Origin of the sequence: Pseudoalteromonas sp. APC 3694, from assembly GCF_030407565.1 — a bacterium.
Taxonomy (GTDB): Bacteria; Pseudomonadota; Gammaproteobacteria; order Enterobacterales; family Alteromonadaceae; genus Pseudoalteromonas; species Pseudoalteromonas tetraodonis.
Window position 1 is genome coordinate 1 of sequence record NZ_JASDDE010000003.1, and the last position, 57,671, is coordinate 57,671.

At 40.2% G+C, this 57,671-nt stretch carries 55 protein-coding genes and 1 pseudogene (1 of these 56 running past the window's edge); 44 read left to right on the plus strand and 12 right to left on the minus strand.

Translation table 11 applies throughout. From position 1 onward, the window contains the following. The first annotated feature begins 203 nt into the window (after window positions 1-203). From dnaK to QMA00_RS01845, 11 genes are all read left to right on the plus strand, one after another. Window positions 204-2,120, plus strand: coding sequence for a molecular chaperone DnaK (dnaK, locus tag QMA00_RS01795; RefSeq protein ID WP_013463167.1), 1,917 nt, complete (start codon window positions 204-206; stop codon window positions 2,118-2,120). Window positions 2,121-2,335: 215 nt separating this feature from the next. Further along, complete coding sequence (dnaJ, locus tag QMA00_RS01800) at window positions 2,336-3,475, plus strand: molecular chaperone DnaJ (protein ID WP_090493208.1); 1,140 nt, start codon at window positions 2,336-2,338, stop codon at window positions 3,473-3,475. 104 nt (window positions 3,476-3,579) lie between these two features. Next, entirely contained in the window at window positions 3,580-4,041 is a 462-nt protein-coding gene (gene ybaK, locus QMA00_RS01805) for a Cys-tRNA(Pro) deacylase (RefSeq protein ID WP_024600922.1), read from the plus strand. 182 nt (window positions 4,042-4,223) lie between these two features. After that, a complete protein-coding gene (locus QMA00_RS01810) occupies window positions 4,224-4,592 on the plus strand; it encodes a response regulator (protein ID WP_008112370.1) in 369 nt (122 codons plus the stop codon). Window positions 4,593-4,728: 136 nt separating this feature from the next. Beyond that, complete coding sequence (locus QMA00_RS01815) at window positions 4,729-4,980, plus strand: hypothetical protein (protein ID WP_013463170.1); 252 nt, start codon at window positions 4,729-4,731, stop codon at window positions 4,978-4,980. 163 nt (window positions 4,981-5,143) lie between these two features. Next, window positions 5,144-5,407: a hypothetical protein gene (locus tag QMA00_RS01820; protein ID WP_008112375.1), complete on the plus strand. Its 264-nt coding sequence runs from the start codon at window positions 5,144-5,146 to the stop codon at window positions 5,405-5,407. 171 nt (window positions 5,408-5,578) lie between these two features. Then, complete coding sequence (locus QMA00_RS01825) at window positions 5,579-7,309, plus strand: ATP-binding protein (protein ID WP_262976999.1); 1,731 nt, start codon at window positions 5,579-5,581, stop codon at window positions 7,307-7,309. Continuing rightward, entirely contained in the window at window positions 7,302-8,663 is a 1,362-nt protein-coding gene (locus QMA00_RS01830) for a sigma-54 dependent transcriptional regulator (protein WP_290155684.1), read from the plus strand. Before QMA00_RS01825 ends, QMA00_RS01830 begins: the two co-directional genes overlap by 8 nt. A 173-nt stretch (window positions 8,664-8,836) precedes the next feature. Continuing rightward, window positions 8,837-9,793, plus strand: coding sequence for a porin (locus QMA00_RS01835; RefSeq protein WP_262976997.1), 957 nt, complete (start codon window positions 8,837-8,839; stop codon window positions 9,791-9,793). 11 nt (window positions 9,794-9,804) lie between these two features. Then, on the plus strand, window positions 9,805-11,280 hold the full coding sequence (locus tag QMA00_RS01840) for an SLC13 family permease (RefSeq protein ID WP_076921734.1): 1,476 nt from the start codon (window positions 9,805-9,807) through the stop codon (window positions 11,278-11,280). 188 nt (window positions 11,281-11,468) lie between these two features. Continuing rightward, window positions 11,469-12,887: a coniferyl aldehyde dehydrogenase gene (locus QMA00_RS01845; protein WP_024600917.1), complete on the plus strand. Its 1,419-nt coding sequence runs from the start codon at window positions 11,469-11,471 to the stop codon at window positions 12,885-12,887. Window positions 12,888-12,950: 63 nt separating this feature from the next. On the opposite strand, the gene QMA00_RS01850 is transcribed toward QMA00_RS01845, so the two are convergent. Further along, window positions 12,951-13,676 (minus strand): tetratricopeptide repeat protein, encoded by a 726-nt coding sequence (locus QMA00_RS01850; protein ID WP_008112386.1) that lies wholly within the window; start codon window positions 13,674-13,676, stop codon window positions 12,951-12,953. Window positions 13,677-13,992: 316 nt separating this feature from the next. On the opposite strand from QMA00_RS01850, the gene QMA00_RS01855 reads away from it, so the two are divergent. The 3 genes from QMA00_RS01855 to QMA00_RS18920 all read left to right on the plus strand — a co-directional run bounded on the left by QMA00_RS01855 (window position 13,993) and on the right by QMA00_RS18920 (window position 15,962). Then, window positions 13,993-14,856, plus strand: a complete 864-nt coding sequence (locus QMA00_RS01855; RefSeq protein WP_262976996.1) for a DUF6279 family lipoprotein — start codon at window positions 13,993-13,995, stop codon at window positions 14,854-14,856. Between the two features lie 111 nt (window positions 14,857-14,967). Beyond that, entirely contained in the window at window positions 14,968-15,741 is a 774-nt protein-coding gene (locus tag QMA00_RS01860) for a GGDEF domain-containing protein (protein WP_356947883.1), read from the plus strand. Continuing rightward, complete coding sequence (locus QMA00_RS18920) at window positions 15,741-15,962, plus strand: diguanylate cyclase (RefSeq protein ID WP_353934637.1); 222 nt, start codon at window positions 15,741-15,743, stop codon at window positions 15,960-15,962. The genes QMA00_RS01860 and QMA00_RS18920 overlap by 1 nt, the downstream gene beginning before the upstream one ends. Window positions 15,963-15,986: 24 nt before the next feature. Here the strand turns inward: QMA00_RS18920 and QMA00_RS01865 are convergent, their stop codons facing one another. Beyond that, the gene (locus QMA00_RS01865; protein WP_036983917.1) at window positions 15,987-16,925 is read right to left on the minus strand and encodes a LysR family transcriptional regulator; all 939 of its coding nucleotides are present in this window, start codon (window positions 16,923-16,925) and stop codon (window positions 15,987-15,989) included. A 118-nt stretch (window positions 16,926-17,043) separates the two neighbouring features. Here QMA00_RS01865 and QMA00_RS01870 point away from each other — a divergent pair, with 118 nt between their 5' ends. The 5 genes from QMA00_RS01870 to QMA00_RS01890 all read left to right on the plus strand — a co-directional run bounded on the left by QMA00_RS01870 (window position 17,044) and on the right by QMA00_RS01890 (window position 26,359). After that, entirely contained in the window at window positions 17,044-18,213 is a 1,170-nt protein-coding gene (locus QMA00_RS01870) for an efflux RND transporter periplasmic adaptor subunit (RefSeq protein ID WP_076921739.1), read from the plus strand. Window positions 18,214-18,222: 9 nt separating this feature from the next. Next, complete coding sequence (locus QMA00_RS01875; protein WP_076921741.1) at window positions 18,223-21,372, plus strand: multidrug efflux RND transporter permease subunit; 3,150 nt, start codon at window positions 18,223-18,225, stop codon at window positions 21,370-21,372. Then, window positions 21,365-22,774, plus strand: coding sequence for a TolC family protein (locus QMA00_RS01880; protein ID WP_290155695.1), 1,410 nt, complete (start codon window positions 21,365-21,367; stop codon window positions 22,772-22,774). The genes QMA00_RS01875 and QMA00_RS01880 overlap by 8 nt, the downstream gene beginning before the upstream one ends. An 11-nt stretch (window positions 22,775-22,785) precedes the next feature. Continuing rightward, window positions 22,786-23,811 carry a zinc-binding dehydrogenase gene (locus tag QMA00_RS01885; RefSeq protein ID WP_290155697.1) on the plus strand — a complete coding sequence of 342 codons (1,026 nt, stop codon included), beginning with the start codon at window positions 22,786-22,788 and terminating at the stop codon, window positions 23,809-23,811. Window positions 23,812-24,103: 292 nt separating this feature from the next. Continuing rightward, window positions 24,104-26,359 carry an acyl-CoA dehydrogenase gene (locus tag QMA00_RS01890; RefSeq protein WP_290155700.1) on the plus strand — a complete coding sequence of 752 codons (2,256 nt, stop codon included), beginning with the start codon at window positions 24,104-24,106 and terminating at the stop codon, window positions 26,357-26,359. A gap of 174 nt (window positions 26,360-26,533) precedes the next feature. Here the strand turns inward: QMA00_RS01890 and QMA00_RS01895 are convergent. Then, window positions 26,534-27,502 (minus strand): annotated as a pseudogene (locus QMA00_RS01895) (integron integrase). A 250-nt stretch (window positions 27,503-27,752) separates the two neighbouring features. Here QMA00_RS01895 and QMA00_RS01900 point away from each other — a divergent pair. The 7 genes from QMA00_RS01900 to QMA00_RS01930 all read left to right on the plus strand — a co-directional run bounded on the left by QMA00_RS01900 (window position 27,753) and on the right by QMA00_RS01930 (window position 31,750). Continuing rightward, the gene (locus tag QMA00_RS01900) at window positions 27,753-28,067 is read left to right on the plus strand and encodes a hypothetical protein (RefSeq protein ID WP_076921750.1); all 315 of its coding nucleotides are present in this window, start codon (window positions 27,753-27,755) and stop codon (window positions 28,065-28,067) included. A gap of 85 nt (window positions 28,068-28,152) precedes the next feature. Next, on the plus strand, window positions 28,153-28,518 hold the full coding sequence (locus QMA00_RS01905; RefSeq protein ID WP_024592045.1) for a glyoxalase superfamily protein: 366 nt from the start codon (window positions 28,153-28,155) through the stop codon (window positions 28,516-28,518). A gap of 141 nt (window positions 28,519-28,659) precedes the next feature. Further along, window positions 28,660-28,941, plus strand: a complete 282-nt coding sequence (locus tag QMA00_RS01910) for a hypothetical protein (RefSeq protein ID WP_290155706.1) — start codon at window positions 28,660-28,662, stop codon at window positions 28,939-28,941. Between the two features lie 56 nt (window positions 28,942-28,997). Continuing rightward, complete coding sequence (locus tag QMA00_RS01915) at window positions 28,998-29,411, plus strand: hypothetical protein (protein WP_290155709.1); 414 nt, start codon at window positions 28,998-29,000, stop codon at window positions 29,409-29,411. A gap of 141 nt (window positions 29,412-29,552) precedes the next feature. Further along, window positions 29,553-30,086 carry a hypothetical protein gene (locus tag QMA00_RS01920; RefSeq protein ID WP_290155712.1) on the plus strand — a complete coding sequence of 178 codons (534 nt, stop codon included), beginning with the start codon at window positions 29,553-29,555 and terminating at the stop codon, window positions 30,084-30,086. Between the two features lie 151 nt (window positions 30,087-30,237). Then, complete coding sequence (locus tag QMA00_RS01925) at window positions 30,238-31,224, plus strand: hypothetical protein (RefSeq protein WP_290155714.1); 987 nt, start codon at window positions 30,238-30,240, stop codon at window positions 31,222-31,224. Between the two features lie 7 nt (window positions 31,225-31,231). Continuing rightward, window positions 31,232-31,750 carry a hypothetical protein gene (locus QMA00_RS01930; protein ID WP_090415933.1) on the plus strand — a complete coding sequence of 173 codons (519 nt, stop codon included), beginning with the start codon at window positions 31,232-31,234 and terminating at the stop codon, window positions 31,748-31,750. 78 nt (window positions 31,751-31,828) lie between these two features. Here QMA00_RS01930 and ltrA read toward each other — a convergent pair whose 3' ends face one another. Continuing rightward, complete coding sequence (gene ltrA / locus QMA00_RS01935) at window positions 31,829-33,184, minus strand: group II intron reverse transcriptase/maturase (protein WP_290155721.1); 1,356 nt, start codon at window positions 33,182-33,184, stop codon at window positions 31,829-31,831. Between the two features lie 616 nt (window positions 33,185-33,800). Here ltrA and QMA00_RS01940 point away from each other — a divergent pair. The 8 genes from QMA00_RS01940 (at window position 33,801) to QMA00_RS01975 (ending at window position 43,233) form a co-directional block, all read left to right on the plus strand. Beyond that, on the plus strand, window positions 33,801-34,325 hold the full coding sequence (locus tag QMA00_RS01940) for a hypothetical protein (RefSeq protein ID WP_290155723.1): 525 nt from the start codon (window positions 33,801-33,803) through the stop codon (window positions 34,323-34,325). A 110-nt stretch (window positions 34,326-34,435) separates the two neighbouring features. After that, a complete protein-coding gene (locus tag QMA00_RS01945) occupies window positions 34,436-35,095 on the plus strand; it encodes a hypothetical protein (protein WP_290155726.1) in 660 nt (219 codons plus the stop codon). A 275-nt stretch (window positions 35,096-35,370) separates the two neighbouring features. After that, window positions 35,371-36,318, plus strand: coding sequence for an oxidoreductase family protein (locus QMA00_RS01950; RefSeq protein WP_290155728.1), 948 nt, complete (start codon window positions 35,371-35,373; stop codon window positions 36,316-36,318). A 133-nt stretch (window positions 36,319-36,451) separates the two neighbouring features. Further along, entirely contained in the window at window positions 36,452-37,084 is a 633-nt protein-coding gene (gene upp / locus QMA00_RS01955) for a uracil phosphoribosyltransferase (RefSeq protein ID WP_290155731.1), read from the plus strand. A gap of 9 nt (window positions 37,085-37,093) precedes the next feature. Then, entirely contained in the window at window positions 37,094-38,332 is a 1,239-nt protein-coding gene (locus QMA00_RS01960) for a uracil-xanthine permease family protein (RefSeq protein WP_028834749.1), read from the plus strand. Window positions 38,333-38,478: 146 nt separating this feature from the next. Then, window positions 38,479-40,221 (plus strand): HAD-IIB family hydrolase, encoded by a 1,743-nt coding sequence (locus tag QMA00_RS01965; protein WP_076921762.1) that lies wholly within the window; start codon window positions 38,479-38,481, stop codon window positions 40,219-40,221. Beyond that, the gene (locus tag QMA00_RS01970) at window positions 40,214-41,434 is read left to right on the plus strand and encodes a glycosyl transferase (RefSeq protein ID WP_028834751.1); all 1,221 of its coding nucleotides are present in this window, start codon (window positions 40,214-40,216) and stop codon (window positions 41,432-41,434) included. Before QMA00_RS01965 ends, QMA00_RS01970 begins: the two co-directional genes overlap by 8 nt. 20 nt (window positions 41,435-41,454) lie before the next feature. Then, window positions 41,455-43,233, plus strand: a complete 1,779-nt coding sequence (locus tag QMA00_RS01975) for a sugar phosphorylase (protein ID WP_076921764.1) — start codon at window positions 41,455-41,457, stop codon at window positions 43,231-43,233. A 49-nt stretch (window positions 43,234-43,282) separates the two neighbouring features. Here QMA00_RS01975 and QMA00_RS01980 read toward each other — a convergent pair whose 3' ends face one another. After that, complete coding sequence (locus QMA00_RS01980; protein WP_290155741.1) at window positions 43,283-44,365, minus strand: ABC transporter substrate-binding protein; 1,083 nt, start codon at window positions 44,363-44,365, stop codon at window positions 43,283-43,285. Between the two features lie 136 nt (window positions 44,366-44,501). Here QMA00_RS01980 and QMA00_RS01985 point away from each other — a divergent pair, with 136 nt between their 5' ends. Both QMA00_RS01985 and QMA00_RS01990 read left to right on the plus strand, forming a co-directional pair. Further along, window positions 44,502-44,891, plus strand: a complete 390-nt coding sequence (locus QMA00_RS01985; RefSeq protein ID WP_262976454.1) for a cytochrome b562 — start codon at window positions 44,502-44,504, stop codon at window positions 44,889-44,891. A 9-nt stretch (window positions 44,892-44,900) separates the two neighbouring features. Then, on the plus strand, window positions 44,901-45,287 hold the full coding sequence (locus QMA00_RS01990) for an OsmC family protein (RefSeq protein ID WP_016899710.1): 387 nt from the start codon (window positions 44,901-44,903) through the stop codon (window positions 45,285-45,287). A 52-nt stretch (window positions 45,288-45,339) separates the two neighbouring features. Here the strand turns inward: QMA00_RS01990 and ykgO are convergent, their stop codons facing one another. Together ykgO and QMA00_RS02000 are read right to left on the minus strand one after the other, a co-directional pair. After that, window positions 45,340-45,474 (minus strand): type B 50S ribosomal protein L36, encoded by a 135-nt coding sequence (ykgO, locus tag QMA00_RS01995; RefSeq protein ID WP_002958669.1) that lies wholly within the window; start codon window positions 45,472-45,474, stop codon window positions 45,340-45,342. After that, window positions 45,471-45,737 (minus strand): type B 50S ribosomal protein L31, encoded by a 267-nt coding sequence (locus QMA00_RS02000; protein ID WP_028834757.1) that lies wholly within the window; start codon window positions 45,735-45,737, stop codon window positions 45,471-45,473. Before QMA00_RS02000 ends, ykgO begins: the two co-directional genes overlap by 4 nt. Window positions 45,738-45,981: 244 nt before the next feature. Between QMA00_RS02000 and QMA00_RS02005 the strand changes: the two genes are divergently transcribed. The 3 genes from QMA00_RS02005 to QMA00_RS02015 all read left to right on the plus strand — a co-directional run bounded on the left by QMA00_RS02005 (window position 45,982) and on the right by QMA00_RS02015 (window position 48,250). After that, window positions 45,982-46,251: a hypothetical protein gene (locus QMA00_RS02005; RefSeq protein WP_248474387.1), complete on the plus strand. Its 270-nt coding sequence runs from the start codon at window positions 45,982-45,984 to the stop codon at window positions 46,249-46,251. 276 nt (window positions 46,252-46,527) lie between these two features. Next, entirely contained in the window at window positions 46,528-47,334 is an 807-nt protein-coding gene (locus QMA00_RS02010; RefSeq protein WP_076921769.1) for an alpha/beta hydrolase, read from the plus strand. 4 nt (window positions 47,335-47,338) lie between these two features. Beyond that, window positions 47,339-48,250, plus strand: a complete 912-nt coding sequence (locus QMA00_RS02015; protein ID WP_290155754.1) for a GGDEF domain-containing protein — start codon at window positions 47,339-47,341, stop codon at window positions 48,248-48,250. 68 nt (window positions 48,251-48,318) lie between these two features. Here QMA00_RS02015 and QMA00_RS02020 read toward each other — a convergent pair whose 3' ends face one another. Then, window positions 48,319-49,359, minus strand: coding sequence for a metal-dependent hydrolase (locus QMA00_RS02020; protein WP_290155757.1), 1,041 nt, complete (start codon window positions 49,357-49,359; stop codon window positions 48,319-48,321). Window positions 49,360-49,472: 113 nt separating this feature from the next. Then, window positions 49,473-50,360 (minus strand): LysR family transcriptional regulator, encoded by an 888-nt coding sequence (locus QMA00_RS02025; protein WP_290155759.1) that lies wholly within the window; start codon window positions 50,358-50,360, stop codon window positions 49,473-49,475. A 115-nt stretch (window positions 50,361-50,475) separates the two neighbouring features. Here QMA00_RS02025 and QMA00_RS02030 point away from each other — a divergent pair, with 115 nt between their 5' ends. From QMA00_RS02030 to QMA00_RS02040, 3 genes are all read left to right on the plus strand, one after another. Further along, on the plus strand, window positions 50,476-51,648 hold the full coding sequence (locus QMA00_RS02030; RefSeq protein WP_290155762.1) for an MFS transporter: 1,173 nt from the start codon (window positions 50,476-50,478) through the stop codon (window positions 51,646-51,648). Window positions 51,649-51,796: 148 nt separating this feature from the next. Beyond that, window positions 51,797-52,612 carry a 2,5-didehydrogluconate reductase DkgB gene (gene dkgB / locus QMA00_RS02035; RefSeq protein ID WP_290155765.1) on the plus strand — a complete coding sequence of 272 codons (816 nt, stop codon included), beginning with the start codon at window positions 51,797-51,799 and terminating at the stop codon, window positions 52,610-52,612. A 66-nt stretch (window positions 52,613-52,678) separates the two neighbouring features. Next, the gene (locus QMA00_RS02040; protein WP_290155768.1) at window positions 52,679-52,966 is read left to right on the plus strand and encodes a putative quinol monooxygenase; all 288 of its coding nucleotides are present in this window, start codon (window positions 52,679-52,681) and stop codon (window positions 52,964-52,966) included. Window positions 52,967-53,002: 36 nt separating this feature from the next. On the opposite strand, the gene QMA00_RS02045 is transcribed toward QMA00_RS02040, so the two are convergent. Further along, entirely contained in the window at window positions 53,003-53,656 is a 654-nt protein-coding gene (locus tag QMA00_RS02045; RefSeq protein ID WP_290155770.1) for a DUF6058 family natural product biosynthesis protein, read from the minus strand. 171 nt (window positions 53,657-53,827) lie between these two features. Here QMA00_RS02045 and dapA point away from each other — a divergent pair, with 171 nt between their 5' ends. Next, a complete protein-coding gene (gene dapA / locus QMA00_RS02050; protein WP_290155773.1) occupies window positions 53,828-54,745 on the plus strand; it encodes a 4-hydroxy-tetrahydrodipicolinate synthase in 918 nt (305 codons plus the stop codon). Between the two features lie 71 nt (window positions 54,746-54,816). Here the strand turns inward: dapA and QMA00_RS02055 are convergent, their stop codons facing one another. Both QMA00_RS02055 and QMA00_RS02060 read right to left on the minus strand, forming a co-directional pair. Next, window positions 54,817-56,634 carry a DUF4105 domain-containing protein gene (locus QMA00_RS02055; RefSeq protein ID WP_290155775.1) on the minus strand — a complete coding sequence of 606 codons (1,818 nt, stop codon included), beginning with the start codon at window positions 56,632-56,634 and terminating at the stop codon, window positions 54,817-54,819. 39 nt (window positions 56,635-56,673) lie between these two features. After that, entirely contained in the window at window positions 56,674-57,141 is a 468-nt protein-coding gene (locus tag QMA00_RS02060; protein ID WP_008115277.1) for a DUF3015 family protein, read from the minus strand. A gap of 317 nt (window positions 57,142-57,458) precedes the next feature. Here QMA00_RS02060 and QMA00_RS02065 point away from each other — a divergent pair, with 317 nt between their 5' ends. Then, a protein-coding gene (locus QMA00_RS02065; RefSeq protein ID WP_290155778.1) for a DEAD/DEAH box helicase crosses the window boundary here: on the plus strand, window positions 57,459-57,671 show its 5' portion. The gene runs 1,089 nt beyond the window's last position; 213 of the gene's 1,302 nt are visible here — the first part of the coding sequence; the start codon lies at window positions 57,459-57,461; its stop codon lies off the right edge, out of view.

Here is a 57,671-nt window from a genome sequence, read left to right on the forward strand (position 1 = left end):
CATTCAATGCTCGCTTTAGCATTTACTATGATGTGGCTACCAATGTGGGCTGATTGATATATGTACTACAAAGATCAACAGCCCCTAGTAAATAAATTAAAAAAAATGCGTTTTTTTTCATTTTTACAGTTGAATTAAGTTTGTGGCATCCCTATTAACTAGTCATCGAATGTATTAACGAATTTAGAAGTTGGAGAAGATTCATGGGTAGAATTATTGGAATCGATTTAGGTACTACTAACTCTTGTGTTGCAGTACTTGATGGTGACAAAGCACGTGTTATTGAAAATGCGGAAGGCGATCGCACAACCCCGTCTATTATTGCTTATACGCAAGACGGTGAAACGTTAGTAGGTCAACCTGCAAAACGTCAAGCGGTAACTAACCCAACAAACACGTTATTTGCAATCAAACGTTTAATTGGTCGTCGCTTTGAAGACGAAGAAGTACAACGTGATATCGGCATCATGCCTTTCAAAATTATCAAAGCAGATAATGGCGATGCATGGGTAGAAGCAGGCGGTGAAAAACGCGCTGCACCACAAATTTCTGCTGAAGTACTGAAAAAAATGAAGAAAACGGCTGAAGACTTCTTAGGTGAAGAAGTAACTGAAGCGGTAATCACAGTACCGGCATACTTTAACGATTCACAACGTCAAGCTACAAAAGATGCGGGCCGTATTGCGGGTCTTGAAGTAAAACGTATTATCAATGAGCCAACAGCTGCAGCCCTTGCATACGGTATGGATAAAAACCGTGGCGAAAACGTAGTAGCGGTATACGACTTAGGTGGTGGTACTTTCGATTTATCAATCATTGAAATTGATGAAGTTGAAGGCGAGCACACATTTGAAGTACTTGCGACAAATGGTGACACTCACTTAGGTGGTGAAGATTTTGATAACCGTGTAATCAACTACTTAGTTGCTGAATTCAAGAAAGATCAAGGTATCGATTTACAAAATGATCCGCTTGCAATGCAACGTGTTAAAGAAGCAGCAGAGAAAGCAAAAATTGAGCTTTCATCAGCACAATCTACAGAAGTTAACCTTCCGTACGTAACCGCTGATGCATCAGGTCCTAAGCACATGAACGTGAAATTAACACGTGCTAAGCTTGAGTCACTGGTTGAAGACTTAGTGACTAAGTCGATTGAACCGCTTAAACGCGCATTAGCTGATGCTGACCTATCTGTGAACGATATCAACGATATCATTCTAGTGGGTGGTCAAACGCGTATGCCACTTGTTCAAAGAACAGTTGCTGAGTTCTTTGGTAAAGAGCCACGTAAAGACGTTAACCCTGATGAAGCGGTAGCTGTGGGTGCTGCGATTCAAGGTGGTGTACTTGCAGGTGACGTGAAAGACGTACTATTACTAGACGTATCACCATTATCTCTAGGTATTGAGACGATGGGGTCAGTAATGACAGCACTGATTGAGAAAAACACAACGATTCCTACTAAGAAATCGCAAACATTCTCAACAGCAGAAGATAATCAATCTGCAGTAACTATTCATGTGTTACAAGGTGAGCGTAAACGTTCAAGTGATAACAAATCGCTAGGTCAATTTAACCTAGAAGGCATTCGCCCAGCACAACGTGGTACGCCACAAATCGAAGTAACATTCGATGTTGATGCCGATGGTATCTTACATGTATCTGCAAAAGATAAAGATACAGGTAAAGAGCAAAAAATCACTATTCAAGCCTCTTCTGGCTTAAGTGATGAAGAAGTTGAAAAAATGGTTCGTGATGCAGAAGCGCACGCTGAAGACGATAAAAAGTTTGAAGAGTTAGTAGCTGCACGTAACCAAGCTGATGCACTTGTTCACGGTACACGTAAGCAAATTGAAGAAGCGGGTGATGCTCTGCCAAGCGAAGACAAAGACGCGATTGAAGCGGCTGTTGTTGACCTAGAAGCAGCAATTAAGAGTGATGACAAAGCAGAGATTGAAGCGAAAACGCAAGCGCTTGCTGAAAAGTCTCAAAAGCTAATGGAAATCGCTCAAGCTAAAGCACAACAAGCTGGTGGTGACGCTGGTGAACAACAACAGTCAGCTAAGCAAGATGACGATGTTGTTGATGCAGAGTTCGAAGAAGTTAAAGACGACAAGTAATTGTTGCTAACGCTTCTCGCTAATTTAAAACACATGACCAAATCAAGTGTTTGAGTTAGGATGAACACATGAGGCGCGTAGGCTAAAGCTTAACGCGCCTTTTGCATGTAAAGAGAAGTGAATAAAACGCTTTAAAAATTCAATGATAAATCGATATGATTTATCGGTTTGTCCAGCAGCTAACGCTGTAAATAGAAAAGAGTAGTGTGATAGATATGTCAAAACGCGATTATTACGAAGTCCTCGGCGTAAGCAAAGATGCGAGTGAGCGAGACATAAAAAAAGCGTATAAACGCTTAGCGATGAAATATCACCCCGATCGTACCGCCGGTGATAAAGACCTTGAAACTAAATTCAAGGAAGTTAAAGAAGCTTACGAAATACTGACTGATGCGCAAAAGCGTCAAATGTATGACCAATACGGCCATGCAGCCTTCGAACAAGGTGGTGGCGGTGGTCACGGTGGCTTTGGCGGCGGCCAAGGTGATTTTGGTGATATTTTTGGTGACGTATTTGGTGATATTTTTGGTGGCGGCGGTGGTCGACGTCAATCACGCCAGCAACGTGGCTCAGATTTACGTTACAACATGGACTTAAGCTTAGAAGAAGCGGTTCGTGGTAAAGAAGTTGAGATTAAAGTACCTACTTGGGTTAGTTGTGAACCATGTGATGGCAGTGGTGCTAAAGCGGGCTCTAAACCAAAAACATGTACAACCTGTCATGGTGCAGGCCAAGTACAAATGCGACAAGGTTTTTTTGCCGTGCAGCAAACCTGTCCGACGTGTCATGGACAAGGTCAGATCATTTCAGATCCTTGTAATAAATGTCATGGGCAAGGCCGTGTAGAAAAAACTAAAACGCTATCGGTTAAAATCCCAGCAGGCGTAGATACTGGCGATCGTATTCGCTTATCAGGTGAAGGCGAAGCAGGCATGCATGGTGCACCAGCAGGTGACTTGTATGTGCAAGTATCTGTTCGTGAACACAAAATATTTGTTCGTGAAGCTAATAATTTATATTGTGAAGTACCAATAAGCTTTACCACCGCAGGCCTTGGCGGTGAAATTGAAGTGCCAACGCTTGATGGGCGTGCAAAACTTAAAATACCGTCAGAAACACAAACGGGCAAAATGTTCCGTATGCGTGGCAAAGGTGTTAAGTCAGTACGCAGTGGTGCTCAAGGCGATTTAATTTGTAAGGTTGTGATTGAAACGCCAGTTAATTTAAACGAGCGTCAACGTGACTTACTTAAAGAATTAGATGAAAGTATGGGCAAAGACAGCTCAAAAAACCGCCCTAAAGAGCAAGGCTTTTTTGATGGGGTTAAAAAGTTTTTTGATGACTTAACTAAGTAATTAGTCGGATCAATAGACCCTAATAAAAACGGCGCTTTTTTAGCGCCGTTTTTTTATGTTTAATGTGCTAAATTATTAGGGAAATTTATTTTGGACTTTATCAGATGACCCCCGCTATAGAGCAGCTAAAAAAAAGCGATATTAAGTTTGACATACTTAGTTACGAGCACGATATAAACAATACTAATTTCGGCCTCGAAGCGGTTGAAAAGCTTAATCTTAACAGCGCCCAAGTATTTAAAACCCTAGTGCTAGAAACCTCAGAGCAACAGCTTATTGTAGCGGTGACTCCCGTCACTCAGCAGGTTAACTTAAAACAGCTTGCGAAGCTTTGTGCAGTAAAAAAAGTGATGATGGCAGACCCACAAAAAGTGCAGGCGAGTACCGGTTATATTTTGGGAGGAGTAAGCCCCGTTGGCCAAAAAAAGCGGCTAAAAACATACATACACTCCAGTGCGTTAGATTTTGAAATGATATATGTTAGTGCCGGAAAACGAGGGTTAGAAGTAACACTAAGTGCAAAAAGTTTAGCACATATAACCCAAGCTTCGTTTGCAGTTTTTTAAACTTTTGTTTAGCTAAAATAAGGGGATACAAGTATCCATCTGATTACTTGCGGCAATAGGTATTGTTAACTAATGTTGTTACTACACATAACACGTTTTTGTTAATACCTTTTAGATTGGCGTGTCGCCTTTACTTTGTTTTAATGAAAATTTGCTCGCAGCTATTTTGGTAAAACATACGCATGAAAATACTTGTTGTTGATGATATGCCGTTAATGCGTCATGTATTAATTAATATGTTAAGGCAGTTAGATTATAAAGATATTGTTGAAGCCACAGATGGGCTTCAAGCATTAAACATACTGCAAAATCAAATGTTTGATTTGGTTATAACAGACCTTCATATGCCTAAAATGGATGGCATTACTTTACTTGATAATATTAGAAAAGATGCCGAGCTGAAAAACCTTCCTGTACTTATGGTGACCTGTGAAGATAGTTCTTCGACTGTCAAAAAAGCGATTAATGCTAAAGTGTCAGGGTTTATCGTGAAGCCTTTTAATATGAATGTGTTATCAGCTCAATTAACCCGTTTATCGATAAAAGCCTAAAGCGAATCGTTCATAAAGTAGAGTTATCTACCGACTGTTTAAAAAATATATTAGCGCAACAGCCGTTCATTATTTTCTACCGCTGATGTGATAGCATTATGCTATTAACTAATCGTAAAGTAATTATTGAGGAAGTATGGCTAAGCCCAATAAAAAAGGGCCTACAAAAACGGTCGATATATTTTGTTCTGCGTGTAAGGCACCGTTATTCAAATACCGTAAAGGTGGCAAAGGTGCTTTAGTAAAATGTTTTATAGAAAGAATAACCCAAGATCACACCCATACTGAATGCGTATGCCCAGGCTGTGAACGACCTTTTGCCCGCCCCACAATTATAAGAGGGACCCCTGCCTATAAAATGATTGGTGGTAAAGTCACGTTTAAATAAACGTTTTGTTTATAGTCTAAAGTAGTGAGGGGCGGACATAAGCCCTTGTTTGCTTTTATTTCGCTGGTAAACTTCGCTGGTTTTGCTGTTTCAATGATTGAAAAAAACCCTCCCCATGGATTGGGCCAGTCAGTTGGGTTTTAAAATGGAAAAGGATAGACGTGTGATCGCACTTTTATTTGATATTGTTGGTATGAGTGGCACTTTTTTAGTGGTTGGTTCATTTTTTTTACTGCAACTAAATAAAGTTTCACCTAAAAGTTTAACGTATAACTTAATGAATTTAAGTGGCGCTATTTTGTTACTTATTAGCCTTTGTTATAACTTTAACTTAGCAAGCTTTGTGATTGAAATATTTTGGATTGCAGCCTCATTAATTGGCTTATACAAATATTTTAAAGACAAACCTGTCGTTGCAAAAGCGTAAATTAAGCTAAAACAGCACACCTTAAAAGGTGATTAAACCGTGGAATGTAATATTTCACGGTTTTTTAGTTTCAGTACAATTGTTAACAAAAAGTTTCTTCTGCAAAGGCCTATAAATCGATACAATAGTGGCTATTACTTATTATTGGCATCATAGTTGTCATAGGCGTTTATGTTCTCCATCCCCAAAAAAATTATTTTTGCCTGTATATTGTTAGTACTATTATTGGTGGTCACCTTTTCGTTTGGTCGTGCTTATGATTTAGGACAAGCCAAAATTGAAGCTGATCAACAAGTCATCCAATTAAATAATTATATCGATAACGAACTCGCTCGATTTGCGGCTATCCCTCAGCTGCTAACTGAAAATAACGTATTGATTCGTTTTACTAATAATGAATCACAACACTTTAATGCAATTAACAATTACCTTGCTGATATTCAACAAGCCAGTGGTGCCTCAGATGTATACATACTAGATACTCATGGCGATGTTATTGCCAGTAGTAACTGGCAAACCGACTATACATTTTTAGGTAGTAACTTTGCATTTAGACCTTATTTTAAACAAGCGTTTGCCGGTGAAAAGGTCGCATACTTTGCACTTGGTCAGCGCTCAAAAGAGCGCGGAATTTATTTTTCTCAAGCTATTTACCTAGATGGAAAAGCCATTGGTGTGGTGGCGCTTAAAATTAATGTCGCTAAATTTGAAAACGATCGTTCGCTTTTAAATACCTCAAAAGGAAGCCATTTTTATTTGCAACTTGCCGATAATATTATTGCCATGTCGGATGAACCCGAATGGCGTTTAAATAGTTTTACAGAGCTTGATATTACCGCGCGTCGTGATATTAAACAGCGCCGTGCTTACTTAGATCATCAACCGCTACAAATTAAACAACAGCGCTACAAAAGCCAAGGCATTGAGCAATTTAAAATTGCTAAAGATGAATACGTTTCCGCCTCAAGACCCTTAACTCATCTGAATGCAACCATGACAGTGCTTGTTGATATTTCAAACATTAACGCCTTACAGGTGCCTAGATTATTATGGCTAGTGTTATTTTATTGGGTGTTTATTTTTGTTGGATATAGCTTATTGGCACGCTTTGCCGGGTATAAAAAATTACTGTATTCGCGTCACAGTTTAGAGCTTGAGGTACTAGAGCGTACCCAAGCACTCGAAAAAGCCCAAACCGCACTAGTACAGTCGGCAAAATTAGCCACTATTGGGCAATTGAGTGCGGGCATTAATCACGAAATTAACCAACCGCTCAGCGCAATGAACACCTATTTAGCCAGTGCTAAAATTTTCCTAAAAAAGGGAAAGCTCAACGCATTAAATGAAAATTTAATCATTATCGAGAATTTGGTAGAGCGGGTGCATAAAATAGTGGCGCAGCTTAAACACTTTAGTAAACCGGCGACCATGCAACTTCGGCCTCATCCGCTGTCGGCGTTATTAAATAATGCGTTGATGATCACCCACCCGCAACTTAAACAAGACGATGTTAACGTAAGTGCACCGCAGTTTTCGCAAGAGATCACGGTGTGGGTCGATGCGTTAAAGTTTGAACAAGTATTGGTTAATGTGATCACCAATGCATCACAGGCAATGAAAGGTGAGCCAGTTAGAGAGCTCAGTTTTGATGTTGAATGCTTTGAAGAGCGCGTTAAGCTTTCTATATTAGATAGTGGCCCTGGTATTGAGCATCATGTGCTGGGGTCTATTTTTGAACCTTTTTATAGTACCAAATCAAGTAACGGTTTAGGGCTGGGCTTATCGATTTCAAAGCAAATTATTGAATCATTTAATGGTTACTTAACTGCACATAATCGCCCTGAAGGCGGTGCGCAATTTATTATTAGTTTATCAAGCATAGAGGCCACTAAAAATGATTGAAGCCGTTGTTTGCAAACAGATTATTGTTATTGATGATGAAGCGATGATCCGCGATTCATTGAATCAGCTATTAACGCTCGAGGGGTATGAGGTACAGTGTTTTAGTGATGCAAGTGTTGCCTTAAGTCGCTTAAATCGTAGTTTTTGTGGCGTTGTCCTCAGTGATATAAATATGCCAACTATGGATGGTTTAACTTTTATTGAGCAGGTAAAAGCATTCGATAGCGAACTACCCGTGATATTTTTAACCGGTTATGCTGATGTTTCTGTAGCGGTAAAAGCAATGCAATTGGGCGCGTATGATTTATTTGAAAAACCCCTGAACGAAAATTTATTAGATTGCATTGCTAGGGCCTCAGACAAACGTGCTTTAGTTATGGAAAATAGAGCTCTGAAGCGCGCGGTTGAGAAAACGTCGGCGCCCGGTGTGCGTATTTTAGGTGATACGCTTAAAATGCAGCACATGATGAACCTACTCAATACGGTGATTGATACTCCGGCTGATGTGCTGATTGAAGGTGAAACTGGCACAGGTAAAGAATTGGTTGCCCGTTATTTACACGATCATAGTAACCGTTCAAGCTTTCAGTTTGTGGCTATTAACTGTGGCGCAGTCCCAGAGCAATTAATAGAAAGCGAACTGTTTGGGGCTATCAGCGGAGCCTTTACTGGCGCAACACACGATCGCAAAGGTAAATTTGAGTTTGCTCAAGGCGGCACCGTTTTTTTAGATGAAATTGAAAGCACTCCTTTATCACTTCAAGTTAAATTACTACGGGTACTCGAGGAGCGAAAAGTAACTCCGGTCGGTGCTAATAAAGCGATAGAGCTTGATATTCGTATTGTCGCAGCCACCAAAGTCGATTTACTTTCGCTAGTAGAAAAAGGTGAGTTTAGAGCCGATTTATATTACCGATTGAGTTTAGTAAAAGTCAGTATTCCTGCATTAAGAGACAGAAAAGCAGATATTCCACTGTTATTTAAGCATTTTAGTTCTATTGCTGCGACCCGCTTTCATAAACCGTTAGGGGCGCTCAATATAGAACTACAACAACGTTTACTAGCGCACGATTGGCCTGGCAATGTGCGGGAATTGAGAAATCAAGCCGAGCGCGCGGTATTGCTAGGCCCCGATCTGGCATTTGCACAAAGTGACTCAAGCAACAGCACGCTATCATTAGATTTGAGCCTAGCCGAAAAGGTCAGCTTTTATGAGCAATCCTTAATTGAAGAGGCGCTAGAGCTTAACCATGGCAGCATTAAAGACACCATGACAACCTTACAAATTGCGCGTAAAACCCTCTACGATAAAATGAGTAAATATAACCTTAATCGGGATATGTTCACCGATTAATGGGTGGAAATGGTGATGTTGAGTGTTTTTTATGTGTGGAAACCCGCACATTTCAGTGTTTATTTTTAAACCTTTATTTTTTAACTTACTGAAAATATTTATTATTTTTAGTTGGTCATGTTCTTGCTTTGTAGGTGCAGACAACAAGTAGCATCACATAATTAGGACACATAATGAAAAACAATCTATTCCAAGGTTCAGTACTTGCTGCGTTATGCAGTGTTGCCACGTTACCTGCAACCACTTTTGCAGCAGACTACACAGTGTATGGTAAAGCCGAAGTACAAATTGCTAACACCGACACAGGCATAATGCGTTACGCAGATGAAGGCACGCAAATAGATGCCCCTTTTTCGCGTATTGGCATTAAAGGTAACCATAAATTAAATGAGTATTTTACCGCGGTATTTAAATACGAAGTTCAAGTAAAAGGTTTTGAACACGACGACACCAATGAGCCTTTTGCAGCACGTAATACTTACCTTGGCCTAAAAGGTGCGTTTGGTGAAGTGGTGGTTGGGCGAAACGACACGCGCTTTAAATATTCAGAAGGTAAGCTTGATAACTTTAACGAAACCCAAGCAGATATTTCACAAGTTATTGCCGGACAAGACCGATTAGGCGACACCATTACTTATACCTCTAAATACTGGCACAATGCACAGTTTTCATTTACCTATGCGCCAAAAGATGACAACAAAGATAACGAAGCAGGATTTGCTGCTACGCTAATTTACGGCGACCGTAATTTAAATAAAACACCTTACTCTATTTCAATCAGCCATGTTGATTCGCTTAATAACATTAAAGCAAGCCGTATTGCGGGTGTGTATAAGTTTGAAAAATTACAATTAGGGGCATTGTACCAGCATTCAGAATCGATTGACGGCGCTAAGTCTGGCAACGGTTATGTACTAAGCGCAAGCTATAAGTTAGACAAATGGGTACCTAAAGTACAATTTGCAAAAGATGATTCAAAACTACGTCAAACCTCAGACGCTTCACAGTGGACTACTGGTGTAGACTACATTTTTGATAAGCAAACTACCGCTTACCTTTTGTACACTGACCTCGACCTAGAAGAAAATGCTGATAACAGTGTTGCGCTTGGTCTTAAATATAAATTTTAAGGGCTGAACAAATGACAAAACGTATTTTAGAAAATAACGCGAATAAAAAGCCATTTATGCAATGGCTGTTATTGTTACTTGGCCCATGTGTCATGCTACTTACTTGCTTAGTTGAGCCGCCAGTAGGTATGTCGGCGGCAGCATTTAAAACCGCAGGCTTAGCATTTTGGATGGCCTCGTGGTGGGTGAGTGAGGTAGTGCCTATTCCTGCTACTGCGTTACTCCCTTTAGTGATTTCGCCGATTGTTGATATAGCCGCGATAAAAAGTGTTGCAGCGCCTTATGCGCATCCGCTGATCTTTTTATTTTTAGGTGGCTTTTTAATCTCAATAGCGATGGAGCGTTGGGGATTACACAAGCGTATTGCATTAAGAACTATGCTTTATGCAGGTAAAAAACCAAGCTTACAGATTTTAGCGATGATGTTAGTGACTGCATTTTTATCAATGTGGATGTCTAATACCGCTACAGCAGTAATGATGCTACCTATCGCTTTATCTATTACCCATTTAGTTAAAAGCTCAGATCCTAGTAATGAAGGTTTTGGTAAAGCCCTTTTACTGTCGATTGCTTATGGCGCGAGTATTGGCGGTATTGCTACTTTAATCGGTACTCCACCAAATGCATTAATGGCGGCGTACCTATCAGACAGTTATCAGATTGAAATTGGCTTTGCCGAGTGGATGATTGTTGGTGTGCCTTTAGCGCTCGGTATGTTGCTGATCAGCTGGATTTGGTTAACTAAATTCACTTATAAGGTCGATGCGAATGTACAAGCGAACAAGCGAATTGATACTAAAACGGTATTTTCTTCTCAGCTAAAAGAATTAGGTGAAATGCAACGTGCTGAAAAGGGCGTGTTGTTTGTATTTGCGTTTGCAGCTGTTTGTTGGATATTCAGACCATTACTAGGCGATGTGACCGGGCTTAAAATTTCAGATACCGGTATTGCAATTGCAGCGGCATTATTATTATTTGTACTTCCTGCAAATAAAGGCAGTGATGCGCGTATTTTAGATTGGGAAAGTGCCGCTAAAGTGCCGTGGGGTGTGTTGCTTTTATTTGGGGGGGGCTTGACGCTAGCCTCGCAAATTAAATCATCTGGATTAGCTGTCTACATTGCCAACATGATTGAGGGGGCCAGTGCAATTCCTTTAGTTATGAGCATTCTTGTGGTGGTGGCACTTATTACTTTCTTAACGGAAATTACCAGTAATACGGCAACAGCCGCAGGCTTTTTACCATTGCTGGGGCCTGTTGCTGAGTCAATAACTGGCAGTCCGTTAGTGTGGGTTATTCCAGCTGCGATTGCGTGTAGTTGTGCGTTTATGATGCCAGTAGCCACACCACCCAATGCGATTGTGTTTGGCTCGGGTGAAATTAAAATGAAAGACATGATCCGTGCTGGCTTTGTGTTAAATATTGTCGCTATTGTTTTAATTACCTTAGTAACAATGACCATAGCAGCTCAGGTTTTTGGTTTTTAATAACCCACTTTAATCAACTAACAAAACAGATAACCGATGCACACAAAAGCAGTGCATCGGTATGAGTTCCAACCAACCTTATGAGTGTTTTTGCAACGCTTTTCATTATGTTGCAAAATCACTCTTTATTGCTCGTGTAACAGATCAAGGTTATAGTCTTGAAAACGTTATAAATCGAGTAGCCTATTTTGACCACTGATACATTATCTACAGGGACTTTGCGTTCACAATTTAATGAACTAAAGCACTCTTTTGAAGACACCCCTTACTTACCCATTGAGCAACGCCTTGCTTTACTTAAGCAAGTACGCGCTAACATTGTAACGTTAGAGCAAGACTTAATTGCTGCAGTATCTAAAGATTTTGGTTACCGAACGGCCTTTGATACCTTAGTAGGTGATATTTTGCCCACCATGCAGGGGCTTGCGCATATTATTAAAAAGCTACCTCGCTGGTCTAAGCCTAGTCATCGCAGCGCGGGGTTAAGCTTATGGCCCTCAAAAGTAAGTGTCACCTATCAGCCTATTGGTGTGGTGGGTGTGATTGCACCATGGAACTATCCTATTCAACTAGCATTGGTACCTGTTATTACTGCGATTGCAGCGGGTAACAGGGTGATGTTAAAGCTCAGTGAATTTACGCCTAACACCAATGCCGTTATTGAAAAAATATTTGCAGGTGAATTAAGGCAACACTGCACCATTATTCAAGGTGGTAGCGACGTGGCAAGTGAGTTTTCATCATTGCCGTTTGCGCATTTACTGTTTACAGGCTCGACGGCTGTTGGCAAGTTAGTTATGGCCGCGGCCAGTAAAAATTTAACACCAGTCACTTTAGAACTAGGCGGAAAATCGCCAGTCATTGTGTTAGAAAAAGCCGATGTAAATAAAGCCGCGCGTGCTCTATTATTTGGCAAAATGGCCAATGCAGGGCAAATATGTGTGGCTCCTGACTACGTATTTGTTCCTAAAGCACTAGAACATCAGTTTATTAAAGCTTTGTGCACACTTTATAAAAAGCACTTTAAGCAAGGTGTTGAAGGGAAAAACCTGACCTCGATTATAAGCCCTGCACATTATCAACGTTTGTTAGGTTATTTAGAGCAAGCACAAGAGCAAGGCGCTAAAATTACTAAACCGCTTGAACAAAACCAGCAAGATGGCGAAAAGCATCGTATGGGTCTGCATATTGTGACGCATGTCACCGACGAGATGCAATTAATGCAAGAAGAGCTATTTGGTCCCATTTTACCCATTATGAGTTACGACAAATTAGAGGACGTGCTTAATTATATTCGATTACGCGACCACCCATTAGCCCTTTACATTTTAGGTCAAGATAAACAGGCGCAACAGTACATTATTAAGCAAACACTCAGCGGAACAGTTGCGGTAAACGACACATTAATACAAGTAGCTGCCGATGATGTGCCGTTTGGTGGCGTGGGGCATTCGGGGATGGGGCATTATCACGGCAAAGAAGGTTTTCTCACCTTTAGCCATGCAAAAAATACCTTAGTCTCTGGCTCGGTTAACCCGCGCATTGGTTTATTACTTAAACAAAATAAATTACTGATCAAAGTGCTAAAGTGGCTTTATGTAAAATAGCCTGCAACGCTTAAAACAAAAAAGCTGAATGAATCACTTCATTCAGCTTTTATAATAGCTAACTTAAAACAGGCGTCCTTCGCCAGCATAAGTACCCGCTAAAATTTTGGTATAAATTGCATCGGCTTTTTCTTTGGCCTCAGCTACCTCTTTAGGAAGCATAGTACGTTCATCAAGTTTACGGCTGTGACTGGCTTGCATGTTGCCGTTATACTCGGCAATGGTATTCCACACATACGACATTTCAAGATTTTTTGGCATTCCTAAGCCTTCAAAATACATCAGTGCTAAATTAAACTGCGCCAATGTGTAATTATTAGCAGCGGCTTTTTCATACCATGTTCTGGCGGCTTTATAATCTTGGCTAACACCATCGCCATTTGCGTACATTACACCTAAGTTATACTGTGCTGCGGGAAGGTTCTTATTGGCTGCTTTTTCAAATAAGGTTATGGCCATTTGTTTGTCTAATTTAACGCCATTGCCTTCGTCATATAAAACCGCAAGTGCAAACATTGAATCTACATGGTTCTTTTTAACGGCTTGTTGGTACAGCTCAGCTGCTTTGTAATAATCACGGGTAACGCCATGGCCACCTTCGTATAGCTTACCTAATTCGTAAATACCCGGTGCATAGCCTTTGTCAGCTAAATAATTAAACTCTTTAAGTGCTTCTTCAAATTCACCCGCATTAGCAGCTCTGATCCCTTCTTCTAGTCCAGCATAGGCAAGAGGGGTAGCGAGCATAATACCGGCCAGTAGCAGTGCTTTAAAATTAGACTGTGACATAAGCATGTCTCCAAATTAGTTGTCGTTCTATGTAAGCGCCATAAAAGTAAAACTTACCTAGTGAATCTATTAGGGATAGGTAAAAAATTATGAGCTAAATTAATAACGCCAACGTTTATAACCTAGGTATACAAACGTATTAACAAGTAGCTTTAACTATAGCTCAAAAATTCTAAACTTAAGCATATAGTCATGATATAAATTGCGTTAGCTTGCGATTCTATAGAAAAATGAAAAAAATAAAAGCGAGCAATAGCTTACATAATTACTTATGATGATTTTTGGCAACCAAAGCATCATAAAACGGGGTCTGTTAATGTTAAATAATTTAAAAAATATAAAACTAAGCAAAATTATTTTTATAACCAGTTTATTGTTTATTGCCAGTTGTTCTACCTCCTTTGCTTATAACAACCTTGGTTGGCTGTCTTCGTTTTGGATAGACGATTATGTCGACTTAAACAAAAGCCAATCAACGCAGTTAAAAGTGATTATTAATAACACCCGAGATTGGCACCGAGAGGTTGAGTTACCAAAATATAAAGCCGATTTACTCGACTTAAGGCAGTTGCTCGATAAACAAGCCGATACAGCGCAGTTAATGGCAAAAATAACGCAGGTAAAGCAGCATTGGCGCAATTTACTTTTGTACGCGAGTGATCCCTTAATCGAGCTGGCAAAAACGTTAACTCCATCACAACGCAGTGAAATGATAGAAAACATTCGCGATCAAATTAATGACGAAATAAAAGAGCACGCTTCATTAACCAAAGAGGAGCATCAGCAGTCTCGTTTAGACAGGCAACTAGACTATTACGAACAATGGCTTGGTAAGCTCACCTCAGAGCAGCGAACGCTAGTGTCACAAGCCAACAGTGAATATATCAGTACCAGCAATTTATGGTATGACTATAAACTAACTCGGTTAGGTGCACTTGAAGCGCTTTTTAATCAGCAAACCCTTGATGATGCCCAATTTGCGCAGCAGTTACGCACTATCATTACAGAACGAGAGCTGTTTATGAGTGCTGAACTCATTGAGAGAAATGAGGAAAATTTAAGGGCATACGCACAGTTGCTGGTTAAATTAAATCAAACCTTAAGCCCTAAACAAGTCGCACATGTTGATGAGGAATTTGCTGACTTGGTTGGCACAGTTAATGAACTGCTTACAGAATAGCTGCATTTAACCAATCCTTTTTGCTTATTTTAAAGGGGGTTGTTAAGCATAAAATTGTGATTATTGCATTTCAGGGTTAATATAAACGATTAGTTTTGATTTAAGTTTTTTATGGATATAGCCGCTCTTAACAGTACAAAAATATTACGTAAGCATGTCTTAAAATGGATGTGTTTATTTTTTGGTTTGCTGTCATTTATTTTTGCTGTGTTTAACCTATCAAAAAATCATTTTTATATTGTAGCCGGCTTAGAGGTGTGTTTTTCCGCACTTTGTTTTTATATTTTTATACAATTGGTTAAAAACAAGCAACGAAACTGGTATGCCATAACGGTTTGTATGACTGTAACGCTCGTTATACTATGTGGAACCTTTTTGGCACCACTTAAAAATGGTTTGTTTTTGTGGGCGTTTTCTTTACCCATTTTGTATTATCTACTTCTTGGTCGAAAATACGGTATTGTGTTATCGGCCACACTTTTGGTTATGCAATCATCAGTGTTGCTTTATAAATTACCAAGCCCTTATTTTTCCTCTTTTAACCTAGCGCTCAACTTACTGTTTATTTATATTATTATATGGGTCATTTCTCATGTTTTTGAAGGAAATAGGGCCGAATTTTCGAAGCGACTTAAAAACTTGGCCTTACTTGATCCTCTCACGGGAGCAGGAAACCGTTTGTCTATGAGTCATTATTTTGAAGTGGAGATAAAAGACAAATCACAGTTGTACTTGTTTTTAATTGATCTTGACCACTTTAAACAAATAAATGATGAATACGGCCATGATGTAGGAGATAAAGTGCTGGTTGAGTTGGCAACTCTATTTAGGATTACTTTTGCAAAAGGGTATGTGTTTAGGGTGGAGGGTGAAGAATTTTTTTAATGAGCAATTTTGATAGTGCACAATCCGCGCTGGCAATGGCTGAAAATCTTAGACAAGCCGTTGCAAATAAATATATTGAAGCCAATGGTATAACCATAAATTTAACAGCCAGTATTGGCGTAGTTAAGTACCAACAACTAAATTTGGCTGAATTAATAGCGCAAGCAGATAAGCAGCTTTATAAGGCAAAAGATGCGGGGCGCAATGCGGTTTTTTTCTGATATTAACCTCTGTGCAGATGCGGCTTAATACATTTGATCAAAATTAGGAATACTGTTCTCCCAAATCGGTCTTTCTTTGCCAATGTATTCACGCACGGCATCAAAAAACAATCGTGTTCTTACCGGTAAATCTCGGTGTGGGTATACAGCATACATTGCATTATGTTCCATTAATTTTACATCCGTAAGTAAGGGCACCAGTTGCCCATCAATCACTTCTTTATCTAAAATAAATGCCGGCGCTAAAAAGTAGGTGGTGCCAGAGAGAGTTTTCATCAGTAACACTTCTGCATCGTTTGCTCTAAACACACTTTTTATTTTTTGCGCGCAATGCTCGCCAGTGTGGTTATAGTAATTTATGCCTTCTACCCGCAGTGAGTTGCTGGCATAACTGGCCGCTGGCAATTGTGCCAAATCAGTGATTGTTGTAGGCATACCGTATGTTTCTATAAACGCTGGCGCGGCTAATAGTAACAAACGATTACGGGCAATTTTACGAGCAATTAATGATGAGTCTTTGGGCTCACCCACTCTAAACGCTAAATCAAATCCTTCAGATACAATATCAACCAATCGGTCATCCAAACGCAGTTCTACTTCCACTTGCGGAAAGCGTTTTTGAAAATCGTTGATCACTGGCTGTAAGTAGCGTCGACCTATTAAAGTAGATGCGGTTACTTTTAATACGCCGCGTGGCTCTTGGTGGTAGTTTTCTGCCATGCGCACCGTTTCGCCAAGCAGACTTCGTAGCTCACCTGCTTTTTTTATCATTTCAGCGCCCGCTGCTGTAAGAGAGAATGAGCGGGTTGTTCTGTTCAATAGCCTTACTCCAAGTTCATCCTCTAACCGACTAATTTGCTTAGAGATCACTGAGCGGTCAATATTTCGTATTTCGGCTGCTTTTGCAAATGAGCCTTGCTCTACCACTTCAAGCAGCATTAATAGTCGACTGGTTGTATCCATTATTTCATCACGTAGTGAGTATTGATGCCATTTTGGCACTAATGAATTTAAAAATCTATTGTTTTTGTCATCAAGTATGTTCCGTATTATGCAACGCTAAATTAAAAGGAGCGTCGTTATGAACAAACACTTAATTGCTATAGCATTATCTGTTGCATTAATCACACTGGCCGGTTGTGCCGATGATGGTACAGCACAATCAGCACCCGCACAGCAACAACAAGCTATTGATGTAGCCGAGGTCTTGGTTAAGCCAGTTCAAAGTTGGCACACCTATACAACACGCTTAGAGTCACCGCAAAAAGTGGCATTAATGCCGCGTGTATCCGGCATTATTGAGCAAATTGAATTTAAAGAAGGGGATAGCGTTAAACAAGGCGATGTATTATTTCGTTTAGACGACCGCTCATTCGCTGCAACCGTTGACAGTTTAAGCGCTCAGGTTAAAAGTGCTCAAGCAGCACTTGAACAAGCAAAAAGCGAAGCATCGCGTGCGGTACGCTTAACTGAGCGAAAAGCCATTTCGACTGAGCAAGCACAAGCGCGTACATCGACTCTGCGTCAGCGTGAAGCACAACTTGCTGCACTGCAAGCGCAGCTTAAAGCTGCAAAGCTCGATTTAGAGTTTACGTCAGTGGTTTCTCCTATTGATGGCGTGATTTCTCGCGCAAATATTACCAAAGGTAACAACGTACTTGCAGGGCAAAGCGTGCTTACTTCAATTGTTTCTAATGACAAAATGTACGCTTACTTTGATGTAGATGAACGCACTTGGAATAGCGCATTTGACGAAGTAACAGCTGCAAGCAAACAGCCTGTTGTAATGCAAAAAGTAGGGCAAGACGATTTTAACTATAGCGGCCATATTAACTTTATAGATAATCAAATTAACGCATCTACAGGCACTTTACGCGTTCGTGCGGTATTTGATGATCGCAGTAACGAGTTGCGTTCGGGCTCATTTGCACGCATTAAGTTAGCTGCCAATGCAGTGCGTGACACTGTCATTATTCCAGACAGAGCCATAGGCACAGATTTAAAAAATCGCTTTGTGTTAACGGTAGGCGAAAACAATGTGCTGCAGTATAAGCTTGTAACGGTAGGTGAGCGCTATGGATCGTTGCGAGCCATCACATCAGGACTTGAGCAAGGCGATGTTATTGCTGTAAATGGCCCTGCTCGTGTAGGACCGGGTATGCCGATATCACCAAATAAAGTGGCAATTAATACCCAAGGCGTGGCATTTACGCTAAGTGCTAACCCTGCCGATTTAGTTGCTAAGCAATAAGGTTATTAGATGAAATTTTCACACTTTTTTATACAGCGACCGATTTTTGCGGCCATGCTGTCGTTGATTATTTTAATTGCAGGTAGCATTTCATTATTTCAGCTGCCGGTCAGTGAATACCCAGAAGTCGTACCACCGACAGTGGTTGTGACTGCCAGTTATCCAGGTGCGAACCCGACGGTTATTGCACAAACAGTGGCAACACCGCTTGAGCAAGAAATAAATGGCACCGAAAACATGCTGTATATGTTTTCACAAGCAACCAGTGACGGACGTATGACGCTCACGGTGACATTTGCGTTAGGCACTGATTTAGACCGTGCCCAAGTGCAAGTGCAAAACCGAGTAAATAGTGCGCTGCCGCGTTTGCCACAAGAAGTGCAACGTTTAGGGGTTGTTGCTGAAAAATCATCACCCGATTTAACCATGGTGGTGCATTTATATTCACCCCAAAACAGCCATGACACCGCGTATTTATCAAATTATGCCGATTTAAATATCAAAGATGAAATAGCGCGTTTACCTGGTGTGGGTGATATTCGTTTATTTGGTGGTGGTAAATATGCAATGCGAGTTTGGCTTAACCCAGATGCGCTAGCATCACGTGAGCTTACTGCAAGTGACGTGGTCAATGCACTACGCTTGCAAAATCAGCAAGTTGCAGCGGGCAGTTTAGGTTCGCAACCGATTTCAAATGACAGTCAGTTCCAAATTTTATTAAACGTCAAAGGACGCCTTAATAGCATTGAAGAGTTTAAACAAGTCATTATTAAAGTTGGGGAGCAAGGGCAGCTTACGCGTTTGTCAGATGTGGCACGTGTTGATTTAGGCCAAGATTCTTATGCATTGCGTGCTGAGCTTGATAATAAACCCGCTTTAGCGATGCCAATATTTCAACGCCCAGGGTCAAATGCCATTGAGCTCTCTGATCAGGTGCGTGAAACGATGGCACGTTTATCAAAAGACTTTCCAGCAGGTGTTGAATACGACATTGTTTATGATCCAACGGTATTTGTGCGAGGCTCAATTGATGCGGTGATCGCCACTTTACTCGAAGCAATCGTGCTGGTGGTGATTGTGGTTATTGTGTTTTTACAAACCTGGCGCGCATCTATTATTCCGTTAATTGCGGTGCCTATTTCACTCATTGGTACCTTTGCAGTAATGCAATGGCTTGGGGTTTCTATTAATACCTTATCGCTATTTGGTTTAGTACTGGCTATTGGTATCGTGGTTGATGACGCAATTGTGGTCGTAGAAAACGTTGAGCGAAACATAGAAGATGGCTTATCTCCGCTTGAAGCAACCCGCGTGGCAATGACGGAAGTAACCGGCCCTATTATTGCGATTGCATTAGTATTATGTGCGGTATTTATTCCGACGGCTTTTATTACTGGGCTTTCAGGGCAGTTTTATAAGCAATTTGCCTTAACCATTACTATTTCAACGGTAATTTCGGCGTTTAACTCATTAACGCTGTCGCCAGCACTGGCTGCTTTATTGTTGAAATCACATGATGCCGAGCCTGATGCGTTTACCCGCGTGCTTAATAAATTATTTGGCCGTTGGTTATTCCAACCTTTTAATCGCGTGTTTGACCGTGGTGCTAAAGGGTATGAAAAGCTGGTACAAAAGCTTATTCGTATGAGCGTTGTGGTTATGGTTGCGTATATTGCCTTAGTTGGCGGTACGATTAAATTGTTTGATGCGGTACCGGGTGGCTTTATTCCACAACAAGATAAGCAATACTTAGTCGCCATTGCGCAGTTACCTGACGCTGCAAGTTTAGACCGTACAGAAGCGGTGGTAAAACAAATGCAGCAAATTGCATTAGAGGTACCTGGGGTTGCGAACACGGTAGCGTTTCCTGGCCTTTCAGTGAATGGTTTTACTAATAGCCCAAATAGCGGCATCGTATTTACGCCACTGGCGCCTTTTGCAGAGCGTACGGATCCGAGTATGTCGGCTTCGGCTATTGCAGCGCAATTAAACCAACGTTTTGCGGCCATTGATGAAGCCTTTGTCGCTGTGTTTCCGCCACCGCCAATTCAAGGCTTAGGCACCACAGGTGGCTTTAAATTGCAAATAGAAGATAGAGCTAACAAAGGCTTTGAAGCCTTATTTAACAGTTTGCAATCAGTGATTGCTGCGGCGCAAAAAGATCCGGCGTTAATGGGGCTGTATTCAAGCTTTAGAATTCAAGTGCCACAAATGGATATTGATATTGACCGTGAGCAAGCGCTTATTCAAGGTATTCCATTAGATGAAGTGTTTAACTCGTTACAAATTTATTTAGGCTCAGTGTATGTAAACGACTTTAATTTGTTTGGTCGTACTTACCAGGTTAATGCTCAAGCAGATGCTGAATTTAGGGTAGACCCAGAGCAAATACTAAACCTAAAAGTACGTAATCGTGCAGGTAATATGGTGCCACTAGGCTCAGTGCTTACGGTAACGCCAACTATAGGCCCTGATCGTGTTATGCACTACAACGGTTACCCAAGTGCTGAACTTAACGGCAGCCCAGCGCCAGGTTACAGCTCAGACCAAGCGCAAACAGCGATTGAAAATGTATTGGCGAAAACGCTACCTACAGGTATTGAATATGAATGGACTGAGGTAACGTATCAGCAAGTACTTGCCGGCAATACTATGGTGTACGTGTTCCCACTGGTGGTATTGCTTGTGTTTATGGTACTGGCTGCACAGTATGAAAGCCTACGTTTACCATTGGCCATTATTTTAATTGTACCTATGACTATTTTCTCGGCGTTATTAGGGGTGTGGTTTGTAGGTTCAGACAACAACATATTTACCCAAATAGCGTTAATTGTACTGGTCGCATTGGCTTCTAAAAATGCCATCCTTATGGTGGAATTTGCTAAAGATAAACACGACACTGGATTATCGCACCTTGAGGCGATGTTAGCGGCGTGTCGATTACGTTTACGTCCAATTTTAATGACATCAATTGCCTTTACCGCAGGTGTCATACCGCTTGTATTGGCAACCGGTGCTGGGGCAGAAATGCGTCATGCCATGGGTAATGCGGTGTTCTCGGGTATGATAGGTGTAACTGTGTTTGGACTATTATTTACACCGGTGTTTTATATGCTGGTGGTAAAAAAGCAGCGCGTTGAGGAGCCTTCGCATGACTAAATTTAACTTAAGCGCTCTTAAATTATCGCCATGGTTGAGTTCTGCATTAGCGGTTGCTGTGTTATCAGGTTGTGCGAGTAAAATTGACACAGCAGCTCAGCAACAACAGATTAATGAGTTTGTTGCCAAGGCAATATCTGCAGAGCAGTTTATGGGTGAAGATGAGCAAAACTGGTGGTACAAGTTAGGTTCAGCGCAATTAAACCAGCTTGTTAGTAACGCATTAGCTAATAACTACGACTTACAAACGAGTCAGTTAGTGCTTAAAAGTGCGTTGGCACGTATTGGTGAACAACAAGCACAATACTTACCGCAAGGCGGTGTTGAGGTTGGAGCTAAACGAAGTGGACTAGGCGATACCAATAGCCGACAGTCAAGTGCAAATGTTGCACTTGACTGGCAGCTCGACTTATTTGGTCGAATAACTGCACTCGTTGATGCCGCAAATTCACAAGCTATGAGCCAAGCAGAGCAAGTTAGGCTATTACAAATTGAAATTGTGTCATCTGTGGTTAAAGGGTTTGCCAGCTATCAGGGCAACCTGCAAAAGCAACAAATTATTGAAATGCAAATAGAAGCACTTGAACAAAGCATTCAAGTGCTGCAGGCGCAAGTAGATGAAGGTGTGGCAAATGAGCTTGATTTAAACCGCACCATGGCGCAACTTAGGCAGCAACAAGCGCTCATTCCGGCGATTGAATATGCTAAGTTTCGTGACTTATCTACGCTGGCGGTATTAAGTGCACAACCAACGCAATCACTGAGCATTAAAGATGAACGCGCTATATTGAGCAAGGCATTTCAAGTGTCACTAGCAAAGCCAAATCAGGCGATTGCACTACGGCCCGATATTAGCCGAGCATTATATGACTTTAGCCAAGCAAATAGTTTAAGTGTGGCAGCCAGTAAAGCTTTATTACCCGATATCAGCTTAAGTGGTTTTGCAGGTGTGCTAAGTTTGGGTAGTAATGGTTTTAGCGACACCCAGCAGCAGTGGCAAGTTGCACCACAAGTACAATGGTCTTTATTAAGTTATCCTGCGTTGTTGGCTCAGCGTGATGCGCAGCAGTTTTTAAGTGAAGCTGCTTATACTGACTATCAACAAGTGGTGTTAAAAGCGATTAACGAGAGTGAACTTTCATTGCAATACTTGGTCAATCAAGCACAGCAATCGCGTTTTGCTGAGCAGCGGTATCAGTTTGCTAATAATGCATTTTTACAAGCACAAGCAATGTATGAAGAAGGGCAAATTCCTTACTTAGAGTTGTTAGATGCACGTCAGGATGTTTTAATAGCACAAGAAAATGCCGTTGATTCAACTATTTCATCGTTACTGGCTAAGGTAAATGCTTACCAGTCATTTAATGGACGATGGAGTTACGCGTTAAGTAATACTAACTAGTAGAGTTTTTGATGCCTAATACTGTAGTTACAAACCCAGATACTATTCCTTCATCTATGCAGGCTATTGCCTTAATAGAGCCTAATGAGGATATTAACTTATCGGATACTCAATTACCTGTGCCTCAATGCACAGGTAATGAGCTGTTAGTAAAAGTGGAGTATGTTGGTTTAAATCCGGTGGATGCGCAATTTGCTAAATCTGGCTTTTGTTTATGGCAGTATCCGCATGTTTTAGGCTTGGATGCAGTGGGTGTAGTGGTTAAAGCGGGTAAAGGCGTATTTCCTGGCGTGGGTGAGCGTGTAATGTGGCACGCCAGTATTGGTGAGCAAGGGATATTGAGCGAATACGCAAAAGTGCCTAATTATGCAGTGTCTATCATTCCGCAGCAATTAGCCAGTGATAAGGCTGCTACTTTGCCCTGCGCCGGAATGGCAGCGCTTATCAGCTTAGATAAATTAGCCGTAACTGAAGGCGATACCCTCTTTGTTGAAGGCGGGGCTGGTGCTGTAGGTCAATTTGCTATTCAATTTGCAAAGCAGCGCGGTGCCGATGTATTTACAACCGCCTCCAAGCGTAACCACAAATTGGTTAAGCAGCTAGGGGCTGATGTAGTCTTTGATTACAATGACAAAGCCTTATGTGACAAAATTCGCCGAGAGCTTGGCCCACAAGGATTTGATGCCGTTATTGATATTATGGGTGGGGAATCGACCATTCAAAATATCGAGCTAATGCGTTTTTGTGGTCGTATTGCTTGTTTAAATCCACTACCTAATTTTGAACAGCAGCTAATGTACCGTAGAGCACCCAATATTAGTATTGTATCCTTAGGTGGCGCGTGGTTAGCCAATAGCCTATGCGCGCAGCAGCGCATGAGTTTTATGGGTAATTTGTTGCTTGAAACGGTCTCTAATGGCGAAATAATTCCTCCAGAAGTATTAGCTGTTGATTTTAACGCAAAGGCTGTTTCTAGCGCATTAAACAACCAGTTAGCAGGTGGTTTTACAGGTAAACAAGTGGTTAAAATAAGCTAGGTTTACTCACATTCCCATATTTAAAAAGCGCAGCCTAATTTTAGGCTGCGTTTTTTTGTTTCTACTTTATTACCAAATCCGTATTTGCGGCGCCAACAACCAGAATTATTAAATTTTTAACAAAAAAAATAACAATTCAGCGTACAGGTGCAAGCCTTTTTATTTCAACAGTTTACGTTCAGGTAAAGAAAATAAATTGCAAAAACTGTTAATTAATTGAATAGAGTAATTGATCTAAAGCGATTTTTATGACGTAATGTAGGTATTATTTATCTGGTCGGATGAGTTCGTTATGAGTTTACGTACAAAATTAAAAAAAGTACTACCAAGCATTTCAGTTACTGAGCAAGAAGCGTTAGACGCTGGTGATGTATGGCTAGAAGGGTCTATCTATCAAGGTAAACCAGATTTCAGCGCGCTACGCGACGTTCCTGCGGCTAAATTAACCGCAGACGAGCAAGCGTTCCTAGATGGCCCAGTACAAGAATTACTTGGCATGATTGACGATTCAGTCATTCAAAATGGTATTCATTTACCAAACGACATTTTAGAGTTTTTGAAAAAAGAGCGTTTCTTCTCGCTGATCATCCCTAAATCGTTTGGCGGTTTAGAGTTCAGCCCATACGCTAACTCAACAATTGTAGGTACAATTGCTACTAAAAGCTCAGCGGTTGCGGTAACCGTAATGGTACCAAACTCGTTGGGCCCGGGTGAGTTACTTCTTCACTTTGGTACAGAGGAGCAACAAGCACACTACCTACCACGCCTTGCAAATGGTACAGACATTCCATGTTTTGCATTAACCAGCCCAGAAGCAGGCTCTGATGCAGGCGGTATTCCAGATGTAGGTACCGTAACTAAAGGTATGTACAAAGGCGAAGAAGTACTTGGCTTAGAAATCACGTGGGACAAACGCTACATTACACTCGCGCCAATTGCTACTGTACTTGGTTTAGCGTTTAAAGTAGTTGACCCAGATGGTCTACTAGGTGGCAAAGAAAACCTAGGTATTACCTGTGCACTTATTCCAAAAGAGCACCCTGGTGTAGAACTTGGTAACCGTCATGATCCTATGGGTATCCGTTTTTACAACGGTACTACACGTGGTAACAAAGTATTTGTACCAATGGACTTTATTATCGGTGGTCAGAAAAACATCGGTCGCGGTTGGCAAATGCTAGTTAGCTGTTTAGGCGCAGGTCGTGGTATTTCATTACCAGCATTGGGTGTAAGTACAGCTCAAGTTGCATTTAAATCAGCTTCTGAGTACGCAGCAGTGCGTGAACAGTTTGGTTTATCAATTGGTCAATTCGAAGGTATTCAAGAAAAGCTAGCTGACATTGCAGGTAAAACATACCTACAAGAAGCAATGCGAGTACTGACAACTGAAGGTTTAGGCATGGGCTTAAAACCATCGGTAGTAACGGCAATTGCTAAATACCATATGACAGAGCTTGGTCGTGATGTACTTGACTCAGCAATGGATATTCAAGCGGGTAAAGCAATTCAGAATGGTCCTCAAAACACGCTTGCTAGCGGTTATGTGGCGCAGCCAATTGCCATTACGGTAGAGGGCGCAAACATTCTTACTCGTAACCTGATGATCTTTGGTCAAGGTGTTATGCGTTGTCACCCATATCTACAATCTATGGTTGAGTCTATCCACAGCGATGACAAAAACGCAGATGCAGAATTTAACGGTATTTTACGTAAAACAATTGGCTACAGTACAGCAAACAGCTTACGTGCATTCCGCTTAGGTGTGCTACCGTTTACCGCGAGTGCAAACTCAGCACTACCTGAAGTACGTGACTACGAAAAAGCAGTGCAAAAACTATCAGCTAAATTAGCTGTCTATGCTGATTTCTCGTTACTAGTACTTGGCGGTAAATTAAAGCAAGCTGAAATGCTTTCAGCACGTTTAGGCGATGTAATGAGCTTCTTGTATGCAGCTATGGCATCTATTAAGTATTACGAGCAAAAAGTAGCAAGCAGCGAGCGTGAACAAGCGGCTCCTTACTTCCATTATGCGACTCGTTTTGCACTACAAAGTGCAGAAGAAGCATTGCACAAGTTCTTAGATAACTTCCCTGCAAGTGGTACTCGTAAGTTCATTCGTTTCATTACTATGAACTACTCAACTAAAATGCCAAAAATCAGCGATGATTTAATCCGTGAACTAGCAAAACAAGCTCAGCTTGATACGGCATTTAAAGCGCAAATAACGCATTTAGTTAAGCCAATTGAAGGTGATGGTCATCATATCAACGAGCAAGCTTACAAAGCTAAAATGGCGTCACTAGAGCTTTTAGCTAAAGTGAAAAAAGCGCTACGTGCTAAAACCTTTAAGCCGGGCACGCGTTTTTCAATCACACTTGAAAATGCACTTGCTGCAAAAGTAATTAACGACGCTGAATTTGTTCAGTTAAGTGATTACAACAAAAAGCGTGAAAAAGCGATTCGTGTTGATGAGTTCGACTTCGATATGAACATCCTAGACGACAACGCACAGCCAGTTAATCCGCTTAAAAGCGTGGTTAACCAATAAAATTCAATAATGCAAAGCGCCTGCAGTTTAGGCGCTTTTATTGATACAAAATTAGTGTGGAGTCCTGCTTGAGTAATATCAAGTGGGGCTTTTTTATGGGTTTTCAAAGTAGAAATAGATAGCGGTATTGGTCTTAAAGCGAATATGTATTCGTAGAGAATTAAAAAGAGATGCTTATAATCTTGAAAAAGGGCTAACAACCCCGTTGGCACCTTGTTGCAGTACATGGGTATATATTTGTGTGGTTTTAACATCAGAATGGCCAAGCTGAGCTTGAACAGTTCTTATATCGGCGCCATTTTGCAGTAGATGAGTAGCAAAAGAGTGTCTTAATGTATGAGGTGTTATTATTTTTGTTAATCCTGATTTTTGGACGGCTTTTTTAACCTCTTTTCTAATACAAGAGTGATGAAAATGATGTCGTCTTATTTCACCACGTTGAGGATCTGAACTTAATATATGAGAAGGAAATAAATACTGCCACGCAAGCGATTTTGCGGCACTTGGATATTTTTTTGTTAAAGCATATGGCATTCATACGCCAGAATATTCCGTATTATTTAAATCCAGTTTTAAATAGTCATCAACGTTCAAAATTTGATTTCTTAGCATAGGTATTAGCTCTGTGGCCAGCGTTACAATACGGTGTTTATTACCTTTCCCATTCCATACTTGAATGCATTTATAATCAAAATCAATATCTTTCACCCTTAACTGCACCGCTTCCATTACTCTTAAACCGCTACCATACATAAGGCCTGCAATAAGATAATAGCGCTTATTTAAATGAGTCATAAGCAGCTTAACTTCTTCTGGCGTCATTACGACAGGCAGTTTTGCTTGTTTTTTACTGCGGGCAAAATTTAAGTTTAACGATAGTTCACTTTTTATTATGTGCTTGTATAAAAATGACAATGAATTGAGAGCGGTGGCTTGCGTTCGTGGTGCAACATTTTGCTTTAAAACTAAGTGTTCTAGATAGCGTTCGACTTCATTGTCTCCCATTGAGGCGGGGTGGCGCTTATTATGAAAATGAATATAAGATGCAATCCATCTTAGGTAGGTATCTACGGTGCGTAATGAATATTGACGAACTAGCATATATTCAGCTATGTAATTTAAAAATGGGGAACGTGTTTTCATACTATTACCAATAATGGTGCTGTTTTTATATACAGTGTAGTTGTGATGCTCACATATTCAAGAAAATGAGCGGCGAGCGCATTTTCTCTTTTATTGAGAGTTTGAGTGCTAATAAAAAAATATATATAGCAATGTGTTAAGTTATTTGGTAAAAATGATTTATAAAATACATGAGCGTATCGTTGGCAGAAAGATCCGCCCTTCGCGTACTATAAAATTGTTATATGTACTTAGATATGGAGTTTCTAAATTGAAAGAAGTTGTAATAGATATACTTTTTGCTGGCTTATTTCTCATCCCATTAGCCCTTTATTTTTCTCCAAACCTGACTGATAAATGTATATCGACTTTTGAAAAGGCTATTGCTAAGAGTAATAACTATCTTCTTTCATTGCCTATTTCCGTATACTTAATTTATGAATTGTCTACTAAAAGTAATTGGGCTGCACAAATAGGCTTGGCAGTGGCATTTTTTATTTTCTTTACAATCTACGCGTCTGCTTTGTCATTCTTATTTAGATTCGCAGATACATATAACAAGCGCCTTAACTCCGACAATGATTAGTTGTCATGGTTTTGGCAAACAACGCAAAAAGCCACGCCAACACATTGCGTGTTAGGCGGGCGTTATGTGTAATGGAGTAGATGGCATGGAGTTTCAGACGATCCCAATAATGCGGATTTTCGATGAAGATAAAGCAAAAGAGTTTTACCTTGGCTTTCTCGGTATGGAACTAGATTGGGAGCATCGTTTTGAGGATGGTTACCCAATTTACATGCAAGTTTCGCTTGGCGATTTTGTTTTACATCTGAGTGAACACTCTGGTGACTGCACACCGGGCAGCAAGGTCTTCGTTAATGTAAGCAATCTTGATCAACTTTTCGCACAAGTTACTGCAAAGCCTTACAAATACAACAAACCAAGCATTGAAGATGCCCCTTGGGGTGCAAGGTGTTTTACCGTAACAGATCCGTTTTCAAACAGGATATTGTTTAATGAATCAGCAGACACATAACAATCAAATTTTATCGCCAGCAAAAAGCGCTGGCTGCGACGTCAACCCGCTGCGCGGCTTTCCGCGCTAAATTTGGGCGTTATGTGAAAAGACTACCTGCGGTTGAATTGGCAACATGATTTCTATGAAAAAGGAGGTTACATGCAGTTTATACTGAGAATTAGACCAATTAATCATTCCGACTTGGGTTCGGAATGCCCATATCTGGTGGATGAAGATGACTATGCGATGTACGCAAATGGACTTCTAGATGATATTGCATCAGAGGTTGGCGTTTTATCCGTTAGCAGAAGTGGAGACTCGCTGAATATTGATGTTGATGATAAAATTGATGAGAAACAACTTAAGGAAATCGTAAAGCCATATTTTTCAAATGATCGGTTTTGCAAATATCGATTTGTTTCTCTCGATGTGATGAGTTAGAAGTAATCCAAGATACTCAATAAATTAGTTTCTTTATTATATGCGTTGGAGTAGTTATGTTCGGGTTTTTCAAGGGCAGTCAACGAAAGCTAGACGACCAATTCAAAAAGGATTTATATGAATTTGCTCAATTTTTTGCACTGCGGGTAGAATTCCTGAATCCCATTCAAACAAAGGAGATTGTTGCAACAGTAACATCAGTGTATTTGGAGCGAGACCCTGAGGATGAAGGGTCATCAGTTGCTGATTTCTTCTTTAATTCGCTGGTTGGGAATATTTGTGACGCAATTGGTCAGGGTGTGATAGATAAACACACAGGTTTGATTATGTGGAAGCAATCAAACAGGTTTTTGTCGGCTAACCCGGGATTCAAAGGTAAAGTAGTAAATGTATGTATGAAAAATTGGAAAGATTTACTACTTCATTTGGGCGTTGACAAAATGAACTTTGATTTTGCGGAGAGGTTTTAGAATTTACGTAGTGGTGTCTATTCGGTAAAAAATGGATTCACATAACAAGTCGGTCAATTCCCAGCCCTAAAGGGCTGCTGGGACGCCGCTACGCGGCGCCAATCACCTCCACATTATGTGTATTTCTAGTTGAGAGGTTAAATGGAATCGGTTCAGGTAGCATTAAATCCGCTGGATTGGTCTGGTGTTTCGGCAATCACGTCAATCTTGATGCTTTTCATCAACATTTTCTTACTCGTGTCGGTAATTTTTGCTTACCGAACTATTAAAGAAGAAGTTAAGAATAGAGACAGTACATTGCTACTTTGGGCAATGGATGAAATGTCAAAGATCAAGTCAGATCTATCATTGTTCCATAATGCAGGTGACTATGCGAACGGAGAACTAGGGAGCGAAAACCATGAGGTCGTTTGGTCTCAAGAAACGGTTGATGCAGCGTATCGTGTCAGCATTGTGATGCAACGGTTGTCCTACATGGCGATGTCAGGGCTCATTAGTCGGGAGCATTTTTCCAAAATGTGGGGGCCTGCTTTTGAGAAAGCATGGAAATCATTGGAATCATATATCCATCACAAGCGTTTCCTAAATGGTGAGCCTTTAACACTAGCCGAGGGTGCCTATAGCCGGAATGACTTCGAGAAATACGCTCTGTACTGTAAGCATCTAAACACATAACAAATCAATCAAATTCGTTCCGACCTTCGGCCTCCACCGGACGCCCTTGTCAGGGCGCCGTTTATTACGAGCGTTATGCTTCTGCAGTCTGACATTCGTTGAAATGTCTAACTTAAAGAGCTAAATCAAAAATATTTATAAGGTAAGGATAATGGCGAAACTTCTTGGGAAACTAATTGGAACGATTATTAATATAGTCATGATTCCGATAGTTTTGATTTTGGCAATTCCAGTGGGGATTCTGAAAGCTCGAAGAGCTCAAAAAAGTAGGCTTCTCTTTACTAGTGCTGAGCAGGCCTTATTAGGTAAAGCTCAACGAACAATAAACATGGAAGAAAATGGACTGCTTTCGCCAGATAGAGATCTCCTTGAAGTCGCTAAATGTATTGAAAATGCAAGGTGTGACTATCAAATCATCAAAGCTAGAGAGAGGTTTGATTCAACATTTTATGAATTTGTTCTTCCGCGAATAAATAACTGCTATGTAATTGATTGGGACAATGTAAATAGTTTCTTCGAGCTGCCAAGCCAACCGCAGTTCACAGAAACTAATGACTTTATTGAAGAGACGTTAGTGCAAAGCAATACAGTCGAAGAAACTCTGGAGTGCAGTGGCGGAATGAGGCTAGAAGAAGCAGAAGTTGATATTTTGGCTATCGTCCGTAATGACAAGGTGATTTATCTCAACTCTGAAGCAGACGATTTATTTGTCAGAGATAAAGACGGCGATGAAAAGCTTGATGGGAGAGTTGTTAATTTTGTTTTTTCAGGTCAATCAGAAGGTGCTTGTATAGAGTTCTTTGTGGCATTTGATGATTCAGATTCATACACAATGTTCACACTTCAAGCGGGCATGATGGAAAGGCTCAACTATGTTGCGCAAGCAATATTTAAATACTTTGCGGAAGCTGGTTCGAAAAATATTTTTTCTATCACTGATAGATATTCCACTCAATACATTTATACATTTAAAGCATATAGAAAAAGTGGAAAGTATTTCATGGTTAACAATGCTCAAACTCAAGCATACCTGATCGATAATTTAAGTATTATGCGTGATGATGTTGACGAGATAAAAGCTATGTTTTGGAATAAAAGTAATGTCGAAAGCGTTTTTGATGACGATATACCGTTCTAAATGAACTATGAATAGAAACGAAATTAAGAATGCGCATGAAGATTCAGTTATTGATAGCTTTAAGAGGCGTTGCGCTTCTTTTGGCGATGTTGTCAATGTCATCGGAAAGCCAGAACCACCTGATGCAATTATCACAATAAATGGTAATCCAAGCTGGATTGAAATAACAGATGCTTTCTTTAGTCCTGAGCTTGCGGAGAGCATTACAACGCATGTTGCTAATGATAAGCAGCATAGGCCTGTTCCCAAAGAGAAACGAATATGCATCGACCCTGACGAAAAATTCAGCTCAATATTGGAAAGCGTTATTGTTACCAAATACGATAAAGATTCGATAGGGAATGTATACAAACAATACGGTAGCGGTATTTTATTAGTTGGTATTATAAATCCATTTTCTAGCGCTAAAGATCTAGCTGTCACTGAAAAGAAGAAAATCGAAGAGGCTGTTAAAGCTAAAGAGCCGAGATTTAGTGATATTTATCTATATGATGTACATGATCATGCATTTCATAAGGTGCTATAAAAAAGCCTAATCGGGTAGCCGGAGGTCTCTAACCTCCAGCCCCCACACCACCCATCATGCGGGTCCGCAATGGGCGGTTCATCTCCCGTAATGAATATTGATCCAAATATCTTTCAATGACACTAAACCTTGTGATGCTAAATAGTCATTACCTAGCGCAATGTTAATTCCTTTTGTTTTTGAGCTTCTACAAGGGCCTTTACTGGTGATACCACAGGCTATGGCGAGTCGCTCGCTAACACCCAATTTCATTAAACTGCGTACTTTAGTGCGTGGTTTACGCCATTGTCGCCAGTAGCACATTCTTATCCTGCGACGGATCCAGTGATCTAAATCCACCGTTAATTGATAAGCATTGGCTATTAGGTAATAGTATCCCCATCCGCGTAAGTATTGCGTCAGTTTATGAATTTGTAGGGTCATTGAGATCCCCCAGTTGCGGTTAGTGAGTTCTCTTACATTTGCTTTAAATTTCTTTAGCGCCTGTTCGTGGATCTGCACTTGAGCGTAACGGAAGGTAAACCCGAGAAATTTCGAGCCTGATACGGGACCGACTCGACTTTTCGATTCATTCACTTTGAGTTTTAATCGCTGAGTGATAAACGCAGTAATTTCCCGTTGGATTATGAGTCCTTCGCTTTTCGTTTTTACTAAAATGATTATGTCATCAGCGTAACGTGCAAACTTAAGGTGTTTGTAGGTTAGCTTCTTATCTAATTCATCGAGTAAAATATTGGAAAGTAAAGGGGATAATGGCCCACCTTGAGGGACTCCTTTGGTTGACTCAAACCACAGACCCGTTTCGCGCTCTGCGATCCCCGCTCGGAGGTATTTACCAAGTAGGCGCATGAGTGCTTTGTCTTTGACTTTACGACCAACACGATTCATCAGCATGTCATGGTTTACTTCATCAAAGAACTTAGACAAGTCAATATCAACTGCTGTTTTATAACCTTGTTTAACACAAGATTGAACATGATTTACTGCTTGGCTGGCTCTTTTATGAGGGCGATAACCATAACTATGTGGTGAAAATAGAGGCTCAAAGTAAGGGCTAATTACTTGAGCAATAGCTTGTTGGATCACTCTGTCGATAACAGAAGGGATCCCAAGCATTCGCTCACCGCCATCGGGTTCGGGTATCATCACGCGTTTGACTGGCAAGGGTTGATAAGTGCCGCTAAGTAATTGTTGTTTAATACCCAGCCAATGTAACTTATCGAAGTCATTAAATTCCTCAATACTCATATTATCAATACCCGCAGCCCCTTTATTGCGCTTAACATGTTGCCATGCTGCACCAATATTGTGGTTGCTCAGTACCCTTGCCATCAGGTCACGATCTGTTTTGTTGTATTCATTCGAGGTATTATTCACAGTCGAACGCTGTTCATCACTATCACAACACGGTGATCTATGTGAATTCAAGTTCATTTGTAGTATCTCCTCTGGTTAAGATGTTCAGGCCTTCACCGTGTCCCCTCCATTACGATGGGCGTTTGGCTACTATGCCGTCTGCTGACTTCTGATAAATCACTCTAGCGATTACTCGATAAAGCGCGTCGAAACTAACGCTTGTTTACTGCTATTTCGCTCGCTGTAGGTCGCAGCAACCAAAGCGCCAAGGGTTGAACAACCAGTCCCTAACTGGTAATCTCCAAGCGTTAGCGCGGATGCGTGTTTATCAGATCTCCCCCCTTTTTACCTATAAAGAACAGGTGCATCGACTTTCTCTGCACAACTGCATCATTTACGGTGGCCGTTAGATCACATGACTTCGCTATCTTGTGCTAGCTCGTCTCCAGCCTACGCCTCATATGATGTTTTTGTTCATCAGCTCACAGATTTGCTAGCGGCTTCCTCGAGACTATCTCTCGCGATTTAGCCCTTGCCATTCGCTAGTAGTTATCGTTTAATAACAGTGTGTTATTTAAACGGTGATCTTCCTACAGAGGACTTTCACCTCATAAGTCAATGCCCATGTCGGGCGTACATAAATGCATCAACACGATTTGCTACATTCGGCATTCTAGGTTTCTTTTGCTTTACCGTGTTAAGTGGTAAATTTGAGCTTAATCTGCATGGTAGCAAACGTGTTATGCAGGCGTTAAGTGCTAAAGGAGCATGCGTGAGCCTCTTGAGTTATTTATTTAAGAAAAAACAGCCATCTTTGAATAAAGAGGATGGCACTACAAAAACCAGTGGTGAGCTAATCTCTGAAGTAACAGACGGAGCTAACTTAGTAGACGGTAAGCAAACATGGGAGTTGGCTGAAGAAAATAAAGATGATCTCGAGATCATTAAACGTTGTTGTGATGCTGAGCTTAAAACAATGAATAAGGCTGGCTTGGTTCCTGCGCCTTATTATTTTGAACGTGTTGCTATTCTTTCTAGAAAAAGCAAAGACTACGCACAAGAAATATTTTACTGCGAACAGTATATTGAGAAGGTCGAGTCCTTTTATTCTAAAAACGGCACTAAAGGTATTGCTGATGTTAGAAAAGGCCCAAGATTTAAAGCCATTGTAAAGCGGTTACCAAAAGCAAAAGAACTCTACGCCAAGCAAAGCACTTAGCAAGTGCCTAAACCAAAGGACGCAAAACAGCAGGCTTGTGCTCCTTCGACGCTAAATTTAGCCTGCTATTTTGCGCCGGTTAGGCAAGCGTTAACCCTCAAGGAGAGATTGTGGCATTACTCGCGGGATTGGATTTTCATTTTGACTTAGACTTTGAGGAGGTGCCTCTTAAGGAGGCGGAGCAGTACCTTGAAGAATTAACATCAAAGTACGCGAACCTCATATTTGATCAACATACAAAGATCTATGTGCGACTTCAAGAAGGGAGTCTCAAGGTCACTCTAGCAGTTGTTGGCGCTCTGTACATTGGCATTGGTCAATATGGTTCATTCCGTTCTGGTATTGATTACATGATCAAAGATGCCAAATCATTGATGAATTTGGTTACTAGTGAAATAGTAAAAAATGGAATGAGTGAGGCGGTCATAATTGAAAAGAAGAAAATGCACTGTGATCCCGATAAAATTCGTCGTGTGCTGCTTGCAATAGATCGTCTTGAATCAAAACCAAAAATATCCAAGTCTGATCTTAATAAAGAGTTATCAAAGATAAGAACATCAGTGCGAAATATATGTAGCTCATTAAGTGAAGAAGACGCTGGTTTTTTTGCAATTTCAATTAAAGAGACATACTGGCCGCAGGATAGAGAAATTCCCCATTTCGTCGAGCGTTACAAGTTAGTGGCTAGGGAAGAAGATATTGTACACTATCCAGTAGCAAGCATTGAACAACCAAGGGTTAACAAGACATTGCAGCGGACAAGCCGCTGAATGCGGCGTTAAGTTTCCAAGGAGACCATGTACAAGTTATGCAGAAACCCACCTTAAATTTCTTACTTTCAATGGCTTTAAACTATGCCTTAAGAAGTATAAGTAATGAGCAGTGTGTGTCATGGTAATTGCAAGAAAGCGTCAAGTCAGTTGGCTGATACGCGATATTAACACTGTATTTCATGTTGTGCGCGCAGGGCTTTTTTTATTAAGACCTTTTATTAAAAACACCGTCTAATGTTAAACTAACTAAAATTTAGCAACCTAATTTGGCTATGTCTTTTTATCTTTCGTTACTTACCCCGCATTTTCAACGTATAGCTATTGGCGAAACCCTAACCTCACTTTGGAGCGGCTGCGGCCATATTGTGAAGTGTCAGCTTGATGAGCAGGCCTGTGTAATTAAAGCGATTAAAGTACCCGATCACATTAATCATTCTAAAATTAAACAAAGTGCGTTTGCGCTTAATAGAAAACGTGACTCTTACCACGTTGAATATACGTTTTATCAGCAATTTAGCCATAAACTGCCCAAGCAAGCGACAGCTATTGAATGCATAAAAGCAATCAACAAAGGTGATGAGTATGCCTTGGTGTTTAAAGACTTTTCAAAGCTGGGATACACCCAAGCAACCACCGAGAATATAAAAGCCATATTAAAGTGGTTGGCACATTTTCATGCCTTTCATTTAAATACAAAGTTTGATGGCTTATGGCCGCAAGGAAGCTATTGGCATTTAGATACACGCCCTGATGAATTTAATAACTTGCCTGAAAAGTCCGATATTAAACAGGCAGCTACTCAATTAAATAACGCGTTAAAGCAATGTGACTACCAAACGTTAATTCATGGTGATGCCAAGCTTGCTAATTTTGCCGCTAATAGCCAAGGGCATATACGCGGTTATGACTTTCAATATGTGGGTGCGGGTGTTGGGGTGGTCGATGTTATGTATTTTATGACCAGTTGTTTGGACGATTCTGACCTTCACAAACACGCACAAACTTACCTCGATTATTATTTTAGCCAATTGAAGCATGCTCTGAGTGACTACCAACCAGCAGTGAATGCGGATGACGTTATTGCACAATGGGCTCATTTATGGCCGGTGGCGTGGGCAGACTTTTATCGGTTTTTACTTGGGTGGAGCCCCGAGCACAAAAAAATTAACGGCTACATGCATGCTCAGGTAAATAATTGGTTAGCCAGTAACAACTCATAAACACAAAAAGTTGAACAGTTATGGCTAAATCAAATATTTTGGCACGAACTATGAAATCAGGGCTAAAATTAACAGTCAAACGGCCTGTTTTAATATAAAATACGTCAAATTTTTTATCACTAGGTTTATTACTATGGCTATTCACGTTATTTCTCACCCCCTTGTTCAACATAAGTTAGGTTTAATGCGCGCGCATGGAATTAGCACGAAAAGTTTTCGAGAGTTGTGTTCAGAAGTTGGCACATTATTAACTTACGAAGCCACTAAATACCTAGAATTAGAAGATAACGAAATTACAGGTTGGGACGGTAATAAACTTAAAGTTGAGCATATTAAAGGTAAAAAAATTACCGTTGTGCCAATTTTACGCGCAGGCCTTGGGATGATGGACGGCGTAATGCAATTACTCCCAGCAGCTAAAGTGAGTGTAGTGGGGTTAGAGCGTAACGAAGAAACACTTGAGCCAGTGCCTTATTTTGAAAAGCTAGTAGGTAATATTGATGAACGTTTGAGCTTAGTGATTGACCCTATGCTGGCTACTGGTGGTTCTATGATCGCCACTATCGATATGCTTAAAAAAGCGGGCTGTAAAGAAATTAAAGTTATTGTACTGGTTGCTGCGCCTGAGGGCGTTGAAAAAACATTAGCCGCTCACCCAGATGTAGAGATTTTTACTGCCTCAGTTGATAGCCACCTCAATGAAAAAGGCTATATTATCCCAGGATTAGGGGATGCAGGTGATAAAATTTTCGGTACGGTTTACTAGGGTTTAGCAGTGCAAAATAATTCTACATTTTCTATAAAAACCATTTTAACGGGTGCCCAAATGCTATTTGTAGCGTTTGGTGCGCTGGTATTAGTGCCTATTTTAACGGGTCTCGATCCGAGTGTTGCGTTGTTTACCGCAGGTTTAGGTACTTTGTTGTTTCAATTTGTCACTAAAGGCCAAGTGCCTATCTTTTTAGCCTCGTCATTTGCGTTTATTGCACCCATTATTGCCTCAGTGCAAATGTGGGGAATACCCGCCACTATGGGCGGCTTAATGGCAGCGGGCTTTACTTATATGCTGTTGAGTTTATTGGTGAAGTTTAAAGGCACAAAAACCTTACATAAAATTTTGCCGCCAATTGTGGTCGGCCCAGTCATTATGGTGATTGGCCTTGCACTCGCGCCAGCTGCGGTTAATATGGCCATGGGTAAAAGTGGCGATGGTGGTACACAAATTATTGCCTACGACAGTGCCATTATTATCTCTATGTTCTCATTACTAGTAACTTTAGTGTTTGCCGTGTGGGGCAAAGGGGTATTTAAACTGATCCCTATTTTAGCCGGTGTTGTTGCCGGTTACACGCTATCGTTATTTATGGGTGTAGTACAGTTTGAAACAGTCAGTAATGCACAGTGGTTGGCAGTGCCTAACTTTGTACTGCCAGAGTTTAAATGGCAAGCCATTTTGTTTATGGTGCCGGTGGCAATTGCGCCTGCTATTGAACACATTGGCGACATGATGGCAATTAGTCAAGTTACAAAAAAAGACTATTTGAAAAAGCCAGGGCTACATCGCACTTTATTTGGTGATGGGTTAGCCACGTCTGCTGCGTCATTATTTGGCGGCCCACCTAACACCACTTACTCAGAGGTAACCGGTGCGGTAATGCTAACTAAAAACTTTAACCCTAAAGTGATGATGTGGACTGCCATTATTGCAATTTGTTTGGCGTTTGTGGCTAAAATGGGCGCGGGCTTGCAAACCATTCCGGTCCCTGTAATGGGCGGCATAATGATTTTATTATTTGGCTCTATTGCCGTTATTGGCTTAAATACCTTAGTTAAATCGGGCGATGACTTAAGCGAACCACGCAATTTAAGTATTGTGGCGCTTATTTTAATTTGCGGTATTGGTGGTATGCATATTGGTAGCAGCCAGTTCAGCCTTGAAGGTGTGAGCTTATGCGCTGTTTTAGGCATAGTATTAAATTTAGTATTCCCAAAAGCACAGAGCAACGAGAATTAAATTTGCACTGTGGTTAAAAATATTGCACCAAAAAAGCGCATTTAAAATGTGCTTTTTTTTTAACCTACTAAAAAGTAACAATAAATAATATTGGTCTAGTAACTGCATTTCCTTATTCATACCCTATAGTTGAATCAGGGATTGTTATATTGGAGGCCAATAGTGTGGATATAAATGCTTTTTTAGTAAAACATCAATTGCCGTTGAAATATCAATATATTAGTGAGCAGTATTTTTCCGTGATTGCTCAGGATATTTTAACCAGCAAAAAAAATGCGCCTTTATTTGTTGCCATTAACGGCTGCCAAGGCTCAGGAAAAACCACGCTTGGTGACTATTTAGTGACTTGGTTTGAGCAAAACACCCACCTAAATTGTGTCGCACTCTCTATTGATGACTTTTATTTATCAACCCAAAAACGTCAGCAGCTAGCACAAGATGTGCATTGTTTATTTGCCACCCGTGGAGTTCCAGGCACACATGATGTTGCCCTTATGGATAAAACCCTTAGTCGCTTGTTAAATAAAGAGGTTAATGTACCGCTGCCACGTTTTGACAAGCAACAAGATGAACCTGTAGCAAAAAATAAATGGTTAACCAATAGTCAGCCAGTCGATATTGTTATTTTAGAAGGGTGGTGTGTAGCCAGTGAGCCACAGCAGCCTTTTACCTTAATTGAGCCCATTAATGAGCTAGAAAAATCATACGATCAGCAAGGACTATGGCGCCGCTGTATTAACAGCTGTTTAGCCAATGAGTATAAAACCGTATTTAATAAAATTGACTACACAATTATGCTTAAAGCGCCGAGTTTTGATGATGTATTTGCATGGCGACAAGAGCAAGAGCACAAGCTAATCGCAAAACAAGGCCAAGGTGCAGGTACCATGACCGACGAGCAGCTGCTTTGGTTTATTTCTCACTTTGAGCGTATTACCCGAGAAAATTTAAATACTCTCAGTGCCAAAGCAAATGCGTTAATAGAGCTTGATAGTCACCGTGATGTAGTCGCAATGCAGCTAACGAGCGACAATATTGGTCAGCCCATTATTTTTACCGATTTAGATGGTACGTTACTAAATCATAGAGACTACAACACCGAAGCGGTCGACACTTTATTACAGGAGCTGCAATACAGCGGTGTGCCGGTGGTATTTAACACTAGTAAAACGTTTAGTGAAGTGGTGGCACTGCAACAAGCGCTCAATATTAAACAGCCTTTTATTGTTGAAAATGGCTCGGCTGTCTATATTCCTGAAAATTACTTTACCCTCAGACCCATTGGCTGCAGCGAATACCAAGGCTATTGGTGTTATTCATTTGCGGCACCCATTAGCAATTTATGGGCTGATTTAACACATTTAAAAAAAGACTACAGCGACCAATATAGTTTATTCAGTGAGTTATCGTGTGAGCAGGTAATGCACATCACAGGGTTAAACGAGATACAGGCGGCGCAAGCACAGAATCGTCAATATTCAGATCCGCTCTGCTGGCATGGCGAAGAGCACAAACTCAACGAATTTATAAACGCAATAACAGTGTACGGCTACGACGTTAAAGTAGGCGGGCGCTTTATCCACATTGGTAAAAATACCGATAAAAGCATGGCGCAGCAATGGCTAGTGAAACAGTTTACTGCGCAGTTTACTAAGCCGCTAAGCATTATTGCGCTTGGGGATAGTGATAACGATAAGCAAATGCTCGAAGAGGCAGATATTGCCATTATTATTGCCAATCCAGAGAGCAAAAAGCCGGTTAAATTAACCCATAACAAAGCGCGTTATTCTCAGTTGCCAGCGCCGTTAGGCTGGGTAGAAGAAATCACTGCATTACCTTGTATTAACAGCATTTTACCCAATTTTGAGGAGTATAGTTTACATGGCTGATTTTTATCAAAATGGCATCATTACAACGTTACATAATATTGCCAACAGACCCGTAGACGATTTAGAAAAAGAGTTGCTGAGTTTTAGTAAGCAGCGACCCATGGGGCTTATTTTGCCCTCATTATTTAGTGAGTTAGAAGGCCCCGCGCTACAAAATATTGTTAAAGAGCTGCAAAAAGTACCTTATTTATCACAAATTACCATAGGCTTAGACAGAGCCGACGAAAGCCAATACCGTTATGCACTTAACTTTTTTAAAGCGCTTGATCAAAACCACAAAGTACTTTGGAACGACGGGCCACGCTTACAAGCGCTCGATAAAGAGCTTCAAGCCTTAGGTGTGGCGCCACGCGAGCTTGGTAAAGGGCGTAATGTGTGGTATTGCATGGGCTATAAATTAGCCACCGCCGAGGTTGAATCAATAGCCTTGCATGACTGTGATATTTTAACTTATGACCGAGGCTTATTAGCGCGGTTAATATACCCTGTTGCACACCCTCGATTTAACTATGAGTTTTGTAAAGGCTTTTACCCGCGCACCGCCAATGGAAAAATTAATGGCCGTGTCTCTCGGTTATTGGTTACTCCGTTATTGCGCTCGTTTAAAACCATTTTAGGCAGCCGTGATTACCTTGAGTACATGGACTCGTTTCGCTACCCATTAGCCGGTGAATTTTCGTTTAGACGTGATGTATTAAACGATATTCGTATTCCTAGTGACTGGGGGTTAGAAATTGGCGTATTAAGTGAAATGTATCGTAATTATTCTCATAACCGATTATGCCAAGTCGATATTGCGGATAACTACGATCATAAACATCAGGCGTTATCGCTCGACGACCAAACCGCTGGCCTTTCTAAAATGTCGATTGATATCACCAAAGCACTATTTAGAAAGTTAGCAACGCAAGGGGTTACCTTTACCAGCGAAACTATTCGCTCATTAAAAGCCACATATTACCGTATTGGTTTAGATTTTATTGAAACCTATCATAATGATGCACTAATGAACGGTTTAACCCTTGATATTCACCAAGAAGAAAAAGCCGTTGAAATGTTTGCGCAAAATATCATGAATGCCGGTCAGCACTTTTTAGAAAACCCAATGGAAGCACCCTTTGTGCCGAGTTGGAATCGTGTGGCCTCGGCAATGCCAGACGTACTTGAGCGTTTAAAAGAAGCCGTTGAGCTAGATAACGAGCAATACAGTTAACATCATTAAACGAGGCGCCTGTGAGTATAGTTAAAGAACAGTTTTTTCAACGAGTTGAACAACATTTACATGCTATTTATCAAGATGTTGAATTACCGATAGCAATAAGCGAATTGACTGAAGAATTGATCACCTTAATTTTAGGTGATAACCCACTTCGCGATCCCACGCCACACACTAACCGCTGGGATGAACAAGATGTTGTGCTAATTGCCTATGGCGATTCGATAATAAACCATGAAGACAGTGATTTAGCCGTAGGCACCCCTTTAGAGGCGCCTTTAAAAACCTTGCATCGCTTTATAAAAGAGCAGTGCGATCATCAGCTTAATGCACTGCACATTTTACCCTTTTATCCGTATAGCTCAGATGAAGGGTTTGCGGTGATGAACTATGCACACGTTAATGAAGCGCTGGGCGACTGGCAAGACATTAACGCAATTGCAAAAGATGTAAAACTGATGGCGGATTTAGTCATTAATCATTGCTCTAGTCGAAGTATTTGGTTTGAAAACTTTTTAACTGATACACACCCCGGAAAAGGTTACTTTAAAACAGCCAGTTTAACTGACGATTTAAGCAAAGTTGTTCGTCCTCGTACATCGCCCCTATTAAATACGGTAACAACAACCAGTGGTGAAAAGCATGTATGGTGTACATTTAGTCATGATCAAGTGGATTTTGATTTTGAAAACCCCGAGGTGTTAAAAGAGTTTGTCGGTATTATTCGTCATTATTTAGACAACGGTATTCGGTTATTTCGCCTTGATGCGGTGGCCTTTTTATGGAAACAACTTAATACCAGTTGCATAAACTTACCGCAAACCCACGAAGTAGTGCGTTTACTACGAACGCTGATTGAGCATGCCGAGCCAAGTGTGGTGATCATCACCGAGACTAATATTCCCAATCAGGAGAACTTGTCTTACTTTGGTAATGCCAACGAAGCCCATGCAATTTACAATTTTGCCTTGCCGCCGTTGTTGTTGCATACCTTACTCAGTGGTGATAGTACGGCGCTTAAGCATTGGATGATGAGTATGCCGCCTGCACAAAACGGCACTGCGTATTTTAATTTTATTGCTTCTCACGATGGCATTGGTTTAAGACCAATTGAAGGCTTGCTGCAACCCAGTGAGGTTGCTTCTTTAGTCAGTACCACCATGCAATTTGGGGGACGCGTTTCAATGCGCACCAGTCACGATGGCACACATACCCCTTATGAGCTTAATATAGCTTTATTTGATGCCTTACAAGGAACGCATAATGGCGCGGATAAATTTGGCCTTGAGCGCTTTTTATGTGCTCACGCCATTATGTTTGCAATGGAGGGGATCCCAGGGCTGTATATACATAGTTTACTTGGCACCACTAATGACTATGAACGCTTTGATAATTCGCAGCACAATCGCGCCATTAACCGTCATCGCTGGCAAGAATCTAAATTATTAGCAGCAATTGCAGAAAAATATAGTCATCATCATCAAGTATTCAATGGAGTAAAACAGTTATTAGCAGTGCGTAAAAGGCAAGCGGCATTTCATCCTAATGCAACACAGTTCACTTTGCATTTAGGAGAGGGGTTATTTGGTTTTTGGCGACAAAGCATTGACCGCCAGCAAAGTATTTTTTGTATTTATAATATCAGCAGTCAGCCACAAAGCTTAACCTTGGCCGATTTGAACTTAATAAATACACAGCAATGGTATGAGCTGCTCTCTAAAACAGTGCTGGATGAAGAGCTTAAAACTATGCAATTAGCACCGTATCAAACACTCTGGTTATCTAATAGAGCATAAATAACGACGTTTAAAGTAATCAATGTAACTGTAAAGGGGCTTTACAGTGCTATTGCTCAAGCGCTAAAAGTAGATTTTCTATTGTGAATTCATGCCAGTCAGCGCGTGTTTTACTAAACTGTATAAAGTTTATTTCTGCTAGGCCTGTTGTATTTATCGCCTTATATAAGGGGATATTTTCAGCGGTAAGCGGGTCAAAAATATCAGCTGTGCGATGAAGCAAAGGGTTATGTTTTGGTTGTGTATGGTTGTCGAACAGATTAACTAGAGCATAAGCACCTAATAAAACATGACCCCCTATCGATATATCAAGCGTGTATGCGTTATTAGGCGCAGAATCCCAGTTAATCCCACCCACAATAACCTGAGATTGCATGTTTAGCTGTTTTAATGCCCTTTTTGCGCCAAAAGCAATGGCGTCATTCGCACACCAAATAATGTTAATTTCAGGGGCTTGCTGCATATACGCCATGGTTTTTATATAGCCTTCTTGCTCAGACCAATTTGCAACCTCTTTAGCGGTTAAGGTTACTTTAGGTGTTTGCGCTAAAAAATCCATTAACCCTTGGGTACGTAAAGTGGAAGCGGGGGTTGTGTAATCCCCTAGTAAAGCTAATGTATGAGCTGGCATTTTTGTTTTATTGGTAAACTTTTTATAAAGCTGCTGCATCAATGATTTACCTGCAACACGATTATTAGGGGTAATACTGCCGACCACATTGGCGCCATTTGTTTGCAATTGCTCGAGAGACGCAGGGGAAGGGCGATTTAATAAAAAATAAATGGGAACCTTGTTACTGTCTATTTTAGATAGGTATTGGCTGGTGACATTTTTTTCGTTTACTAATATCAGATAATCAGGCTTATCGTTAATGGCCTGCTGGATCAGCTCTTTCATTAAAATATGATTTCGGTTGGCGTACTTTATAGTTAATGTCACATCTAAATCAGAGGCAGCATTTTGCATAATTTTAGAAACATGAAACCAAAAATCACCGGTTTTATTGCTCTCAGCCTCAATGGAATTTGAAAAGCCAGGATTGATGAATATGATCTCTAAGGCATTAATACTGTAACTACTGAATAGCAGGCAGGTATAAGTTATCAGGCGGTATAATTTAAACAAAGGCATATGTTTCTCTATATATTTTATAAAGCTCGATTTTTACCTTGCTAACTAGCTCCGTGGTGACATCTAAGCGTTATGCTATATAATACCCTAGTAAGTTTAGCATGTATGCAGCAATTAATTTTTTTAGGATTTATGAATGAAAGCAGTTTTATTGTTAATAGTATTACTCTTTAGTCAAACAGTTGCCGCTAATGACGTAAGTGATTTAGAAAAGACCATGAAAAATATTGGGCTGGCTTATAAACAAAGTGTTGAAGCAACCCAGCTGCAAGAATTTAATGGTGCTATCGATGAATTTATTAAATTGATAGAGCAAAGTAAGCAAGCCAAATTTTATAAAGAAGCTCAGAAGTCGGTGCAAGGGCTCGATAAAGTACTTGTTCAAGCCCAGTTGGCAAAAAAAATAGCTAATGAGCAGGAACTCGAAGCTGCAAAAAAACCACTTAAAGCTATCGATAATTTACGCAAAAAATATCATAAATTACATGAGCCTCCAGGCTTTTTTGAATTACTGTTTGGAAAATGAGGATTAGCAATGGAAATTTCAGTTTCAATGTTAGACGGTCAAAAATTAAGTGCTAAGTTTGGTGAGCATGAAGTAATAAGCGATCAAAGCATCAATGCCGGTGGTGGGGCAGAGCACCCAGAACCATTTGACTATTTTTTGGTTAGCATGGTTTTGTGCGCTGGTTTTTATGCGCGTAAATTTTGTCAGCAAAGAGAGATCTCAACCGACGGCATGACGCTGACACAAAATAACGAGAATGTAGATGAAAACGGTAAAAAACGTTTTTCTATTGAAATTGGGTTGCCTGAAGGTTTCCCCGATAAATATAAAAAAGCACTTATTGCTGCTGTAAATACATGTACCGTGAAAAAGGTTATTCAGGCAGTGCCTGAGTTTTCTGTTGAAGTAAAGTAAATACCCTTTAACAATAATGCCGAGTATAAACTCGGCATTATTATTTATCCCACTATTTTTTCTTCATACCCTGCACGGCTTTAAATCTAGGGTTGTTTTTACATATCACGAATACTCGCCCTTTGCGCTTTACAATTTGACAACCTGGTCGTTGTTTTGCACTTTTTAATGAACTTAATACTTTCATTTGCTTTCCTTTTTAGCTGTAGAGAGGTTTTTAAAGCGACGATTAAATTGCGCAACGCGGCCATCAGTAGCAAGTGTTTTTTGTTTTCCGGTATAAAATGGGTGTGAGTCAGATGAAACATCAATAGGCACATAGGGATATGTATTACCGTCTATTTCGATAGTGCGATTGGTTTTAATGGTTGAACCAATAATAAAGTAAGAATCAGCTGCAGTATCATGAAAAGCAACCACATGGTAATCAGGGTGAATATTGGGCTTCATAAAATGCCTTTAATGTTATGTGATAGTATATCATTTAATTTAACGTATTTATTTTCCCTTTGCAAATCATTTTAAATAGCCTTAAACGCAGCGTAATTGCTACGTAATTGCTGCGTATTTGCACAAAGCAGTCAAAAAATAAGCACTTAGATCAAAAGTACTAGCTATTAGTATTTAGGCTGCTATAACTAGTCTCAGCAAAAAAAAATAATAAAAATTTAATAACGTTAATAGAGGTAGTTTTATGAGTGACGCTCAGGCACAACAAGACCAAATCGACCAAGGAGTCATGGATACTCTTAGGGAGCGCGATCATAGTGTATTGGCAAAACAAGTTGACTCACTCGCATGTACTCATAACGATATCATTGAATTACTTGCTCATTATTTAGCATTAAGCGAACAAGAAGATGATGAGTTATTTGACGATTGGTTTGATTCACTTTCAAAAGAGCAACACACCGTATTAAAAGTATTTGAAGTTTATCGCGGGCAGTATGAGCACCAAAACTAATCCGTTTGGTTGTAATAGCCATTTTATTAAGATGATGCTGGCTGCCAAGGATGTAATTTAATGTTAACAAAGGTGTGTGTTTTTATACCTAAGTAAAATATAAAATCACACTTTTTTAAGACAATAGTATGTACTTTTTCTCTTGATTATCTTTCATATAACTAATTGATGTATAAAGCTTTGTAATGAGTTACACTTATTTGTATAAACAGTAGCCTCACTATGTTTAATAAATGCACTCCTTTTATTAGGTGAACAAAGAAAAGGATCATTCTAATGCCGCACTTAAATGAAATACGCAAAAGAAACAACGTCAAAATAATTGGCAAGGGTGATAAAACCTTAGTGTTGGCTCACGGCTTTGGCTGTGACCAAAATATGTGGCGATTTATTATTCCTGCCCTTGAACAACATTTTACTTTAGTGCTGTTTGATTATGTAGGCTCAGGTAACTCTGATGTGGCTAAATATAATAAACAGCGCTACTCAACCCTTGATGGGTATGCCAAAGACGTACTAGAAATATGTGCCGCACTTGAACTTACCGATATTACATTTATAGGCCACTCGGTTAGTGGCACCATTGGCGCACTTGCTGCCATTGAGCAACCAGAGTTATTTACTCAGCTGGTTATGGTGTGCCCCTCACCGTGCTTTTTAAATTTACCCCCTGATTATTTTGGTGGGTTTGAAAAACAAGATTTGCACGAACTACTTAACCTAATGGATAAAAATTACATTGGCTGGGCCAATTACTTAGCGCCTTTGGTTATGGGGAGTTCTCATCCTGATGAATTTATAGCGGAACTATCGGGAAGTTTTTGCTCAACCGATCCCCTTATTGCAAAAACCTTTGCAGAAGCCACGTTTTTATCCGACTACCGTTTTATACTTGAACATATAAAACAGCCTACTTTAATTTTACAAAGTGAAAATGATGCTTTAGCCGCACCTTCTGTGGGGGAGTTTGTAGCGAATGAAATTTCAAATGCAACACTTAAGGTTATTAGTGCGCATGGCCACTGTATACATATGACGCACCCAGAAACAGTCAGCCGTTTAATTTTTGATTTTGTGAGTTAGCCACATGTCACTTAATAAAGTAGATGAAAAACTTGCTGATTATTCCGCAGATCACTTTTTAAATGGTGCATTAGTGACAAATGCAGATAACATTATTGTTTATGCAAATACTTATTTTCAAAAGGAATTACAGTGGAATACTAATGAGCTTATTAGCAAGTCGGTTGATAAAATTATAACTAAATCATCAAAAATATTTTTACAAAGTTATGTGTTTCCTACCTTACTGCACGAAAAGCAATGCCAAGAAATGCAGTTAATTATGCTCAGTGCTCAAGGGGAGCGGATTGCGGTTACCGTTAATGCTCAGCTTGATGAAAAGAGCTATATATACTGGAGCTTTTTTAACGCGACTCAGCGAGATAAGCTTTACGACGAGCTGATTAAAACACGGGAAAAGTTAGAAGCGCAAACTGAACGCTTACAATCTTTAGCGTCTACCGATGAGTTAACCAACTTATTAAATAGAAGAGAGATGAATTGCCGCAGCGTGCTGTTACTCGAACAGGCTATGCGATTAAAGCAGTCGGTTGCATTATTAATTATCGATATTGATAATTTTAAAGTCGTTAATGATACCTTTGGGCATTTAGAAGGGGATCGAGTTTTAAAAGAGTTGGGGCAACGTCTTAAACATTTTGGTCGACAAACCGATCTTATTTCTCGTTATGGCGGTGAAGAGTTTTTAATTATGCTGCCAGATACAAATAAAGCAGATACTTTGTCATTTTGCCAAAGGCTGCATTTATTAATTGCTGAAATTAAAGTAGGTAATCGCCCAGTAACCGCCAGTATTGGGGCAAGTTTAAGTACTGCGAAAACGACGTTTACTGATTTATTTACTCAAGCCGATAATGCGGTATATGAAGCCAAAGAGCGCGGAAAAAACAGAACCCAATTATACGATAACCCCTAACTAAATAGAGGTAAACTCAACAAGGTATTGAGTTGAGCTTACCCAAAAGACGGCAGTTATAGTTGGTATTATTGCTCTACACAGTTGTTTTTTGCTAATGGTGATGCTAATACGGTATCGGGGTGCCAAATTCTATCCCATATTTTAGGTAAGTTGTTTAAGTTGGGTCTTTGGCTTATTTTTTCAAAATTACCGACACTGATTGCTGAGCCATCTTTCTGACCGACAACAAAATTAAACACATAGGCACACTCCATGCCCATGCGTAAATCAGAGAGAATAACGTTGTCTTGCTGCTCGCGAACGGAATAAAACTCTTTTGTAAACCACTGCAAGCGTTTAACACCCCATTCATTTTTAATCTCGTTTAGTAAAGAAGGGGTTGTTTGGTATGCATTTAAGGTAACCTCGTTGGGTGTATCAAACACCGATGCATAGCCTTCATAATATTTCCCATCCGACATCACAACCACCCGCCAAAGCAAAGTAGTAAATGGTGCTGGTGTGCTAATGTATTCATTGACTGTGATGCCTCTGTTTTGCAGCGCAGTGTTGACTTTATCGTCAATATTGAGTTTAAACACAAAGGCAAGGCATAAATACGCTGTGCTTAGGCTAAGTGTAATTGCATTGATTTTATAGGCTTTACTTGTGCTTATTTTAGGTAATAAAGTAAAAGCTAAACCAATTAATAACGGCAAGGTGTAAAGGGGATCAATAATAAACATGCTGGATACCGCAAAAGGGTATTCACTTAAGGGCCACATTAGCTGAGTACCATAAACGGTGAGTGAATCTAATAAAGCATGTGTTGATAAGCACAAAAAAACCAACCAAAACCAACGAACTTTATAAGCCTGCATGCCTGTGTGTATTTTTAATATTAGCCATACAATTAGCGGGCTTATTAATAAATGCACAAATAAAGAATGGCTAAAACCGCGATGATAGGTAAATGCCTCTACACTACCGCCATAGGGTAAAAACACATCTAAATCGGGTAAAGTGCCTAAAATAGCGCCCCACGCTACGGCTTTTCTACCTACTTTATTGCCTAGTACCGCGTAGCCTACGGCACTGCCTAATGCGACTTGTGTTAAAGAATCCATACTACCTCATCCAAATAATGCAACTGCAGTGTTTATACTCAGCTTAATCTTAAAACCGTCAATAATGTAAATTATTTCATTAAGTTGCTCTTTAAACTCAATTTAAAAGCGATTTATAAACTTAGTCGCGGTTGTATAAAATCTAAAAATGCTACGATACGGGAAGAAACCGCCCCATTTTTGTAATAAACGCCATAAATAGACTCTCGGCTATTTGGGCTACTCACGCTGTGGGGTAAAACTTCTATTAATCGTTTTTTGGCTAAATCTTCTGCAATCATAAATTGTGAGAGAAGTGCTATGCCTTGATCAGCAATACATAAATGCCTAATGGTTTCGCCGCTGCTAGCCCTTAAATCAAAGTGCAGTGATTGCTCATGTTTCAAGGGCCATTGATTAAGAGTATTGGGCTCACTGAAGCCAATTAGGTTATGGTTTTTAAGATCTGAAATTTGTTGTAACGGTGGCGCATTTTTTAAATAATCAGCGCTTGCGACCAATTTTAATTTACTTTGGCCTAATTTTCGCACATGCAGGTTTGAATTTTTTAAGTCTCCAATGCGAATAGCTAAATCTGTTTTGCGCTCAAGTAAATCAATAATATTGTCGTGTGAGGTAATATCGAGCGTGATTTGCGGGTATTGCTTTTTAAATTCATTAATTAGTGGCGCTAGTTGATGTAAAACAAAAGGGCTTGCTGCATCTATACGCAAGTGCCCGCTAGGTGCTTGCTTAAGTAGCTTTATTGTTTCTTCCCCTAAGAGCAGAGTGTTTAAAGCCTTTCGCGCATATTCTATGTATATATGTCCTTCCTCGGTCAGTTCTAAACGCCGAGTTGTTCTGTTTAATAATGTGCAGTTTAGCCTGCTTTCAAGGCGAGATAGCGCTCTTGAAACCTTAGCTACATTTAAATCAAGTAAACTAGCCGCACCGGAAAAACTGCCACAATCCACAATGGTAATAAACATTTCTAGATCTTCAGTTTTAGCTTGAACAGGCATAAATTCACTCGTTTATATTTGCAAAATAAACAAAAGTATTTTGCCATTTATGCTATTTATTGCAAAGGGATTTTTACACACACTATGCATCTATTTTAAAAATGAGGATGTATTTATGCCATTGGCTTTATGGGCGCTTACCTTAAGCGCATTTGCAATTGGAACAACCGAGTTTGTTATAGTGGGTTTAGTGCCAACTATTGCAAACGATTTAGGGGGGAGCTTACCATCAGCAGGCTTACTAGTGAGCTTATATGCAGTTGGTGTAGCTATTGGCGCACCGGTACTCACTGCATTAACGGGGCGCTGGAACCGAAAAGTGGTACTTATAAGCCTTATGGGCTTATTTGTTATGGGTAATTTATTAGCTTGGCAAGCGCCGAGTTACAAAACACTAATACTGGCGCGCATACTAACAGGCTTAGCTCACGGTGTATTTTTCTCTATTGGCTCAATGATAGCAACAAGCTTGGTAAGTAAAGACAAAGAGGCGAGCGCTATCGCAATTATGTTTACCGGCCTTACGGTAGCGCTTGTAACGGGTGTGCCATTAGGAACATGGATTGGCCAGCACTTTGGCTGGCGTGCAACTTTTTTAGTGGTTTCGGCATTAGGTTTAATTGCGCTAATTGGCAGCGCTATTTTAGTACCAAAAAACTTAAAGCAGTCTATTCCGGCGACGTTTAAAGAGCAGCTACAGGTTATTGTTAAGCCGCGCTTATTGCTCGTATATTTAATGACTATATTAGGCTACGGTGGTACGTTCACCGCGTTTACTTACTTAGCGCCTATATTAGAGCAGCAAACTGGCTTTGCACTATCCGCTATTGGTTTAATAATGCTGGTTTATGGTGTGTCGGTGGCTGTTGGTAATATATGGGGCGGAAAATTAGCCGACAAGCGAGGCCCAATTAGCGCACTGAGTATTATATTTAGCGCGTTAACAATTATTTTATTGGCTTTCACCTTTACTATGGAATCAAAAGTAGCCGCGGTGCTGACTATTTTAATATGGGGGGCATTTGCATTTGGTAATGTACCAGGATTGCAGCTTTATGTAGTAAAACAGGCAAAAAAGCACACTCCTAATGCGGTAGATGTCGCATCGGGCTTAAACATCGCGGCGTTTAATATTGGAATAGCCTTAGGCTCTGTTACAGGGGGGCTTGTAGTCGAGCATATGGAACTAAAAGATACCGCATGGATTGGGGCCGTTGTTTCATTACTGGCTTTAATAGTCACTCGATACAGTGGCAGGCTAGATAAACATAATGTTCAGGCTAAATAAAGCCGAACTCATATAGGTTAGTCTTGAAATAAAAATGAATGGCCTCAGTATTCGCATGAGGTCAAAATTTTAAATCAAAAAAGTAATCGGTGTATTTAGTAAACGCGACGTTTGAATTTTAAACCAATTATTTAACAAGGATAAAGCTATGACACAACGTGTAATTGAAATGCCAGACTTAGGTATGGGTACTTTTCGTTTAGAAGGTAAAACTGCTTATGAATCTGTAAAAATGGCGTTAGAAGTAGGATTTCGTCATATTGATACCGCGCAAATTTATGGTAACGAAGAGCAAGTTGGCCAAGCTATTAAAGACAGTAATATCCCCAGAGATGAATTATTTATTACCACCAAAGTATGGAACAATAAACTCAATAAAAACGACTTTATCGCAAGTGTAGAAAAGTCATTAGAAAAGCTGCAAGTTGACTCGGTTGATTTATTGCTAGTTCACTGGCCTGCACCCTCAAACAATGAGCCTATGAGCGAATACCTGACTGAGCTACTAAAAGCTAAAAAGTTAGGGTTAACTAAACATATTGGCGTATCAAACTTCACTATTGCGAACTTAAAAGAAGCGATGCAAACCTTAGATCCTCGCGAAATATTCACTAATCAAATTGAGGTACATCCATATTTAACCAACACTAAACTGCGCGCCTTTTGTGCTCAGCATGACATACATGTAACAGCCTATATGCCGTTTGTGGTTGGTAAAGTGTTGAACGATCAAACCATTATAGATATTGCCAATAAACACGATGCAACGCCAGCGCAAGTGGTTATTGCATGGGAAAATGCAAATGGCATGACCACCATTCCATCATCGACCAAGCGTAAAAATTTAGAAGATAACTTTAACGACAAAGTTAAACTTGATGATGAAGACATAGCGCGTATAGATGGCCTTGATTGCAACGACCGCCAAGCAACGCCCGACTTTGCACCGCAGTGGGATCAATAACCAAAGAGCTAAAGCTAAAACAGGTGCAGTAAAGCTGCACCTTTATTTTTTAAACAAGGAACACCCATGTTAACGGTAATTGCCACACTATCGAGTGAAAATAGCGATGCAGATCGCCTTTTAACCGAGCTCGAAAACTTTCAACAGACCTCGCGCCAAGAAGTAGGCTGCCTGCGTTACGAGCTATCAGTTAAAAACGATGCTGAGCAAACCATCTATTTAGTGAGTGAGCAATGGGCGTCTACTGAGCATTTTGAAGCCCATAAAAACGCACCTCACTTTAAAGCCTTTGGTGATGCAGTAGGTACATTTATTACCTCTACCAATATTGATGTGTATAAAACCATTGGTTAACAGCACAAAGCTAATAGCAAAGCAGGAGCTGTAACTTTATTTAATCGATAAATCGTATTTTAAAATAAGGGCATCAATATAGCGGCTACGTAATGTAAGTTGCTTTTCGTGATCGGCGCCATGGCTGAGGGCTTTATTTAAAAGCTTCATGGCGGGGTGAATACGGGCGCGCTCATCCTTATCTAAACTGGCTTTACTGCGCAGTTCGGTTATATCGTCCACTAATAATCTGCCAATATCCACAGCCACAATTTCATCAATTAAGCCATTTTGGGTGAGCACCCCATATTTGCTGCATAAAAACTGTTGCCACACTTGCTGTAAATGTTCTTCTATTTCACAGCCAAACAATTCTTCGTTAAATATAAAGCCTTGCTGTGCAAGCTTAGCTAAGCATTGGGTATAGTACTGAGCAAACAAATTAAACGCCTGATTAGATGACTCAATTTTTTGTTTAACTAACCCTTGCCCCCAATTTACACAACCTCGAGGATAATAATCGTCGTATTCTTCACATTCATACAAGCCTGAATAAGAGCTGCAACTCATCTGGTTTTTAATGCAATAACTCGGTTTAGGAAAAATGCTTTGCGCTTGCCAGTTTTCAAGGGTTTCAGTGTTTATGTTGAGTGCTTGGCATAACTCATCAGTGTGATAAAAGTGAGTGCTTAAATAGTCAGATAAACGCATAGTGGCTCGCTTAATAGTAAAAAACAAATACTGTTTATTTATACAGTTGTTTATTTTGTATCATCAAACCCAATAACACAAGCCATTTCATAATTAAATACTGGCTATCACTGCAAATAGTGCAGTAAATATGGTACAAATAGGCCAAGTATTAATAACAATGATTTTTTTATGCGCACCCTAGAACAAATTAAACAAGCAAGCCTTATTACTGCAATTAAAACACCTTACTTAACCAATGGTGAAATCGATCTTGCAAAGTATGATGAACTCGTTGAAATACAAATTGCAGCGGGTGTTGACGGCATAGTTGTTGGTGGCACCACCGGTGAAGGCCAGTTAATGAACTGGGAAGAGCATTTAATGCTAATTGCGCACAGTGCCAATAAATTTGCTGAGCAATTACTGATTGTAGGCAACACCGGCAGTAATAATACGCGCGAAGCAATTAAGGCAACTAAATATGGTTTTGCCAGCGGCATGCATGCCTCATTGCAAATTAACCCTTACTACGGGCGCACATCAATTGCCGGTGTTAAAGAACACTTTAAACGTGTGCTTGATATTGGTCCGGCGTTTATTTACAACGTAGCAGGGCGCACAGGTCAAGACCTCACCCCTGATATTATTGAACCACTGGCCCAGCATGAGCACTTTATTGGTGTTAAAGAATGTGGTGGCAATGAGCGTATAGCGCACTATGAACAACAAGGTATTGCGTGTTGGTCTGGTAATGATGACGAAGCACACGATGCACGCCATACTCATAAAGCACATGGCGTTATTTCAGTTACGTCTAACTTGATCCCGGGTTTGTTCCGTCAATTAATGGATAGCAAAAATGATGCGTTAAATAATTCATTACAACCATTAATGAACTGGCTGTTTTGCGAGCCAAACCCAATTGCCATTAACACCGCGATGATCATGACAGGCGCGGTTAACCCAGTGTTTAGAATGCCTTATGTGCCGCTTAGCGATGAGCAACAGCAACAAGGTGAAACCCTAATTAATCAGCTTAATGAGCAAGATTTTGTCGGTAGTCGAGCGCAGTGTGTGGATATTAGTAAGGTTTTGATTTTATCTTAAACTGTTAGACTATTTATTAAATACTAAATTTTCAAAGCAGCCTACTGTGAACACAGAGGCTGCTTTTTATATTATTGCCAATAGTAGTTGAGTTTAAGCTGCCACATAACTGAATTAGCGTGAGTGACCGCTAATCTAATATCAATATCTTGGCTAATAGGCACTGCCAGTTCTAGTTTGGTTTGCGCAGGGTTTTTAGCATTTAAGAATGACTTTTCGTAGGATGCTTTAAGTTTAATACCTGAGTCAGTACCAGTAATAATCCCCACTTCTCCCGACGAATCATAAAAGTGGCTGTTTTTAGCTAAACCACCTAAATAACCATTAATTAAGCTATAGGCTAAGGTGTTGTTGCTAAATTGCCAAGCTTGTCCGGCTCCCCCCATAACAAAGCTACGTTTACAGGTTCTGCACAGTGCTGGTTGTCTGTCGAATCCAACATTAATTTTCCACGACCACTTAGATTCATTAGCCCAAGATAATTGGTTTGGATTGAATGACTCCAAATCTAATAAATGAACTTTGTTTATGTAAGTTTCGCCATCAGTAAACATCAGCTCGGTATCTAACATTTCTAAATTAGAAAATGGAATGCGGGCAATATCAGAGGCAAGGGTATCAAAATAACTCAACCTAAAACCCAAAGTGTACTGTGTTTGCTCAGCCGTGTGCACCGCAGAAACTGAGCTATTAGAGGGCTTTTGCCCTTGATGTGGTGGCTGTTGGGTAAATTGAAATTTTACTTTGTTTTCGCCCATTGGCAGCTTTAAGCGCGCTTTAATAAGTGCATTCTTTAACTCACTTATTTTTACTGGGGTTTGCTTTTGAATTTGTTTTACTTGTACGAGTTCAAATAAAGCGCCAATAATGGCTTTTTGAGAGTGTACTGGCAAAGCTAAAAACGATTCGTTTTTAAGTACAGGTGATTCGGCAAAGATTTGTTTTGCAAAGCTGAGCTCTTTTTCACTTAAAAATTGAACATGTTTGGTAAATACAGTGTCGCGCGAGGGGGTAAATGTGATCTTTTTAACCGCCGATTGGCCTTGGTAAGTGGCCGTGTTTAATCTTGAAAAAATAGTGGCTGGTATTACCCAAGGAGCGCCTTCGCTGGTTAGTTGATCGCCAATAACAAGTTCAATAATTTGAGCAAGATGAAACGCGCAGTTTTCATCGGCAAAGTAATAATCAAATTCAGTGCCTAAAATTTCCCATAAGTGATTAGCAATAAAAACCACATCGCGCTCGTTTAGATTGAGGGTATATTCCCATAAATCTCTTAATTCTATTTCACCATAGTTGTGCTGGTGGCGATAAAACAATTGATCTGAAAAACCGGCTTTATAACCACCAAACAAGCCCTTGATAATATACACCAAGCCGTTTTCATTATCTGGAACGTGTGCGCCATAGTTAATACTGTAATCTAATAATTTGTTTTTTGATTCGGTCGAGCGATTAAGTTTAAGTAATAAATGACCATATAATGATGCGGGATTACTCATATAACCAGATGCAAATACTAAACTAACAGAGTGAATTGCTTGTTGCTCTCGCCATTGCTTTAATTTTGGGCACTCTGCAGCTGGCATTGAAAAGGTTAAACCTTGCTCTTTGAGCCATTGGTAACGAGCAGGGTAGCGACATGGCATTGAGGGCAGGTTATTAAAAGCATGGATTGTTGCTTTTAATTCGGCAGCCGGATCAGTACGTCCGTTATCTGCAATAAAAAATGATGCGTTAGTAATATAACTGATGGTAGCTGGTTGGTTTTTGTAATGCCCTAATTTCAACCATATTGGGTGTTTGGCTAAAACAGAGATAGATTGCGTGGCAGAGCTTGAGAAAGAGATGAATAAAAAAGCACTAATTAAATAAAATAGAGGTTTCATTGTTTAACCAAAAAAAAGGGCTGTTAAGCCCTTTAATTATTAGATTGCAGCGCATTGAGATGAAAAGTTAGTTGTAATTTTACCTTCAACTAATTCATAAAATGCTTGTGCATTGTCTATTGGCGCGTTTGCGTAATCGTTACGTACCGAAGTGATAATTTGTTGATGTGCAGTTACATCACAACCACGTACGTTAAGCATTGCAGCGATATACTCGCCTTCACCCTGTGCTATTTCTTGTTCTAATACAGGAAAAGTTTGTTGAATAAACTGCGCTGTTTTTACGTTAGCGCCTTCACAACTTTCTACTGAAGAGATGTTAGAAGACACTGCAGTTGTGCCTAAATCCCAAATAATATTAGAAATTGCTGCAGCAACGCCATTATCTGGGAAAACCATCGCGCCAATACCGCATTGTTGCCATGGGTTGATGCCACTTTTTGCTTGTGACGGCATTGAAACAAACGCGCTTACTAATACCGCAGCAGTTAAACATCTTTTTATCATTATTAATTTCCTTTAATTTATATTCACCCAACAAAATGGGCGGGAAAGTGTACCTGCTTTTTTTATTTAAATGCAAATGGTTATGTAACACAATGTAAAAGAACGGTGTAAAGTTTATAAAATCGCAATAAAGAAGTGAATAAGCGAGGATTAATATTGCGAGTTAAAATCATTTAGCTAACTCAAACAGCGTCTAATAATAGCTAATTACCCCGCATTTTATAAATTAGTGTTTTATGGTGTTTAAAACTAACTGTTTAAGCGATTTTACTGTATAATTTGCGACCCTTGATAATGTGGCCGCAGGTTATACAGCAATGAATTTTAAATCTTTTAGTTTTGCCCCTGAACTTATTCAGGCGTTAGACGAACTTAATTACCACACCCTTACGCCCATTCAGCGCGCAGCTATTCCGGCTGTTCGTAAAGGTAAAGACGTTTTAGCGAGTGCGCAAACCGGCACAGGTAAAACCGCTGCCTTTGCACTCCCTATTATCCAAAAGTTATTTGAGTCAGATAGCAGTACTACG

Bases quoted from the DNA above. Each gene is read 5' to 3' on its own strand.
- dapA (WP_290155773.1), top strand. From the start codon at position 53,828: ATGCGCACCCTAGAACAAATTAAACAAGCAAGCCTTATTACTGCAATT.
- QMA00_RS02000 (WP_028834757.1), bottom strand. From the start codon at position 45,737: ATGAAGCCCAATATTCACCCTGATTACCATGTGGTTGCTTTTCATGAT.
- QMA00_RS01890 (WP_290155700.1), top strand. From the start codon at position 24,104: ATGAGTTTACGTACAAAATTAAAAAAAGTACTACCAAGCATTTCAGTT.
- QMA00_RS01860 (WP_356947883.1), top strand. From the start codon at position 14,968: ATGGATATAGCCGCTCTTAACAGTACAAAAATATTACGTAAGCATGTC.
- QMA00_RS02020 (WP_290155757.1), bottom strand. From the start codon at position 49,359: ATGGATTCTTTAACACAAGTCGCATTAGGCAGTGCCGTAGGCTACGCG.
- upp (WP_290155731.1), top strand. From the start codon at position 36,452: ATGGCTATTCACGTTATTTCTCACCCCCTTGTTCAACATAAGTTAGGT.
- ykgO (WP_002958669.1), bottom strand. From the start codon at position 45,474: ATGAAAGTATTAAGTTCATTAAAAAGTGCAAAACAACGACCAGGTTGT.
- dkgB (WP_290155765.1), top strand. From the start codon at position 51,797: ATGACACAACGTGTAATTGAAATGCCAGACTTAGGTATGGGTACTTTT.
- QMA00_RS02055 (WP_290155775.1), bottom strand. From the start codon at position 56,634: ATGAAACCTCTATTTTATTTAATTAGTGCTTTTTTATTCATCTCTTTC.
- QMA00_RS01925 (WP_290155714.1), top strand. From the start codon at position 30,238: ATGGCGAAACTTCTTGGGAAACTAATTGGAACGATTATTAATATAGTC.
- QMA00_RS02060 (WP_008115277.1), bottom strand. From the start codon at position 57,141: ATGATAAAAAGATGTTTAACTGCTGCGGTATTAGTAAGCGCGTTTGTT.
- QMA00_RS02045 (WP_290155770.1), bottom strand. From the start codon at position 53,656: ATGCGTTTATCTGACTATTTAAGCACTCACTTTTATCACACTGATGAG.
- QMA00_RS02005 (WP_248474387.1), top strand. From the start codon at position 45,982: ATGAGTGACGCTCAGGCACAACAAGACCAAATCGACCAAGGAGTCATG.
- QMA00_RS01970 (WP_028834751.1), top strand. From the start codon at position 40,214: ATGGCTGATTTTTATCAAAATGGCATCATTACAACGTTACATAATATT.
- QMA00_RS01915 (WP_290155709.1), top strand. From the start codon at position 28,998: ATGTTCGGGTTTTTCAAGGGCAGTCAACGAAAGCTAGACGACCAATTC.
- QMA00_RS01840 (WP_076921734.1), top strand. From the start codon at position 9,805: ATGACAAAACGTATTTTAGAAAATAACGCGAATAAAAAGCCATTTATG.
- QMA00_RS01870 (WP_076921739.1), top strand. From the start codon at position 17,044: ATGAACAAACACTTAATTGCTATAGCATTATCTGTTGCATTAATCACA.
- QMA00_RS01985 (WP_262976454.1), top strand. From the start codon at position 44,502: ATGAAAGCAGTTTTATTGTTAATAGTATTACTCTTTAGTCAAACAGTT.
- QMA00_RS01905 (WP_024592045.1), top strand. From the start codon at position 28,153: ATGGAGTTTCAGACGATCCCAATAATGCGGATTTTCGATGAAGATAAA.
- QMA00_RS02015 (WP_290155754.1), top strand. From the start codon at position 47,339: ATGTCACTTAATAAAGTAGATGAAAAACTTGCTGATTATTCCGCAGAT.
- QMA00_RS01855 (WP_262976996.1), top strand. From the start codon at position 13,993: ATGTTAAATAATTTAAAAAATATAAAACTAAGCAAAATTATTTTTATA.
- QMA00_RS02040 (WP_290155768.1), top strand. From the start codon at position 52,679: ATGTTAACGGTAATTGCCACACTATCGAGTGAAAATAGCGATGCAGAT.
- QMA00_RS01865 (WP_036983917.1), bottom strand. From the start codon at position 16,925: ATGGATACAACCAGTCGACTATTAATGCTGCTTGAAGTGGTAGAGCAA.
- QMA00_RS01980 (WP_290155741.1), bottom strand. From the start codon at position 44,365: ATGCCTTTGTTTAAATTATACCGCCTGATAACTTATACCTGCCTGCTA.
- QMA00_RS02010 (WP_076921769.1), top strand. From the start codon at position 46,528: ATGCCGCACTTAAATGAAATACGCAAAAGAAACAACGTCAAAATAATT.
- dnaK (WP_013463167.1), top strand. From the start codon at position 204: ATGGGTAGAATTATTGGAATCGATTTAGGTACTACTAACTCTTGTGTT.
- QMA00_RS01850 (WP_008112386.1), bottom strand. From the start codon at position 13,676: ATGTCACAGTCTAATTTTAAAGCACTGCTACTGGCCGGTATTATGCTC.
- QMA00_RS01875 (WP_076921741.1), top strand. From the start codon at position 18,223: ATGAAATTTTCACACTTTTTTATACAGCGACCGATTTTTGCGGCCATG.
- QMA00_RS01920 (WP_290155712.1), top strand. From the start codon at position 29,553: ATGGAATCGGTTCAGGTAGCATTAAATCCGCTGGATTGGTCTGGTGTT.
- QMA00_RS01835 (WP_262976997.1), top strand. From the start codon at position 8,837: ATGAAAAACAATCTATTCCAAGGTTCAGTACTTGCTGCGTTATGCAGT.
- QMA00_RS02030 (WP_290155762.1), top strand. From the start codon at position 50,476: ATGCCATTGGCTTTATGGGCGCTTACCTTAAGCGCATTTGCAATTGGA.
- ybaK (WP_024600922.1), top strand. From the start codon at position 3,580: ATGACCCCCGCTATAGAGCAGCTAAAAAAAAGCGATATTAAGTTTGAC.
- QMA00_RS01930 (WP_090415933.1), top strand. From the start codon at position 31,232: ATGAATAGAAACGAAATTAAGAATGCGCATGAAGATTCAGTTATTGAT.
- QMA00_RS01950 (WP_290155728.1), top strand. From the start codon at position 35,371: ATGTCTTTTTATCTTTCGTTACTTACCCCGCATTTTCAACGTATAGCT.
- QMA00_RS18920 (WP_353934637.1), top strand. From the start codon at position 15,741: ATGAGCAATTTTGATAGTGCACAATCCGCGCTGGCAATGGCTGAAAAT.
- QMA00_RS01810 (WP_008112370.1), top strand. From the start codon at position 4,224: ATGAAAATACTTGTTGTTGATGATATGCCGTTAATGCGTCATGTATTA.
- ltrA (WP_290155721.1), bottom strand. From the start codon at position 33,184: ATGAACTTGAATTCACATAGATCACCGTGTTGTGATAGTGATGAACAG.
- QMA00_RS01990 (WP_016899710.1), top strand. From the start codon at position 44,901: ATGGAAATTTCAGTTTCAATGTTAGACGGTCAAAAATTAAGTGCTAAG.
- QMA00_RS01910 (WP_290155706.1), top strand. From the start codon at position 28,660: ATGCAGTTTATACTGAGAATTAGACCAATTAATCATTCCGACTTGGGT.
- QMA00_RS01880 (WP_290155695.1), top strand. From the start codon at position 21,365: ATGACTAAATTTAACTTAAGCGCTCTTAAATTATCGCCATGGTTGAGT.
- QMA00_RS01815 (WP_013463170.1), top strand. From the start codon at position 4,729: ATGGCTAAGCCCAATAAAAAAGGGCCTACAAAAACGGTCGATATATTT.
- dnaJ (WP_090493208.1), top strand. From the start codon at position 2,336: ATGTCAAAACGCGATTATTACGAAGTCCTCGGCGTAAGCAAAGATGCG.
- QMA00_RS01830 (WP_290155684.1), top strand. From the start codon at position 7,302: ATGATTGAAGCCGTTGTTTGCAAACAGATTATTGTTATTGATGATGAA.
- QMA00_RS02025 (WP_290155759.1), bottom strand. From the start codon at position 50,360: ATGCCTGTTCAAGCTAAAACTGAAGATCTAGAAATGTTTATTACCATT.
- QMA00_RS01825 (WP_262976999.1), top strand. From the start codon at position 5,579: ATGTTCTCCATCCCCAAAAAAATTATTTTTGCCTGTATATTGTTAGTA.
- QMA00_RS01885 (WP_290155697.1), top strand. From the start codon at position 22,786: ATGCCTAATACTGTAGTTACAAACCCAGATACTATTCCTTCATCTATG.